Here is a 56,981-nt window from a genome sequence, read left to right as displayed (position 1 = left end):
CTCACCCGCGCCGGTTTCCCGGGCATTCAGCGCTACGCCTGGGTGTGGAGCGGCGATAATTCCAGCAGCTGGCAGCATCTGGAAGAGTCGATTCCCATGCTGCTCGGACTTTCGCTGTCAGGCGTGCCGTTCATCGGCGCGGACATCGGCGGTTTCTCGGGCGATAGCAACGGCGAACTGCTTACGCGCTGGACCTGGCTCGGCGTGTGCTATCCGTTGATGCGCAACCACAGCGAATGCGATTCGCTGGCGCAGGAGGCCTGGGCCTTCGGAGAGCCCTGGACGGGATATGTGCGCGAGGCGGTGTGTCTGCGCTACCGCCTGCTGCCGCATCTGTACAGCCTGGCGCGCGAGGCGGTGGAGGACGGCAGCCCGCCGCTGCGGCCCATGCTGTTCGAATTTCCGCAGGATTCGGCTGTCTGGGGGCTGGCCGACCAGTTCATGCTCGGTGCCGATCTGCTGGCCGCGCCGGCGCTACGCCCGGGCCAACAGGCGCGCGCCGTCTACCTGCCGGCGGGGTTGTGGCATGACTTCTGGAACGGCGAACCGTTCGAGGGTGGACGCTGGATCGTCGTTCCCACGCCGCTGGACGGTCTGCCGCTGTTCGTGCGCGGCGGCAGTGCACTGGCGCTGACCGAGCCGGCGGCGCACAGCACGAGCGCGCACTGGACACCATTGGTGTTGCGCCTTGCGCCGGATGTCGATGGACAAGTGAGCGCCCGGTTATGGGAGGACGCTGGCGATGGCGATGCCGAAGGCGCATGGACACAGGTTTCGGGCAGGTTGGGCGATGAGAGGCTGGAGGTGTCGATCGATGGTCCCGCGCCGCAAACGGCACGCGACATCGTGCTCGAACTGCGCGCGCCGGAACCTCGCCAAGCCAACTGCGAATGGTCGTCGGAGGGCGCTTGGCTGCGTCTGCGGGCGCGGCAGGACAGCAGCGCTGTACACATAAGTACCGTTTTCGAAGGCTGATGCGATGCATCGCCTGAATCACCTTATTAGTTAGGAGTCGTGCATGGCTGAAATCGAGCTGCGCAAGATCGGTAAGACTTACGGACGCAAGACGTCTACCACTGTGCTCAGCGATGTCGACCTGACCATCGGGGACGGCGAGTTCATCGTTTTTCTGGGGCCCTCGGGCTGCGGCAAGACCACGCTGCTGCGCATGATCGCCGGGCTGGAGGAGATCACTGCGGGTGACCTGCTGATCGACGGTGAGCGGGCCAACGAGTTGCCGCCGGTCAAGCGCCGCGTGGCGCTGGTGTTCCAGTCCTACGCGCTATATCCGCACATGAGCGTGTTCGACAACATGGCTTTCGGTCTCAAGCTGCAGGAAAAGCGGGGTTCGGAGGCGCGCGCCGAAATCGGGCGCCGCGTGCGCGAGGCGGCGGAGCTGCTGCAGATCGATCATTTGCTCGAGCGCAAGCCGCGCCAGCTCTCCGGCGGCCAGCGTCAGCGCGTGGCCATCGGCCGGGCCATCGTGCGCGAGCCGGCGCTGCTGCTGATGGACGAACCGCTGTCCAACCTCGATGCCGCACTGCGCGGGCAGATGCGCCTCGAGCTGATCGAACTGCATCGGCGGCTGGGCAACACCACCGTCTACGTCACCCACGATCAGGTCGAGGCGATGACCCTGGGCGACCGCATCGCCATCATCAACGAGGGGCGCATCGTGCAGGTAGGCCCCCCGCTGGAGGTCTATCATCGGCCGGCCAACCGTTTCGTGGCCGGCTTCATCGGTTCGCCACGCATGAACCTCATCGACGGCAGACTACGGTTGGCGGAAGATGCGGTCCGGGTCGAACTGGCGGATGGGCTGAGCCTGGCGGCGGACGTCGAGGCGCCGCAGGACGCGATCGACGGTACGGCCGTCACGCTGGGCGTGCGGCCTGAGGATCTGAGCGTCTGTCCTCCCGGGCAGGGCGAGCTGCGCGGTCACGTCCGCGTGGTCGAACCCCTGGGCGAGGCGACCGTGGTTCACGTACGGCTGGACAGCCCCGAGGGCGTGGACGTCGCGGTGCGTGCGCACGGCACGCTGGCGCTGGGGACCGGTGCGGCGGTGGGGGTTCGCGTGGCCCCCGAGCACTGCCACGTGTTCGACGGCAACGGACAGGCGCTGTGGCGCTTGCACGTGCCCGAGCGCATGGCGTTCGACATTGTTGATCCGGCGACTATTTAACTGCCGGATAAATAGGAGCACCCGCCGGCGTCATAGGTTCGCGGGCCGCTTGCCGACGCTGTCGCAGCTGGGCAGTATGGAGGGACTGCAGCTGTAGCGACGGAGGTCGCCTAGCCCGTTTCGGATGCCCGGTGCTGTGGCTGGTCAGGGCTCATCGGCATGCCTGCGCCGGCTGGCGTTGTAGATCGCGTGCGTGCTCTATGGTCGTGGGGGAAATATCGATGGCTCTGACTGCACTGGCAGCTGTGGCGGTGCTCTTGGGCCTGGCCGGCCTGCTCGGTCTGAGCCGTGGTTGGGGCCATCTGCGGCAGCGCCGGCTGGTGCGGGCGGGGGCGAACGGCACTTTTTCTTCCCTGCTTCTGCTGGCCTCCGTGTTACTGGGGTTGGGCGCGCTCAATCTGAGCGCCTATCAGCGATTGCTCTACGAAAGGCCGGTGGCCCGGATAACGTTCCGGCAGTTCTCCGGGCCGGAGTACGTGGCGCGTCTTCAGTTGCCGACGGGCAGTGCGCGGGAATACGTTCTACGCGGCCAGGAGTGGGTGCTGCAGGCCCGGGTTCTCAAGTGGAAGAGGTGGCTTGGGCTGTTGGGGTTCCAACCGCAGTATCAATTGCGACGTCTGAGCGGACGCTATGCCGACATCGCCCAGGCGCGCAGCGCTGCGCATACGGTATATGCTCTGGCGCCCGCGCGCGGTTTCGATGCGTGGGCGCGGGCGGGATGGCTGCGCACGCCCCTGGTGGATGCCGCCTACGGCAGCGCCGTTTATCTGCCCATGGCACCGCAAGCCGTCTATTCTGTAACCATGGGGCAAACGGGACTGGTCGCACGCCCGGAAAATGAGGCGGCGAGGCAGGCCGTAGCGAGCTGGCGCTGATTCGGCGGTGCACCGGGCAACAGGCGTTCGGGTGGGGAAGAACATGAATGAGCAGGCTCGACCTGTTTACGAGACGGACAAGGAGTACATCGCCTCGAAGAGGCGCTTTATCAACCTCGCCGTATTGCTGGGAAGTGCCGCGGCGCTGACGGCCTCGTACATGCAGTATCGCTATGGGGACTACGCCGTCGCCATGCAGTCATTGTTCTTCCCGCTGCTGGCGCCCGCCGTTGTGCTCTATCAACGCCGGAACGAACAGGCCTATCGCCGGGGGCTGATATTGTTCGCACTGTTGACCCTGTGCGGGCAGGGTTTCAGCGGCCTGTCCAGCTTCGGCGAAGTCTTCAACCTGTGCTGGTACGTGGTGTATCCCCTGGCGTATTTTTTTCTGCTGGGGCCGCGGCGGGGTTTGCTTTGGTCGTTCGTCGGGCTCTGTGTGTCGCTGCTGGCGTACTGGTTGTATCCGCATCTGCATGGCCGTGCGTCCGTCTCTTCGCTGACCTTTGTCAGTCTGATGCTGGCGTACTGCGTGGCGGTCATGTTGTCCTGGTTCCACGCACGCTCGCTAGACGCGTATCAGCGCAATCTGTACGCACGGGTCAATTTCGATCACCTGACCGGCGCGATGTCGCGTGTCGGCGGCATCGAAATGCTGCAGCGCTACGTCAATCTGACGAATCGTTATGAAGAGCGACGTCTCGCCGTGGTGGCCTTCGATCTTGACGATTTCAAATGCGTCAATGACGAACTCGGGCACGATACCGGGGACCGTGTGCTGCGGTGCACGGCCGATGCGATCACGGCGCAGATACGCCGGAGCGACTGTCTGGTACGCTGGGGTGGTGAAGAATTTCTGCTCCTGCTGCCGGATACCTCGATCGAAAACGCGCGGGCAAGCGCCGAGAAGCTCCGCGCCATCATCGGCGAGGCGACGCACAAATTGCTGCCATGCCGAGTGACCGCCAGCGTCGGAGTCACGGAGTACCATAGAAACGAGAGCGTGAGCGGTTTGCTCAAGCGTGTCGACGGGCTTATGTACATGGCCAAGCGCAGCGGGAAAGACACCGTGGCCTACGAGCCGCAGTTGGGCGGCGTAGGGACGGTTCCGGCGACTAGCGAACTCGGAGACTGACTGAGATTGAGCTGCCTCGCCCGCGGCGTGCCCACGGGCGAGGCTGTGACACTCAGGCCTGTGCGGCAGTCGGCATGGCGACTGCCGGGCTGCGCTCGAGCGCATGGCCCGCGGCCGAGAGTACGGCCTGCAGTGCCGCGGCGGCGGTGTCTTCGCCGAAGGCGACGGCCGAGGCTGCAGCATCATCGATCCGAACCCGTACGCAGGCGATGGCGCTCGCTTCCGTACCGGTGGACAGTGCATGCTGGTCGAATTGTTCGACCACCGCGTCGATGCCGTGATTGCGTGCCAGTGCATCCACCAGCGCTTCGACCACGCCATGGCCCTCGCCGTGCCATTGGGCGGCGCCGGCGCCCCGTCCGACGCCGATCGTGCCCTTGACCGTATCGCCGGCACGCGACAGCGCATAACTGTCCATCTCCCAGCCGGCGGGGGCCGTGCAATACTGGTCCTCGAAGATCGCGTGGATGCGTGCCGAGGTGACTTCGCCGCCGGTACGTTCGGATTCGGCCTGCACCGCGCGGCTCAGTTCCTGCGCCAGCCAGCGCGGCAGGCTGATGCCGTAGTCGCGTTCCAGCACGTGCGCTACGCCGCCCTTGCCGGACTGGCTGTTGATGCGCACGACCTCTTCGTAGCGCCGGCCGAGGTCGGCCGGGTCGATGGGCAGGTAGGGCACGTTCCAGCCTTCGCCCTGATGCTCGCGGTAATGCGCCATGCCCTTGCGGATCGCGTCCTGATGGCTGCCGGAGAACGCGGTGTAGACCAGTTCGCCGACCCAGGGATGACGCGGGTGCACCGGCATGCCGGTGCATTCGGTGTAGCACTCCGTCATCTCGCGCGCGGCGGACAGGTCGAGTTCGGGATCGACACCCTGCGAATAGAGGTTCATCGCCATGGTGACGATGTCCATGTTGCCGGTGCGTTCGCCGTTGCCCATCAGCGTGCCTTCGACGCGATCGGCGCCGGCCATCATCGCCAGTTCCGCAGCCGCCACGCCGCAACCGCGGTCGTTGTGGGTGTGCACGCTGATGCGGACGTGTTCGCGCCCCGGCAGATGGTCGCAGAACCATTCGATCTGGTCGGCGAACACGTTCGGCGTGGCCGATTCGACGGTCGCCGGAAGGTTGAGAATGACCTTCTGACCCTGGTCGGGACGCCACACCTCGTTGACCGCGGCGCACACCTCCACGGCGTAATCGAGTTCGGTCTGCGAGTAGCTCTCGGGCGAGTACTGGAAGGTCCAGTCGGTGTCCGGATACCGGGCCGCATAGTCTTTCACCCATTGCGCACCGCGCACGGCGATGGCCTTGACGCCCTCGCGGTCGAGGCGAAATACCTGCTCACGCTGTGCCGGGTTGGTCGAGTTGTAGACGTGCACGATGGCGCGCCGTACTCCGCGCAGCGACTCGAAAGTGCGGGCCATGAGTTCCTCGCGCGCCTGCACCAGCACCTGGATGCTGACATCGTCCGGCACGCGGCCCTCCTCGATGATGCGACGCACGAAGTCGAAATCCGGTTGCGAGGCGGCCGGGAAGCCGACCTCGATTTCCTTGAATCCTATGCTCACCAACAGGTCGAACAGCTTGAGCTTCTGATCCACGTTCATCGGCTGCACCAGCGCCTGGTTGCCGTCGCGCAGGTCGACGCTGGCCCAGCGTGGAGCGCGCTCGATGACCTGATCCGGCCAGCGTCGGTCACGCTTGGCGATGGGGCCGAAAGGGCGATATTTGCGATGATCGAAGCTCGACATGGGGTTCTCCTGTTGGCTTGGCCGCGTCTGGTCGGGGCGGGGTAGTGCCCGTGCCGCTGCGGGGTTCGATGGAAGCGCCGGATCGCAATGATCCGGCGATTTCCTCAAGGCGCGATGCCTTGTTCTGCGGGAGGGATCACCTCCGCCAGGCATCGGCGCGAAGGGGTAGTGCGCTGAGCCTGGAGAACATTCTATGCGGTGAGATGCGCGTATTGTTTGCTGATTTGCGAGTCATCATGATGTAATTGGTGTTTTATTGCTTGAAATTTATATTTTTGGCGATTTATGTCGATTAATCATAATGGTGTGCAGACATGCATAAATTCGACCGCTTCGATCGGCGTATTCTGGAGGAGTTGCAGCGCGACGGTGGCCTGAGCAATCAGGAGTTGGCCGAACGCGTCGGTCTGTCGGCTTCGCCGTGTTCGCGTCGGGTGCGCGCGTTGGAGGAGGCAGGCATCATCCTGCGCCGCGTCACCCTGCTGGATCAGCGCAAGCTCGGTCTGACGCTGACGGTGGTGGTACACATCAGCATGGACCGGCACACGCCCGAGCGCTTCGCGGCCTTCGAGGAAAAGGTGCGCAGCTATCCGGAGGTGCAGGAGTGCTACATCATCACCGGCCAGGAGGCCGACTACCAACTCAAGGTGGTGGTGCCGGACATGGACCACTATCAGGAATTTCTGCTCAATCGTCTGACCCGGATCGAAGGCGTCACCGGCGTGCATTCGAGTTTCGTGCTGCGCCGGGTGATGGATGGTACGGAATTGCCGTTGGGATATCTGTGAGGCGCATAATCGGTCTCAGGTAGAATCCGCGCTTCATTCCCTCGGCGCGTGATCCCCGTGTTTTTCGATGTCATCGTTATCGGTGCCGGTGCCGCCGGCATGATGTGCGCAGCCGAAGCCGGCTCGCGCGGCCGGCGCGTGCTGTTGTTGGATCACGCCGCGAAGCTCGGCGAGCGTATCCGCATTTCCGGTGGCGGGCGCTGCAACTTCAGTAACCGCGAGGTGACGGCGGCCAACTACCTGTCGCGCAATCCGCACTTCTGCCGTTCGGCACTGGCACGTTTCACCCCGGCCGACTTCATCGAACGCCTGGAGCGTAGGGGCGTGCCCTGGCATGAGCGCAAGCATGGACAGCTGTTTTGCCGTCGTTCGGCGCAGGACATCATTGATCTGCTGCTCGACGCCTGCGACGAAGCTGGCGTAAAACGCCTGCACCCCTGCACGGTCGATGCCGTCCGCCGGTTGTCCGGAGACGATGGCGTGCGTTTCGAGGTCGCCGGCGACCATGGCCGCTGGAGCTGCACTTCGCTGGTCGTGGCCAGCGGCGGTTTGGCAGTGCCCAAGCTGGGAGCGAGTCCGTTCGGCTATCGCCTGGCCGAGCAGTTCGGCGTGCCGGTGGTGCCGCCTGCGGCGGCGTTGGTTCCGCTGGCTTTGCCACCTGAGGTGCTGACTGCGCTCAAGCCTCTGGCGGGTGTCTCGGTAGCGGCGGAAACCGCATTCGATGGAGGCCGGAAAAGGCCTGCGGGGCGCTTCCGCGAAGATGTGCTCATTACCCATCGGGGTGTGTCCGGGCCGGCGATCCTGCAGATTTCCAGCTATTGGCAGATGCAGGGCCAAGCCTCTGAGGGGCCGCGCAGGCCCATCCGCGTTGACTTGCTGCCCGGGCTCGATGCCGGCGAATGGCTGGCGGGTCAGCGCAACAGTAAGGCGCTGTTGTCCAATACGTTGGCGGAGGTTCTGCCGCGGCGTTTCGCGCGCGAGTGGTGCGTGTTGCATGGCGTCGAGCGCCCGCTCAACGAGCTGTCGAACAGAGCTTTGGCTACGGTGGCCGAGGCGCTCAATGGCTGGGAGTTGATGCCTTCCGGCACGCTGGGTTACGCCAAGGCGGAGGTGACTCTGGGCGGCGTGGATACGCAGGCGCTGTCGTCGAAGACCATGGAGTCCAAGAATGTTCCCGGCCTGTTCTTCATCGGCGAGGTGGTCGATGTGACCGGCTGGCTGGGAGGGTACAACTTTCAGTGGGCGTGGGCGTCGGGATGGGTGGCGGGACAGTTTGTTTGATTTGTGTGGCTGAAGGCGGTGTACTTGTTGGCGTTGAGGCCTGTTTCGAGCGCGAATCAGCGTTTCCAGCATTGATCCTACCTGGGTGCGTTTCTTTCGCCGGTTTCTTTGCGCACTCAAAGAAAAAATCGCCGGGAGCGATTTTTCGCGCCAGCCCCGAAGGGGTAAGGCGCAGGGATGCGCCGAACAAATCGGCTCGGGCGCGTCACCGAGTCAGATCAAAATCACCAACCACTGATTCGCGCCCGAAACGGGCCTCAGCGCCAACAATGGAAACAGGTTTCACCGAGTAGTCGACAGGAGGCGACGCACCTCGAATCGCGCCCGAAACCGATCACCCAAGCCAGCAAATACGTCGCCTTCACCCACCCAAAACCAAAACCGAGAATTCGCCAGCCGAAACGCCCGAAAGCCAGCACTCAAAACCAAAGCATAGGATAGTTCCCTTAAATAGATAGTATTCCCCTCGCAGATAACGTAGAATTTTCCTCCCTTTCTCCAGCGTCCAGCATCTGCGGACGCGATTCCGCATAGATTCCGTCATGTCCTCTGTTACTTCCTTTTCCGAGCTGGCGCTCTCCGCGCCCGTATTGCAGGCCGTTGCTGAAGTCGGTTACGAGGCCCCCTCGCCGATCCAGGCCGAAAGCATCCCCCCGCTGCTTGACGGGCGAGACGTGCTGGGCATGGCGCAGACCGGCACCGGCAAGACGGCTGCGTTCGCGCTGCCGCTGCTCAGCCGGCTCGATCCGGCGCAGCGCGTGCCGCAGGTTCTGGTACTCGCGCCGACCCGCGAACTGGCCATCCAGGTCGCCGAAGCGATGCAGACCTATGCACGCCACCTGCCGGACTTTCATGTCTTGCCGGTCTACGGCGGTCAGGCGATGGACCAGCAGCTGCGCCAACTCAAGCGTGGTGTGCACGTCGTGGTGGGTACGCCGGGACGGGTGCAGGATCATCTGCGGCGCGGCAGCCTGAGGCTCGATCAATTGCGGGCGGTGGTGCTCGACGAAGCGGATGAAATGTTGCGCATGGGTTTCATCGACGACGTCGAGGAGATTCTGAAGCGTACGCCGTCCGGGCGGCAGGTGGCGCTGTTCTCGGCGACCATGCCCGAGGCGATCCGGCGTATCGCACATACCCATCTCAATGATCCGGTCGAGATCCGTATCAAATCGAAGACTTCGACGGTCACCACCACTACGCAGCGCTATTGGTTAGTCGACGGATTGCACAAGCTCGACGCGTTGACTCGAATCCTCGAGGTTGAGGAGGCCGATGCCTGGATCGTCTTCGTGCGCACCAAGACCGCGACAACCGAGCTGGCCGAGAAGCTGGAGGCACGGGGCTATGCGGCCGCGGCACTCAACGGTGACATGAACCAGGCCATGCGCGAGCAGACCGTCGAACGGCTCAAGCGCGGCGCCCTCGACATCGTCGTCGCGACCGACGTGGCTGCCCGTGGACTGGATGTTTCGCGCATCAGTCACGTGGTCAACTACGACATCCCCCACGACACCGAAGCCTACGTGCATCGTATCGGACGCACCGGCCGTGCCGGCAGGACGGGCGATGCGATCCTGTTCGTCGCACCGCGTGAACGGCGCATGCTGAGGGCCATCGAGCGCGCCACCGGTCAGCACATCGAGCAGATGCGTCTGCCCTCGCGCGCGGACATCGCCGACCGGCGCACGGAACGTTTCAAACAGGGTATCGGCGAAGTTCTGGCGTCCCAGGATCTGGCATTCTTCCGAACGCTGGTCGACGACTACGCACGCGAACAGGACGTGCCCGCCGCTGATATCGCCGCGGCGCTTGCCTATCTTCTCCAGCTCGAACGGCCGCTGGAACCCCAGTTGCCGGAGCCTGCGCCGAAGGCCGCCGAGCGCAAGCAGGGGCGGGAACGGGAGCCGCGCGGTGAGCGGCCCCAAAGAGATGCGCCGCGTGCAAAACGGGCGGTGGTGGACGACGCTGGTGAAAAGCGATGCTATCGCATCGAGGTCGGGCGTGAGCACGGCGTCGGACCGAAGAATATCGTCGGTGCCATCGCCAACGAGGCCGGCGTCGAAAGCCGCTACATCGGCCCGATCAACATTCAGGACCAATACAGCACGGTCGAATTGCCCGAGGGTATGCCCAAGGAAATTTTCCGCCACCTGCAAAAGGTGTGGGTATGCGGCCGTCAGCTGCGCATCAGCGTGTTCGGCGAAGCGCCGGGCCCTTCCTCTCCGGGCGGCAAGTCCAAAGGTGCGCCTAGAAAGCCGCACAAAACGGGTGGGAAGAAGCCCGCCCGCGCGGGACAGGCTCTGGGCAAGAAACCGCCCCGCGACCGCAAACCGCCCGCAGACTGAATCTCCCTGGTCAGCCGTTCAGCCGAAACTGCTCGATGCGGGATTCCAACTGCTGTGAGTAGTCGGACAGTTCGTCGGCGGCTTGCGCCGTTGCCTTGGCCGTTCCCGCGGTCTGATTCACCGCGGTCGCGATGTCGGTGATGTTGTGGTTGATGTCGTCGGCGACGGTGGTCTGCTCTTCCGCAGCGCTGGCGATATTGGCGTTCATGTCCGAGATGCGCGTCACGGCCTCGCGGATTTCCGTCAGGGCATCGCGCGCGAGAGAGGCTTTCTGCAGCATTTCCTCCGAACGCTTCTGGCCATCCTCGATTGCGCTCGTCGCCGCGGACGCGCTGGAGTGGAGCGAACCGATGATCTTCTCGATTTCCTGGATGGATTCCTGGGTGCGTGAGGCGAGCGAGCGTACTTCGCTGGCGACCACGGCGAATCCCCGGCCCTGCTCGCCCGCACGGGCGGCCTCGATGGCGGCATTCAGAGCCAGCAGGTTCGTTTGCTCGGCGACACCCTGGATGACTTCCAGTACGGTGGCGATGCTGGCGCTGCCGCGGGCCAGCGCGTTGACGGTCTCTGCCACCCGGTTGACCTCCGAGGCCAGCGCTTCGATGCTGGCGATGGTCTGCGCCATCACGTCCGAGCCGCGATTCGAGGCATTGTCGGCCTGATTGGCCGCTTCCGCGGCTTCGGCGGCGTTGCGCGCCACTTCCTGCACGGTGGCCGCCATTTCGTTGATGGCGGAGGCGATTTGCTCGGTGCGTACCAGATTGGCTTGCACCAGGTTCTGGGTTTCGTCGCCGTGGTTTGCCACATCGCGCGAGGTCGAGGTGAGTTGCTGCGATACCGTGCGCACGCCGGACACCGTTCCCTGCAGCGAGTTCTGCATGCTCTTCATGGCAGCGAGCAGGCTGGATAAGTCGTCCTTGCGGGTCTTGATGCGTTCGGTTAGATCGCCATTTGCAATGTTGCTCGCGATGCTGACGGCATAGTCGGGTTCACCGCCGAGCGAGGCCAGCAGGCGTCGGGCGAAGAAGATCGCGAAGACGACGGCGAACAACATGGAGGCGGTGAGCACACCGGTGAGGAGCAGGTAACTCTGCCGGATCAGGCTGTGTCCGCGCTGTTCTGCTGTGGTGGTGGTGGCATGCGCCATGTTGACGACTTCATCAATGGCTTTTCGATGAACCTCGTAGGCGGCTGCCATCCGATCCAGCGCTGCGGAGGCGGCAGTGCTGTCGCCGCTGCGTAGAGCAGGAATGAAAGCATCGTTGGCGATCTGGAAGAACTGCTGCGCCGGGGCGTAGGAATCGGTGAGCAGGACTTGTGCGATTTTCGGAGGCAGCGTCTGATGCGTCCAATAGGTATGGCGTGATTCGTACTGCTTGTGCAGTGCCTCGAAGCGGGCGATAAGAGGAGCAATGGTGCTGTTGCCTGTATGCGCGACGCTCGCCCGGTAGGCTTCCTGGGCGACCAGATACGGTTCGATGATGTATTCGGGCGGAGGCAGGATGTCGGCGACCAGATCCTTATCCTGGACGATTTCGTTATACAGTGCGCCGTTGATCTTGACGGTGTCGACGATCCGGAAGGAAAGCACGCCGAAGATGATGAAGCCCAGCGCAAATATCCCGATCAGGATGGCGAAGCGTTGGCCAAGCGTGGCGGAGCGTCCGCGCGATTGGATGCCTGCTGCCATGATATCTCTCCTTTGATCCTCGATGTCCCATAGAAACGGGCGTTGCGTGAACCTCGATCGGAGGATGTGCTGCTGTGTATGAGGCGTTTATTGCGTGCGTTCTTCGGCCTCATTCAATCGGTGTATCGGTCTAGCGAAGAGAAATATGACTGTCCTTAAGCCTGAGTGTCTGCTTTTCCTGACATAACTCAATTATTGACCCGGGGGGGTAAGAAGGGGCGTTTCGAACATCCCTCCTTATCCCCGGGAGGGTGTCAGCCGGCTTGGCGCAGCTCCGCCGAGCGATACGCGACCAGATCCTCGATGCTCAGTACCGGCATGTCGTGCCGCTCGGCGAACGCGCAGATTTCCGGCAGACGCGCCATGCTGCCGTCATCGGTGTTGGTCAGTTCGCAGAGCACGCCCGCCGGGCTCAGGCCGGCAAGCTGCATCAGATCGATGGTGCCTTCGGTGTGTCCGCGCCGCTCCAGCACGCCGCCGGGCTGCGCGCGCAGCGGGAAGACGTGCCCGGGGCTGACCAGGGCCGTGGAAACCGCATCGGCGGCGATCGCCGCACGTATCGTTGCTAAGCGGTCCGCTGCCGAGACGCCGGTGCTGACGCCGTGGCGTGCATCGACCGAGATGGTGAAGGCGGTGCCGTGCCGGCTGCCGTTGCTTTCCACCATCATCGGCAGGCCGAGCCGCAGCACCGTTTCGTCGGGCAGGCAGAGGCAGACGATGCCGCTGCATTCGCGGATCAAGAGCGCCATCTGCTCGGTGGTGAGCGATTCGGCGGCAAAGATGATGTCGCCTTCGTTTTCGCGCTCCTCGTCGTCGACGAGCAGTACGCCCCGGCCTTCGCGCAGCGCCGACAGCGCACGTTCCACGCGCACGAACGGGGTGCCGAAATCGGCGAGGGAAGAGGGAATGCTATGGGTCTGATTCATGGTCGACTCCTGTCGGTTGCCAGAATCAGGGCTTGAAGGAAAGGCTGGACGCAAAACGCCCGCACGTCAGGCATGGAACAAGCGGCCCTGGGCCGGTCGTCGATGCGCTGACGCAGCCCGCCGCCGTTCGGGACGTACGGGCACAACCTCTTCCATCCGGACTGTAACCGTCGGCTCCGGCTTCTCACCGGATCTGCTGACCCCGCCGTAGGCGGGCGCTCGCGGGCTCCTCCGCAGCGTGCGGAGATACCGCCGGTGGGGACTTTCACCCCGCCCTGAGGTTAATGAAACAGCGCACGTGGCGCCGCGACTAATCTATGCCGTTGCGGCTGTTCGCGCAAGCCGTCAACTCAGCGCCGCACACACCCGAGCCTTGAAGCGTGCGGCGTCCAGTGTGCGACAGACTTCCGAGACCGGCACAGGCGCTGCCCATGCCGGATCGCCAGTGCTCTCGCCGCGGCCGGCGACGCCCAGGATGTCGACCAGCGTGGCGCCACGTGCCGGGCCGTCCAGCACCATTTCCACGCCACAAGTGACGGCTTTGGTGCAGGTGTCCGGGTCCAGCGCAATTGCCATCGCCACCGGGTCGGGCAGGCTCAGGCCCGCCTCGGCCTGGATCTGCGTGGCGGCGAGGAAGGCCCTGCGGTTGCAGTCCACGGCGAAGCGTGCGAGTTCCGTATCCAGTGCGCGCAGCCGGTCCAGTTCGGCGGCCGTAAAGCAGGCTTCGCCGCGCGATAGTTCCCAGCCGACCAGCGTGACCGGCATGCCGGAGTGCAGCACGATGCGTGCGGCCTCGGGGTCGCACCACAGATTGAACTCCGCCGCCGGTGTGACGTTGCCCAAGGTTGCGGCGGCGCCGCCCATGATCGTGCAGCGTTTCACCCAATCGGCCAGACGCGGTTCCATGCGCAGCGCCAGCGCCACGTTGCTCAGCGGGCCGAGCGTGACCAGTTCGATTTCGCCCGGCGTGGCCTGGCAGCGGCGGATGATTTCCAGCGCCGCATAGCCGTCCGTGGCTGGGCGCTGCGGTGGCGGGTAGCCGACGTCGCCCAGTCCGTCCTCGCCGTGAAAATGGATCGCGTGTGCCCGCGGTTTGACCAGCGGGCGGTCGGAGCCCTCGTACACCGGTACGTCTGCGCCGCACAGCTCCACCACATAGCGCGCGTTGCGCGAGGCCTGTACGAGGGGCACGTTGCCGGAGACGATGGTGATGGCTTCAACGATGGCCTGCGGTTCGCGCAGCGCCATGATCAGAGCGATGGCATCGTCGGAGGCGGTATCGGTGTCGATGATCAGGTGGCGCATGGGGATGATCCGTCGGCAGGAGGGGCGAATATCGGGTGGGGTTGATCGATGCGAACCATGATTGTGCCCCAGGCTGTGCGGCGGTCCCAAGCCTTGTGGACGCTGTGCGGCCGGGGAAACCTGGGTTGCACGCACGTAAATTAGAGAATGCCTGCTACCATGCGCTTGTGGATAGAACGGAATTGAACACCTACGCCCGGTCGTCAATGACATCCCACGAACTTCTTGCAGAACAGCGGACGCGCATCCGGCAGCTCGGTCCACCCGGCTATGCCGAGCGGCGCGATGCGCTGGATGCGCTGGCCGACCTGCTGGCGCGCCGTGATGAGTTGGCGGAACTCATGGCGGCCGATTTCGGGGGACGTGCGGCGCGCGAGGTCGAGATTCTGGAGTTGTGTCCGCTGCATTCCGAACTGCGCTACGTGCGCCGCCACCTGCGTGGCTGGATGCGTGGCCGGTCGGCAGCGACTGCCTGGCCGTTCTGGCCCGCACGGGCGCGGCTGCTCCCGCGGCCCTTGGGCGTGGTCGGCATCATCGGCGCATGGAACTATCCGCTGCTGCTGACGGTGCTGCCGATGATCGCCGCGCTGGCGGCCGGCAATTCGCTGATGCTTAAGATGCCGCGCCTGGTTCCGCGTACCGGTGCGTGGCTGCAACGGGAACTGGAGCAGACCTTCGGTCGAGAGTACGTGGCGGTGTTGAACGGCGGCGCGGACTTGAGTAAGGAGTTTCCCGGTCTTGCCTTCGATCATCTGGTGTTCTCCGGCTCCACGCGCACCGGGCGTGTGGTGGCACGCGCGGCGGCGCGCAATCTGGTGCCCGCTACCTTGTCGCTGAGCGGCAAGACGCCGGCTATCGTCGCGCCGGGCTATCCATTGGAGCGGGCGGCTCGGCGCATCATGGCGGGCAAGCTGCTCAATGCCGGCCAGACCTGCATCGCCCCGGATTACGCATTGGTTCCCGAGGGACAGGTAGAGGCGTTCGTCAAGGCAGCCGAGTCCGCGGCCGGTGCGCTGTATCCCAGGCTGGTGGAGGACGGAGACTACACGCGTATCCCAAGTTCCATGCTGTATGCGCGCCTCGACGCACTGCTAGAGGACGCCCGTCGTCAGGGGGCGCGTGTGCGGGTGGTGAATCCCCGGGGCGAGCCATGCACGGTGGAAAACGGTGTGTTCGCACCGGCGCTGGTCTCGGAGGTGACCGAGTCCGCAAAGCTGATGCAGGAAGAGATCTTCGGCCCGATTCTGCCGGTCCTGCCCTATGCCGACGAGAACGACGCAGCAGCTCTGGTCGAGCGCCATCCAGACCCCTTGGCACTGTACGTGTTCGACGAAGACACAGATCGGGCACGTCGTACGGTCGCGCGCCTGCGCGCCGGCGGCGCGAGCATCAACGACACGCTGTTCCATGTCGCGCAGCCGGGGCTGCCGTTCGGGGGTATCGGGGGTAGCGGCATAGGACAGTATCGCGGCGAACACGGCTTCCGCCGTTTTTCGCACTACCAGGGCGTTTTCGAGCAAAGCCGCTGGAGCGTGACTGACTGGGTGCGCCCGCCCTACGGGCTGCGCACCCAGTTGCTGATGCGTCTGGTACTGGGCCGTGGCAAGGGGCGGCGATGAGCACCGTCGACGTAGTCATTGTCGGTTCCGGGCCGGGCGGAGCCTGGTTGGCACGGGATCTGGCGCGCGCCGGGGCACGGGTCCGGGTGCTGGAAAAGGGCGTAGATCGGGCACCCAGCGGACGTATCTTGCCGATGTGGTGGCGGCGCGAGACCTTGCGCGTTGCGCCGGGTGTGACGTTGTTGCGCGCGCTGCGCGCCGGCGGCACTTCGACTATGTTTTTCCTGACTGCGGTGGAGCCGCCCTTGGAGCTGTTTCGCGGTCACGGCCTTGATCTCGATCAGGCTCTGGCCGAGGTCAAGGGCGAGGTGCCCACCGCGGTGCTGGCCGACAGGCTGGTCGGCCCCTTCGCACGCCGGCTCGCCGAGGTGGCGCGGGCTCGCGATGAATCCTGGATGGCGCTTCCGAAGATGCTGTACCAGGAGCGTTGTACGGCTGAGGGCTGTCCGCCCGAGGCGCGCTGGAGTGCGCGCAGTCTGCTGGACGAGGCGCGGGCGCTGGGTGCGGAGGTGGAAACGGGCGCCGACGTGCTGCGCGTGTTGCGGGACGGGACGCAGGCGAACGGCGTGGAATACCGCAGGGGCGGCGTCTTGCGACGTGTGGCCGCGGGCCGCGTGATCCTGGCTGCTGGCGGCATCGCTACGCCGCTGATTCTGCGTCGCAGCGGCATGCGCGACGTGGGGGAGGGCTTCGTATGCGATCCGCTGTCCGCGGTGATGGGAACGGTGGCCGACCTCGAGGGCGGCGACGAGCTGCCCATGGCCGCCGGACTGGTCGACGCACAGGCCGGCTACATGCTGTCGGATATGACCATGCCCGCGAATTTCTATCGTCTGTTTGCCCTGCAGGCGGGGCGCCCGGATCGTTTGCTGGCCCATCGCCATACGCTGACGGTGATGGTGAAGGTGCGCGACGAGCCGGGTGGACGGATCGGTGACGACGGGCGTCCGTGGCGGACTTTCGGCGAGCTGGAGCGCGGACGCATGGCGACCGGCGTCGTGCGGGCGCGGGAACTGCTGGCCGAGGCGGGGGCGAAGCATGTGTTCGAGGCGCCGTGGACGGCAGCGCATCCGGGAGCGACGGTGCGTCTGGGCGAGGCGGTCGGGGCTGAATTGGAAACGCAGTGGCGCGGGCTTTACGTCTGCGATGCTTCGGTACTGCCGGGCGCCTGGGGGCTGCCGCCTACGCTGACGCTGCTGACGCTGGCGCGGCATCTTGCGCGCAGGTTGGTGGGGTGAAATCTGCCTGAAACGAAGAACCCCGCCAATGGCGGGGTTCCCGGGATTCTGTTGTACAGACTCCGGTCTTACTGGGGGACGACGTTCGCCGCCTGCGGACCTTTGGGGCCCTGCTGAAGGTCGAAATTGACCTTTTGCCCTTCGGCCAAGGTTTTGAAGCCCTGAGCCTGGATCGCGCTGAAGTGCACGAACACGTCATCGCCGCCGTTGTCCTGAGCGATGAAACCGAATCCCTTGGATTCGTTGAACCACTTCACGGTGCCTGTAGCCATAATATGTGTACCTGGTGTAACTGAAAGGATCGGATCTACTGCAGTGGTGAAGGGGACGGCGATGCCCAAGGGACATGCCTGAAACCTTAGCCAGAACTGCAGCTCGACCGAGTGTAACCCATGTTCTGAGGGAATGCTATTGGTGCTGAAACGTAGTGCAGACGCCATTTCGGCACCATTTTTTCGACACTCGACAGGCAAAAAAATGGCCCCATGACGGGGCCAAATGCTCTCAGGAGGGAGAAAAATTGGCGGCGCGATGCCGCCAGGAGGGGAATCAGCTACCGGTATCCATGGCCGGAACTCCCGGGACGAAGCCGCGCATCGTGCCGTAGGCAGGGCGTAGGTTGCGCATCTTCTGCAGCTGGCTCTGCTGCTGCGGGGTCAGTACGGCGTAAATCTTGTGCTGGTCCGCGGCGCGCAGCGTGGCGATGTCGGCTTGCAGCTTGCCGAGCTTGTCGGCCAGAGTGCGTACCTTGGCGGCGTCATAATTGGTGCCCGTGGAGGCTTCGCGCAGGGCGATGCGCGTGGCGCGCAGCTGCTGATAGTGCTGGCGCATGGTCGGCATCGACTTGTACTTGATGTCGAAGATCTGGTTGCGCTGGGCCTCGCTCAGGCCGAGCTGGCGGAAGTGGGGCGGAGTGGCACCTCTTTGCCTGTCGCGCATCGCGTGGTGCGTGGCCGGGCCGCCGAAGCCGGTGCACTGCGGGCCGTTGCCTGGGGCGGCATAGGCGGTGGCGCCGAACGCGGTAAGCGCGGTTGCGAATATGCTTCCGATGATCAGTTCGTTGGGTTTCATGACCCTTGTCCCTCGATCAGGTGAGCGTTTTGCTCGTCGTTGGAAGCCAGTATGGGATCGTGCAGCGCAAAGATGTGCGGAACTCCGGTAAAGGTTGGTAAAGCTGTGGAAAGAGCACTCGGCGGTGGCTTTGACTGTGGCAGCATCGCCTTCCGGAACAAGGACGGATCGTGGAGCGAACGTTTGAAATGAATCGGATCCTATTGGTCGACGACGATGTCGAACTGTGCGAGATGCTTGGCGAATACCTGGCTGCCGAAGGTTTCGAGGTCACGCTTAAGCATGATGCGGAAAGCGGCGTCGAGACAGCGCTCGGTGGCGACATCGATGTGGTCGTGCTGGACATCATGCTGCCGGGACAGAGCGGACTGGAGGCCCTGCGCCAGATCCGTCAGCAGTCGTTGATGCCGGTGCTGATGCTCACCGCCAAGGGCGACGACGTGGACCGCATCGTTGGCCTGGAGCTTGGTGCGGACGACTACCTTCCCAAACCCTGCAATCCGCGCGAGCTGGTGGCGCGTTTACGCGCGGTGCTGCGCCGCGCCGTACCGGCCAAGCTGGGCGAAGTACTGCAGATCGGCGAGGCGGTGCTACGGCCCTCGGAGCGCCTGGCCGAATGGGCGGGTGAGGCGCTGGAGTTGACCAGCACGGAGTTCAATCTGCTCGAGGTGCTGATGCGTAGCTCCGGACACGTGGTTAGCAAGAACGACCTGTCGGAGCGGGCGCTGGGCCACCCGCTGGCGCGCTACGACCGCAGCGTGGATGTGCATATCAGCAATCTGAGGCGCAAGCTCGGCACACTGGGCGATGGGCGTTCACCGATCCAGACCGTGCGTGGCGTGGGCTATCAGTACATCGAGCACCATTGATGGGCCGCCTGTTCTGGAAAATCTTCATCGGCGGCCTGTTGATCCAGGTCGCTATCGGCTCGGCAGTGGGTCTGGCGGTCTATTTGCACAACAAGGCCCAGCTTGAGGACATGACCTATCTCGCAGCCGGCGGGCCGCGGGCCGAGTTCGTGCTCAATGCCGCGGCCATGGCGCTGCGCTTCGGCGGCCCGCAGGCTCTGCAGATTCTTCTGTCCGACAATCGTTTCACCCAGCGCATGCCGGTGCTCGCGGTCAACAAGCAGGGGCAGGACATTTTCGGGCGACCGGTGCCGCCACAGGCCTTCAGCAATGCCAAGGAGGCGATTTCCAACGGCCGGGCGTCGCACGGCCTGCGTGAGGTGACCGCGCCCGACGGACATAACTACATCCTGTTCATCCCGGCCGAGATCAACGGCCGGCCGGCCCATCCGCATCCGTATCCGCCAGAGGATTCCTTGTTCGTGCGCTTGGGTGCCGCCGTGCTCGCCAGCCTGATTTTCAGCGTGTTGCTGGCCTGGTATCTGACCCGCCCGGTGCGGCATCTGCAGCGGGCCGCGAATGCTTTGGCTTCGGGCGATATGGCTGCCCGCGTCGCGCCCAACATGAAGGGCAGGAGTGACGAGATCGCCGATCTGGGCAAGGATTTCGACCATATGGCCGACCGGCTGCAGAACATGGTCGATACCCAGCAAAGGCTGCTGCACGACGTTTCGCATGAGCTGCGTTCGCCGCTGGCGCGCATGCAGGTGGCCATGGCGCTGGCGCGCCAGCAGCCCGACAAGATCGATGCCGCGCTGGGACGTATCGAGCGCGAAGGCAACCGCCTCAATGAACTGGTCGGCGAACTACTTACGCTGGCGCGTCTCGGCGCCGGCGTCGGCATGGAAGCCGAAGGCGAAGTGGATCTGGCCGCGTTGCTGGAAACCGTGGTCGAGGACGGCGATTTCGAGGCCGACGGTGGCCGCCGGGTAGTGCTGGAGTACTGCGATTCGGCGATTTTCACCGGCCGCGGCGAACTGCTGCGCCGGGCCTTCGAAAACGTGGTGCGCAATGCCCTACGACACAGTCCGGAGGAAAGCGAGGTGACGGTCCGGGCGGAACGCGAAAGCGGCTGGATGCGGGTTACCGTCGGCGATCGTGGCCCCGGCCTGCCGGAGGACAAGCTGGCGGCGGTGTTCGAACCTTTTGTGCGCAGCGGGGATTCGCCCACTGGTGGGCGTTCCGGTTATGGTCTCGGACTGGCGATCACGCGCCGTGCGATCGAGGCCCATGGCGGTAACGTGCGGGCGGAAAATCGTGACGGCGGGGGCCTGCAGGTGGTTCTGGAACTGCCGGTATCGAGCCCGTCCGAACGCCATAAAGCGGAACGCCAGGCATCGCCGAAACGCTGAAGCTGGTAATCTACCGTCTGCTTTGAATATCAGTTCATGTCCGTCATGGTTCAACCCGAGGCAAGCGGCGCGGCTGCCGATTCCGCGCTGACGGTTCTGCGCAGCGTTTTCGGTTACGAGAGCTTCCGCCCTCATCAGGGCGAGGTCGTCGCGCATGTGGTCGGCGGGGGCGACGCGCTGGTGCTGATGCCCACCGGTGGCGGCAAGTCGCTGTGCTATCAGGTTCCGTCGCTGGTGCGTGAGGGCGTGGGCATCATCGTCTCGCCGCTGATTGCGCTGATGCAGGATCAGGTCGCCGCCTTGCGCCAGAGCGGCGTGAGCGCCGCCTACCTCAACTCCACGCTGGCTGCCGGCGAGGCGCGCGCGGTGGAACAGGCGCTGCTGGCCGGCGAGCTGGATCTGCTCTATGCCGCTCCCGAGCGTCTGTTGCTGCCGCGCACGCTGGATCTGCTCGAGCGTGCGCCACTGGCGCTGTTCGCCATCGATGAGGCACACTGCGTTTCGCAGTGGGGCCACGATTTCCGCCCCGAGTACATCCAGCTTTCCGTGCTGCACGAGCGTTTTCCCGCGGTGCCGCGCGTCGCGCTCACAGCGACGGCCGATGCGCCGACCCGGCGCGAGATCGCCGAACGTCTGGCGCTGACCGAGGCGCGCCAGTTCATCAGCGGTTTCGACCGCCCCAATATCCGCTACCGGGTGGCCGAGGGCGGTGGCAATGCGCGCGAGCGTCTGCTGCGCTTCATTCGTGACGAGCACGAAGGCGAGGCGGGCATCGTCTATTGCCTGTCGCGCCGGCGTGTGGACGAGACCGCCGCCTGGCTGAGTACCCGCGGACTGACCGCGCTGCCCTATCACGCCGGCCTGCCGGCTGCGGAACGCGCCGCCAACCAGGAGCGTTTCCTGCGCGAGGAAGGCGTGGTGGTGGTGGCCACGATCGCCTTCGGCATGGGTATCGACAAGCCGGACGTGCGTTTCGTGGCACATCTCAATCTGCCCAAGAGCCTGGAAGCCTACTATCAGGAGACCGGCCGTGCGGGGCGCGACGGCCTGCCTTCTGACGCCTGGATGCTGTACGGCCTGCAGGACGTGATCACCCTGCGCCAGATGCAGGAAAGCTCGGAGGCCGACGAGGCCCACAAGCGCGTGGAGCGTCACAAGCTCGACTCCATGCTCGGCTTTTGCGAACTGACCTCCTGCCGCCGCCAGGCGCTGCTGCGCTATTTCGGCGACAGCCTGGAGCAGCCCTGCGGCAATTGCGACAATTGCTTGCAGCCGCCCGAAACCTGGGATGCGACCGAGGCCGCACGCAAGGCGCTGTCCTGCGTTTACCGCACCGGCCAGCGCTTCGGCGTGAACTATCTGATCGACGTGTTGCTGGGCAAGGACGACGAACGCATCCGGCGTTTCGGCCACGAGCACGTGAGCACCTTCGGCATCGGCGGTGAACATGCTGCCGAAGACTGGCGCGGCATCTATCGACAGTTGATCGCCCGCGGCCTGTTGACGGTGGACCTGGCCGGTCACGGTGGCCTGCGCCTGACGGAGGCCAGCCGGCCGGTGTTGCGCGGTGAGCAGGCCGTGCACCTGCGCCGGCGGCAGCGGCCGGCGAAAGCCGCCAAGCGGCGCCGCCGCGAGGACCGCAGCTTCGTCAGCCCGGCCGACCGCGCGCTGTGGGAGGCGCTGCGGGCGCGGCGCAGCGTCCTAGCCGAGGCACAGGGACTACCCGCCTACATGATCTTCAACGACGCTACCCTCATGGCCATGGTCGAGGACCGGCCCGCCACTCTCAGCGCCATGGCGCGGATTTCCGGCGTCGGCGAGCGCAAGCTGGAGGCCTACGGGGGAGATTTCCTGGACGTGGTGCTGGCTCACGACGACGAACATGCAGAGCCGGCCGGCGATACCGTGGAGGAGACGTTGCAGCTGTTCCGCGTCGGGATGGATGCCGAGGCGGTGGCGCGTCATCGCGATCTGCGCCCCGACACGGTCTATAGCCATCTGGCCACGGCCATCGAACGCGGCGAACTGGATGTGGCCGAAGCCACCGGTTTGGGCGAGGTTGAACTGGAGCGGATACGAACGGCGTTTGCGGCGCAGGACGGGGCGTCGCGGCTGAAGGCGGTGTTCGAGGCGCTCGATGGCGTCCATGCCTACGGTGTGCTGCATTGCGTGAGGGCCGCGCTGCGTCGCGACGGCGAGCTGCGAGAAGCCCATTGACGCGGGGGCGGGCGATGCCTAGTGTACTGTCTCACTCTGAGGGGGCGGCCCAGAGTGAGACAGTACACTAGCATCGCCTTTCAACTTCCGAGGGCCCATGATGACCTACTGCGTCGCTATCCATGTGAACGCCGGTCTTGTATTCGCTTCAGATTCGCGCACCAATGCCGGTGTCGATCAGGTGAGCACCTACAGCAAGATGCACGAGTTCGGCGTGTCGGACGAGCGTCAGTTTGTGCTGATGTCCGCCGGCAACCTGGGCACCACCCAGGCGGTGCTGGTGCGCCTGCGTAAGGACATGGAGGATCCCGAGGCCAAAATCTCGTTGGCTACGGCAGCCGACCTGCCGGCCGCTGCCGAGTACATCGGGCAGTTGAGTCTGGGGGAGCAGCGCAAGTATGCCGATGGCGGCCAGAATGCCGGCTTCGATCCGCAGGTCAGTTTCATCCTCGGCGGACAGATTGCGGGACAGGACCCCGGCATCTACCTGATCTATCCGCAGGGCAACTACATCACCACCTCGTCCACCACGCGGTTCCTGCAGATCGGCGAGAGCAAGTACGGTAAGCCGATCCTCGATCGTATCATCAGCGGCGAAACATCGCTGGCCGACGCCGCACGCTGCGCGCTGGTGTCGATGGATTCGACCATGCGCAGCAATCTCACCGTCGGACCGCCGATCGAAGTGCAGCTCTATACGCGCGATCGCCTCAGCCTCGGCCCGCGTATCGTGCTGGCGGACGATCATCCCTTCCTGCGCGAGATCCGTCAGAGCTGGGACTTGAACATACGCGAGGCGTTCAAGAACATGCCGCCGCTACGGCCCAGCCTGTTCAAGAGTTCCGAAGACGCCTGAGCCTGCCGTGCACGCGGGTGTATGATGGAAATCGGTCCCATCGGCGGTCGGCTGTTTACCTGCGAAAACGTTCGTCGATACAGCCAGGATGGTGATGTATCGCAGCAGGATGCCGATGGGCCGTGTCACATGGATCGAGCCTGTTCGACTCAGGTACAAGCGGGAAACGTAGCATGAATTCGGAATGGATGCCGTTGCGGCCGGATGCGGCCGTTTTTCCTGAGGGCCGCCCTGCGCGGCACCTGTTCAGGCATACCCCCGTGGAATGCCGGGCACGGCAGGATTTGGAGGCTCACGGTTACGCTCATCTCCCGCCCGAGAGTTTTGCCGAGCGGGCGCTGCAGGCCGGCGGTGACGAGGCACTCGAAGCCTTGCGCGCGAGCTGGGCGCGGTTGCCACCGGACACCTACATGAATGACGGTGGCCGCTATCGCCTGCGCCGCCACGCCGTGTTCGCGGCCCAGGGCGGCGATGTCTGGCAACTGCCCTATCGCCCGCATTTCCAGAGCCGTGCCTACAACGCCCTTAACGGCGGCATCTACCGGCGCTATGCGGAAATCGAACCCGAAGTCATCGACAATCCGGTACTGCGGAATTGTCTGAATGTGGCCCTGGATAGTGTTGAAGCGGACGATGCCCGAAGCTGTTGGTACATCGAGGCGCATCAGTTTCGCATCATCGCCCGCCGTGGCGAGGATGGCCGGCCGACGCCGGAAGGCGTGCACCGCGACGGCGTGGAAAGGGTGTTCATGGCGCTGATGGCGCGCGACAACGTCGGTGGCGGGCTCAGTCGGATCTACACCACCGACGGTACGCTGCTGCAGGAACTTTGTCTGGAACGGCCGCTGGAGGCGATGCTGGTCGACGACGCGGCCGTGCGCCACGGCGTCACTCCCATCCACGTGCTCGACCCCGCGTACGATGGAGTGCGCGATATGCTGGTGATCACGGTGCGTCGGGCCGATGACGACCTTCTTCTGCAGGCAGGCGCGAATCACGGGCGGTGATCGGGCAGAGTCATGTGCCGCGCCGCTGATTGACCTAGACTCTGACCATACGAGAGAGAAAGAGTCTCCGGGCCGAATTCTGGTAACAGGGGAAGGTGGAAATGGCGAAGAACCCGCTGGACGAGGTACGTGAGGACCACCGCAACATGGCTTTGCTGGTGGAACTGCTGCGCAGCGACGTCGAGGCGCTGCGCGAGGGTGCCGACGAGTCGGTGGATATCGAGCGCGTGTCCGATATCGTCGATTATTTCGCGCACTATCCCGACCGTGTTCACCATCCGCGCGAGGAAACCATGTTCTCGGTATTCCTCGAACACCATGAAGCCTCGCCGGAACTGGCCGATGCCCTGAAACAGGTGCAGACGCAGCACGTGAGATTTCCGGAGCTGACCGAGTCCCTCAACGAGTTGCTCAACGCAGCCATGCACGATACGCCGGTCTTGCGCGAAGAGCTGGTCGCGCGGCTGGATGACTATATCGAACAGCAGCTCGAGCACCTGGACCTGGAGGAAGGGCTGGTGTTTCCGGAACTGCGCGAGAAGATGACGGCGAAGGAGTGGCGCGAGGTCGCGCGCCGCGGGCCGCAAGAGCGTGATCCGGTGTTCGGCGCCGAGGTGCAGGAAGCCTACGTCAAGCTGTACCAGCGGCTGGAGAGCTTCCGCACCTGAACGCGGTCCGCGTCGCTGCCGGCCTGGTATTCAGAACGCTACCGTTTCGGCGGCGAACACGGGCCCGTCCACGCAGACGCGTTTCATTGCCGGACCCTCCGGCGTTTCGACGCGCACGGTGCAGCCGGCGCAGCCGCCGACCGCACAGGCCATGTACTCCTCCAGCGAAATCTGCGCCGGGATGCCGAACTCCGCGGCCAGCGCCGCTACCGCCTTGAGCATGGGGTGCGGTCCGCAGGCGAAGAACTCGACCGCGCCGTGCTCGGATTCGGGCAGCGCCTGTAGCCACAGGCGCACGAGGTCGGTCACATAGCCTTCGTGGCAGCCGGGATAACCCTGCAGGCTGGTCAGACGCGAGGGAATACCCCAGTCCTCCAGCAGCGGCATCGCGGCGATGACGCCGTCCGGCAGGCCGGGCACGAGCATCTGCGAAGGCCGGGCGCTGAACGGAAACGGCACTTCGGAGCCGAGTACGGCGAAAGGCTCGTAGCCGGGCAGGCGGCGCAGGCGGTCGGCCAGGAACACCATCGGCGGAATGCCTACGCCGCCGCCGATCAGTACGGGCCGGCGGCGTTCGGGGTGCAGCGTGAAGGGCTTGCCGATCGGTCCCATGACGCTTAGCCGCTCGCCCGGCTGGCGCCGCGCCAGCAGGCCGGTGCCGCGTCCCAGCGCCTTGTAAAGGAACTCCACCCAGCCGGCTTCGGGGTCGGTGCGCATGATCGACAGCGGCCGGCGCAACGGCAGCTGCGGGTCGCAGGTCAGGTGCACGAAGCTGCCCGGTTCGGCGCGCGCGGCGCAGCGCGGCGCGTGCACGCGCAGGACGTACTGATCGGCTTCGTGCGCATGATGGGCGAGAATCTCCGCGTCCTCGACGTGGATGGTGTCGCGATGCGGCTTGGCGTTCATGCGGCCGGTTCTCCGTCAGCGGCGTGGACCTCGCGGCCATCGATGAAGGTGCGGCGTACGCGGCCACGAAACGGCCAGCCGTGAAAGGGTGTGTTGTGTCCGCGGCTGAGCAGTTGGTCGGCGTCCAGCTCCCATTCGGCCTGCGGATCGAACACGCAAAGGTCGGCGGCGGCGCCTGCGCTCAGCGTGCCCGTTGGGAGGCCGAGAATGCCGGCCGGCGCATGGGTGACGCGAGCGATCGCTTCGGCCAGCGGCAGTACGCCTTCGTCGACCAGCCGCAAACTCAAGGGAAGCAGGGTCTCCAGCGCCGAAATACCCGGTTGGGCTTCGGCGAAGGGGGCCAGTTTTGCATCGATTTCATGCGGCTGGTGGTCGGAGCACAGCACGCTCAGCGTGCCGTCGGCCAGGGCGTCGCGCAGGGCGTCGCGATCGCGTTCGGCGCGCAGCGGTGGCAATACGCGGCACTGCGGATTGAAATCGGCCACATCCATTTCGGTCAGGAACAGCTGGTGGGCGGCGGCGTCGCCGCTGACCGGCAGGCCGTCTGAGATCGCGCGCGCGAGCAGGCGCACGCCAGCGGCGCTGGACAGGCGGCCGAAGTGCACCCGTGCGCCGGTCTGTTCGACCAGCGCCAGCCAATGTCCGAGTGCGGCGGTTTCGGCGGCCACCGGGATGGCGGCCAGGCCCAGCCGCGAAGCTACCGCGCCTTCGTGCGCACAACTGCCGCGGGTCAGTGTTGCTTCCATGGGCTGGGCGAACACCGTCAGCCTCAGGCCGGCGGCGTACTCCAGTGCGCGGCGCAGCACCAGCAGGTCGGCTACGGGCCGCTGAGCATTGCTCATGCCGACGCAGCCGGCCTCGGCCAGCGCGGCCATCTCGGTGAGGTGCTCGCCGTCGAGTCCGTTGGTGAGCGCGCCGACCACGGCCACGCGTGCGCCGGCCGCAGCCTCGGCCTTCTGGCGCAGCAGGCGCACGTCGGCCGGCGAATCGATCGGCGGCTGCGTGTCGGGCTGGGCGCAGACCGTGGTGACGCCGGCCGCGGCCGCGGCGCGGCACTCGCTGGCCACCGTGCCCTTGTGTTCCTCGCCCGGCTCGCGCAGGCGCGCGGCCAGATCGACCAGTCCGGGCAGGATCCACAGCCCTTTGGCGTCCAGCGTCTCGTCGGCCTGGAAACCGGTCGGGTCGAGGCCGACGATGCGGCCCTCGGCGAGCGCGAGATCGGCGATGCGGTCGACGCCGTTGGCCGGGTCGAGGATCCGGCCCTGGCGGATGAGAATGCGCTTCATGCGGGTACCTTCGGGTTGACGCCCATGACCATGGACATGACCGCCATGCGGATCGACAGGCCGTAGGTCACCTGGCGCAGAATCACCGACTGTGGGCCGTCCGCGACCTCCGAGGTGATTTCGACGCCGCGGTTGGCCGGGCCGGGATGCATGACGATGGCGTCGGGAGCGGCCAGCGCGAGGCGCGCTTCGGTCAGGCCGTAGCGCTGGAAGTACTCGTGTTCGCTGGGGATGAACGCGCCGCGCATGCGTTCGCGCTGCAGGCGCAGCATGATGACCACGTCGACGTCGCGCAGGCCTTCGTCCATGTCGTGGTAGACCTGTACACCGAGCCGCTCGACGCCGGCCGGCAGCAGGGTGCGCGGGCCGATCACGCGTACCTCGCCGGCGGCCAGGGTGTTGAGCGCATGGATCTCCGAGCGCGCCACGCGCGAGTGCAGCACGTCGCCGACGACGGCGATGCGCAGCCGCGACAGATCGCCCTTGTGGCGGCGGATGGTGAACATGTCGAGCAGGGCCTGCGTGGGATGCGCGTGGCGGCCGTCCCCGGCGTTGATCACGGCGATGTTGGGGGCAACGTGACGGGCGATGAAGTGCGCGGCGCCGGCCTCTGCATGGCGCACTATGAACATGTCGCACTGCATGGCCTCGAGGTTGCGCAGCGTGTCCAGCAGGGTTTCGCCCTTGGTGGTCGACGAGGCGCTCATGGTGAGACTCATGACGTCGGCCGAGAGGCGCTTGGCGGCCAGCTCGAAGGTGGTGCGGGTGCGCGTGCTCGGCTCGAAGAACAGGTTGGCGACGGTTTTGCCGCGCAGCAGCGGCACCTTCTTTACGCCCTGGTCGTTGAGGCCGGCGAAGGACTCGGCGTTGTCGAGGATCTGTTCCAGCAGTGGACGGCCCAGGCCCTCGACGTCGAGCAGGTGGCGCAGGCGGCCGTCGTCGGTCAGTTGCAGGTCGTTGGGCAGCGGTCCCGGGCGCGGATTGAGGGCGTTCATCGCGGCTCCTCCTCGCGTTGGGCGCGGCCTTCTCCCAGCGCCAGACGCAAGGGATCGGGGCCCTGCAGGTGTACGCGCAGTTCCTGCGGGAGTTCGAGGCGGGCGCCGGCCAAGTCGGCGGCGATGGGCAGTTCGCGCCCGTTGCGGTCGATCAATGCAATCAGGCGCACGCGGGCGGGACGGCCGAAGTCGAAAATCTCGTTGAGCGCTGCGCGTACGGTGCGGCCGGTGTGCAGCACGTCGTCGACCAGCCAGACGGTCTTGCCGTCGACGCTGCCGGGCAGGCTCGAGGGCTGCAGGCGCGGATGCAGCCCGCCGCGGGCGAGGTCGTCGCGGTAGTAGCTGACGTCCAGGGTGCCCAGCGGTAGTGCCAGCCCAAGGCGTTCGTGCAGCGCTTCGGCGAGCCAAACGCCGCCGGTGTGGATACCGACCAGCATAGCGTTGTCGATGTCGCCGGCCAGTTCGGCACGCAGGCGTTCGGCCAGCGCGTCGAGCAGCGGCGGTACGGTGGGCAGTTCGGGCGTGTCGGTCATGGGTGTGTGTCGGTGGGAGGTTGGGCGAGCCAGTCTTCGAGTAGCAGGGCGGCAGCGTAGCGGTCGACGTCGGCCTTGTCGATGCGCCCGCGACGTCCCTCGGCGCGCTGTTCGCGCAGTAGCGTTTCGGCGGCGCGGGAGCTGAGGCGCTCGTCGACCAGTGCCACCGGCAGTCGGAAGCGCTCGCCAAGCTCGCGGGCGAAGTCTTCGGCGACCTCGGTCATCGGCACTGCGGTTCCGTCCATACGGGTCGGGCGGCCGACCACCAGCTGCGCAGGGCGCCATTCGCGCAATAGTGCGTCGATGGCCCGCCAGTCGGGTTTGCCCTGGGGCGTGTCGAGCGTGGTCAACGGGCGGGCCGTGCCCGTAAGTCGCTGACCGACAGCCACACCGGTGCGCCGTGTGCCGTAGTCGAAGCACAAGGCGGTGCCGCCCTCAGGCATGCCCGGCTTCTGAACTCAGCAGGGTGAGGTCGACTCCCAGGCGCGAGGCCGCGGCCTGCCAGCGCGTCGGCAGCGCTTCCTCGAACAGTATGGCTTCCGCGGCCGGCAGGGTGAGCCAGGTGTTGTCGGCGAGTTCGGTTTCGAGCTGGCCCGCGCCCCAGCCGGCGTAGCCGAGCATGATCATGGCATCGGCCGGGCCGCCTTCGCCGTTGGCCATGGCCTCGAGGATGTCGCGCGAGGCGGTCAGGCCGAGCGTTTCACTGAGGGCGATGGTATTTTCCCAGGCTCCCAGCGGCCGGTGCAGCACGAAGCCGCGTTCCATCTCCACCGGTCCGCCGTAGTACACCGGCTGCCTGCCGAGTTCGGCATCCGCGGCTTCGAGGTCCATGTGTTCGAGCAGTTGTCCCACACGCAGGTCCATGCCGCGGTTGACGACCAGCCCCATGGCGCCCTGATCGGTGTGTTCGCAGATCAGCGTGAGCGTACGGCTGAAATTCGGATCGGCCATCTGGGGCATGGCGATCAGGAACTGGTTGGCAAGAGAAGTCACGGCGCTCATGCGCATAGTATCCGGCGCGCACCGTGATGCTGGCAAGAGCGGTAGCGCGCTGGGCGACTGCCGTCACCCGTCCGGGTAGCGGCAGTCGCATGGGAGAGCCGGTCCGGAGCGTCTCAGATGTTCGATGCCTGGCATGCGGCCTCCAGCGCGCCGAGCAGCCCCGCGCGCTGGTCGAGGATGACCTCGACGTGCAGAGCTTCGAGTAGGTGGTTCATCGGTGGGCGGTCGTGCAGGGCGGACAGAAAGCCCGGCGCCTGCAGGAAGGGCAGGATCTTGGGAGGGATGCCTCCAGCCAGGTAGGCGCCACCGGTGGGCAGCGCGGCGAGCGCCAGGTCGGCGAGCTGCCCGGCTAGGATGTCGGCATAGAGTTCCAGCGTGGCGACGGCGAGTCCGTCGCTGCCGGCAATCGCGGCCTCGCCGATGGCTGCAGAGGGATCGCCTTGGTGCATGGCCTGCTGCAAGGCGGCGCCGGCCGGGTGGCCAGCCTCACGGCAGATGAAATCGAGCAGGCGCGGCAGGCCGGGGCCAGCGAGAAGGTGTTCGCGCGAGCAACGGCCTTCGCGCTCGGTGAAGTGGCGGATCAGTTCGAGCTGGCGCAGGTTCGCTGGAGAAAACGCGGCATGGCCGGACTCGGCCGTCAGCACACGCAACGGTCCGTCGCCGGGGCAGGCGATGGCGCTGTTGAAGCCGGTGCCCGGCGCGGCGACCAGACGCTGGCCATTGGCGATCTGGCGACCCTCCTGCAATACGACCCGCTGGTTCGCGGGCAGTACGTCGACGGCATGCGCAATGCTGGCCAGGTCGTTGATTAGCTTGACGCCGGGAATGTCCAAGGCCTTGCGTACGGCGGCTGCGTCGAGATCCCAGGGCTGGTTGGTGAGGCGCGCGTACTGCGCCTGGCCATCGCCTTCGATGGGGCCGGCGATGGCGAAACAGGCGGCTCCCAGCTCGACTGTCTCGTCGCTTAGGGTGTCGAGTAGTTCGCGGATCATCGGCACGATATCGCTGTAGGCGGCACTGGAGAAGCGCTGTTCCGCAACGATCTCGGGCCCGGCTTCGCCTGCTCGGGCGAGTGCGAGCAGGGTCTTGGTTCCGCCGATGTCTCCGGCGATTAGGTGCATATGGTTGCCTCCATAGTGTGTGGTATCGGTTTTATTGCGGTTGAGATATATACCACTCAAGTTTCCCTTGCGGCCGCAGACGTTCCACGGGCAGCGGCATTTCGGCCTCGGCGGGGCCGCGTTCCAGCCGTTGCAGAATGTCGGCCTTGCCGTTGCCGTCGACCAGGAACAGCACGTGGCGGGCGCGCTCGATGCTGGGTCGGGTCAGTGATACGCGCCAGGCATCGAGTTTGGGAACGAACACTTCGGCCGCGTCGTGCTCGTGTTCGTCGAGGATGGCGGTGCCCGGAAACAGCGACGCGGTATGTCCGTCGCCGCCCAGGCCGAGCAGGATCAGGTCGAGTTCGGGGCGGTTGTCCCGCCGCGGCGCCTCGTCCGCCAGCTGTGCCGCGTAGAGACGGGCGGCCTCAGCCGGTGCCAGCCCGGCCGCGGGAATCATGGGGTGTATCTGGCCGACAGGGATGGTGACGCGGTCGAGCAGGGTTTCGCGGGCCATGTGGTAGTTGCTGTCGGCATGATCGGGGGGGACGCAGCGCTCGTCGCCGAACCAGACGTGCCAGTGCTGCCAGTCGACGCCCGGTTCGCGAGCCAGGCGCGCATGCAGGCCGCGCGGCGTGTTGCCGCCCGACAGCGCGATGTGGAAGGCGCCGCGCGCGGCAATGGCCGCGCGGGCGAGTTCCAGGATGCGCTGGGCTGCGGCTTCGTGCAGTGCTGCGGTGTCGGGCAGGCGTTGCTGAGGGATCACGAAGCGGTCCTGAATTCGGAGCGTCGTTCCTCGATGCGTCCGAGCAGGTGCTGGAATGCGTCGCTGAAGGATTTGACGCCTTCGTTCTCGAGCTGATCGGTGACCGCATTGAGGTCGATGGCGAATTCGGCCAGCCGGGACAGAACCGCACGGGCCTGGTCGACGTCCTGATCGACGGTCACGTTTTCCAGCGGGGTCTCGAGCAGCATATCGTAGGTGGCCGGTGGCAGGGTGTTGACCGTGTGCGGTCCGACCAGTGATTCGACGTACAGCAGCGGCGGGTAATCGGGGTTCTTGGTGCTGGTGCTGGCCCACAGCAGGCGCTGCGGTTTGGCCCCGGCGGCCGCGAGGCGCTGCCAGCGTTCGCCTGCCATCACCTCCTGCATGTGCGCGTAGGCAACCTTGGCGTTGGCGACTGCGGACTGACCGCGCAAGGTGAGCGCTTCGGCCGAGCCGTGGCCCTCCAGTGCCTTGTCCAGCTTGCCGTCCACCCGGCTGACGAAGAAGCTCGCGACCGAATTGATGTTCTCGAGCGGCAGCCCGGCGGCCAGACGGGCCTCGAGAGCATCGAGGTAGGCGCCGAGCACGTCGCGGTAGCGTTCGACGGAGAACAGCAGAGTGACGTTGACGTTGAGTCCATCCTCGAGCAGTTCGCGGATTGCAGGGATGCCTTCGCGGGTCGCCGGTACCTTGATCATCAGGTTGGCGCGGTTGACCTGCTGCCACAGCGAACGCGCCTGGCTCACTGTCGCATCGGTGTCCCGGGCCAGACTGGGTGAAACCTCCAGGCTGACTAGCCCGTCGCTGTGGCCGCTGTCGCGGTAGACGCCCGCGAACTGGTCGGCGGCGCGACGCACGTCTTCGATGGCGAGGCGGAAGAACAGCTCCTGATTGGGCTGCTGGCTATCGCGCGCGAGTTCTTCGCGCAGCGCGTCGTCGTAGAGGTCGGTTTCGGCGATGGCCTTGTCGAATATAGAGGGATTCGACGTCATGCCTCGCAGGCCGTCGTTTTCGATCATCCGCTTCAGACTGTCGTCGTCGAACATGTCGCGGCGGATATAGTCGATCCAGATGCTCTGGCCGAGTTCGGTGAGATGCTGTACGGGGGTGGGGGTCGGCATAAGCGTTTGTCTCCTGTCCGTGGAGGCGGTGTGTGGTGCGGGAACGCGGCGCGCGACGGCGGGTGCTCCCCGGTTACGTCGGATGGCTGTCGGTGCGGGCGGTTGCCGTGGCGCACGTTCGATCGACGTATCCCTAAATTTTAGGTGAGACCGGCGATGTTCGCATGAGTTCTTGCTAGGCGTCGGAGTGACGTCTTTTCCCGCTTTTTCGCTCTTAGGCTCGTTTCGGGCACGTGTTAGCGGCGCTTGCGTGGATGAAGGCGGCGTATTTGCTGGCGGTGGTGTCCTGTTTCGGGCGCGATTCGATGCCTGGGGATTCGCTAGATCAAGGTGACGCGCCCGAGCCGATTTCTTTGAAATGCGCAAAGAAACCGGCGAAAGAAACGCACCCCCAGGATCACTTGTCCCTATCGGGCAACCTCGCGAACGCACGCCTGAACGGGGCCCGCAGCCATTCGCTTCCTGCGAAGGGCTGCTTGGCCGGCGTCCTGCCGGCCATCCCCGCCCAGGCGCACGCCCGCGAGGCAAGCGATCAGGGGGGACCAAACATCAAAACCGGGCGACTCCGAAGCGACTCTTTCTGAATTAGCTGATTCGTAACTCGGGAGTGTGGGGTACGTTCTGTTTTGACGTGTGCTTCCCGTTAGGCCTTGCCTCGAGCGTGCACCCCGGCACGGGGTCGGGCGGCAGGGAGGCCGCCCGAGCAGGCTTTGCCAGGAGGGCAAGTGCCTGCGGTGCCCCGTGGCGGGGTGTGCGCTCGAGGTCTGCCCGTAGGGACAAGGCCTTTCGGGTGCCTTTCTTTCGCCTCTTTCTTTGGGCATGCAAAGAAAGGGGCTCGGGCGCGTCACCGATTCAGAGCGAAACCCCAGACATCGAATCGCGCCCGAAACAGACCCCACTCGCTTGAGAATAGAATCTGCCGGAACTGCTGCGTGCGTTGTTGCATCCTAGAAACCAGTTGGCCAAAGCGCGCCGCGTCTGGCGCTCTAGCCAGCGGCGCCCGCCGCCGCATCGGCCAACGCAACGAACTCGGCCACGCTCAGCGTCTCGGCGCGGCGCACCGGATCGATGCCGGCCGCGGCGATCAGCGGCGCGTCGACCATGTCCCTGAGCGCTCGGCCCAGGGTCTTGCGGCGCTGGGCGAAGGCCTGGGCGACGACTTTGGCGAACAGCGTTTCGTCCTGTGCCGCATGCGGCAGCGCGGGATAGGGCTGCAGCCGCACCACGGCGGAGTCGACCTTGGGCGGAGGGGTGAAGGCGCCGGGGCCGACGCGGAACAGGGCATCGACCCGGCAGCGGTATTGCACCATCACGGACAGACGGCCGTATTGCTTGCTGCCGGGCTCGGCGGCAAGCCGTTGGACCACTTCCAACTGCAGCAGGAAGGTCATGTCGCGGATGAGCGCGGCGCTTTCCAATAGGTGGAAGATCAGCGGTGTGGAGATGTTGTAGGGCAGGTTGCCGGCCACGCGCAGGCCTTCGGGCGGGGCGAGACTGGCGAAGTCGAAGCGCAGCGCGTCGGCCTGGTGAATTTTCAGGGCGTCGCCGAAGCGCGTCCGCAGCCGTGGTACCAGGTCGCGGTCGAGTTCGACTGCGTGCATGCGCGGGATGCGGGCGAGCAGCGCGGTGGTTAGCGCACCCTCGCCGGGGCCGATCTCGACCAGGGTATCGCCTGGCTGTGGTGCGATGGCGGCGGCGATGCGTTCGATCACGTTCGGATCGTGCAGGAAGTGCTGCCCGAAGCGCTTGCGCGGGATATGGTTCATCCTGGCGTCTTGCTGCGGCGCACGATATCCGCGGCCGCTTCCAGCGCGGCCTGCAGGCTGCCGGTCTCGGCGCGGCCGGTACCGGCCAGTTCCAGGGCGGTGCCGTGGTCGACCGAGGTGCGCACGATCGACAGCCCCAGGGTGATGTTGACGGCATGGCCGAAGCCGGCGTACTTGAGCACCGGCAGGCCCTGATCGTGGTACATCGCGAGCACGGCGTCGGCATGTTGCAGATGGCGTGGCGTAAACAGGGTATCGGCGGGCAGGGGGCCGAACAGTTTCAGGCCTTCGCTGCGCAGTTCCTCCAGGGCCGGGCCGATGATGTCGATCTCCTCGCGGCCGAGATGGCCGCTTTCGCCGGCATGCGGATTGAGGCCGCAGACGAGGATGCGCGGCTCCGACAGGCCGAAACGCGTGCGCAGGTCGCGGTTCAGGATACGCAGCACACGCTGCAGGCGCTCGCGGGTAATCGCGCGGCTGACCTCGGACAGCGGCAGATGGGTGGTGGCAAGCGCCACGCGTAGTTCGTCGGCGGCCAACAGCATGACCGGGTGTGCGCCGTTGCAGCGGGCGGCGAGGAATTCGGTGTGGCCGCTGAACGGGGTGCCGGCGTCGTTGATTACGCTCTTGTTCACCGGTCCGGTGACCAGCGCGTCGAACTCGCCTGCGAGGCAGCCGTCGGTGGCGCGCTCGAGGGTGCGAAGTACGTAGCTGGCATTGCGCGGATCGAGGTGTCCGGGGACGACCTCGGCCGAGGGCTCGACGGGGAGCACGCAGAGTTCGCCGACTGCAGTCGGTGGCGCGCCGGGCGTGTATTCACGCAGCCGTAGCGGCAGGTCCAGCTGCCGCGCGCGCTCGGCGAGCAGCTGTGGGTCGGCGATGACGATCCAGGCCGTGTCCGGGGCGGGCCCGGCCTGGGCCAGTCGGACGACGAGGTCGGGGCCTATGCCGGCCGGTTCGCCGGGGGTGATGGCGAGCGTCGGCAAGTCGTCAGCCGGCGTCTTGGGCGCCGTGCCGTTTGAGCAGGATGCGCACGTAGGCCTGGTCGCGGATGTGGCGCAGCCATATGTTCAGGGCCTCCTGGCTCTTGCGCTGGAAGATGATCTGCTTGGCGCGCGCCTGGACCATCTGTTCGGTGCTGTCGTGCTGACGGCGACCCAGAACCTCCAGAATGTGCCAGCCGTAGGGGGTGCGGAACGGTTGGCTGACCTTGCCCACGGGGGTTTCGTTCATCACCTTCTGGAATTGCGGCACCAACTGGCCGGGATTGACCCAGCCCAGATCACCGCCGTTGGCGGCGCTGCCGGTGTCGTCCGAATTGGCCTTTGCCAGGGTGGCGAAACTGGCGCCCCGCTCGATCTCGCGGCGTAGTCGTTCGAGTTTGGCACGGGCCTGCGCGCTGCTCATGGTTGGAGTGATCTTGATCAGGATGTGCCGCACATGGGTCTGCGTGATGGTGACTTTCTTGCCGCCGCGAACGCCGAGCAGCTTGACGAGATGGTAGCCGCTGGGGCTGCGGATGGGTTGGCTGATATCGCCGCTTTGCATGATGTTGACGACACGCACGAAATAGGTGGGAAGCTGGTCGGCGCCCAGCCAGCCGAGGTCGCCGCCGTCGAGCGCGTGCTGGCCGGCCGAGTGCGCCACAGCGAGCTTGGCGAAGCTTTCACCGCCATCGGCCTGCTTGCGCAGTTTCTCGGCTTCGCTGCGCGCGCTCTTGATCTGTTCGGGCGAGGCCGCGCCGGGGATTGGGATCAGAATCTGCGCCAGGTGGTACTGCAGTCCGGGGTCGAGCTGGTTGGCGTGCTGGGCGAGAAAGTCGCGCACTTCCTGCTCGGTGACGCGGATATTCTGGTCGACGGAGCGTTGCTGCAGCTTCTGGATGGTCAGGTGGTCGCGTATCTGCTTGGTGAAGCTCGCCCAGCTATGGCCATCGGCGACGATGCTGTCGTGCATCTGGGCGACGGTCATGCCGTTCTGCTGGGCCAGCCGTGCCAGAGCGTCATTGAAGGTCTGGTCGTCGATGCGGATACCGTTCAGGGCGGCGATGCCGAGCTGGATCTTCTCCAGGATCATGCTGTTGAGTACCTGGCGCTCGAGTACGGCATCGGCCGGCAGTTGCGTGCCGCGGGCCTGCAGTTCGGCCTTGATCTGAGTGGTTCGCTCCTGCAGCTGGCGCATGGTGATGACGCCGTTGTCGACGATGGCGGCGATGCTGTCGAGCGGTACCAGCGGCGCCTGGGCCGGTTCGGCGGCATTGGCGCCGACGGGCAACGCCGTGAACAGCAGGGAGGCTAACAGTACTTTAAGAAGACGATGCATAGTCGGGAATGGTCCGTTGCAGATAGGAGCCGATCGGGTTGCCGAGGTTGCCCAGGCCCTTGAGGACGAGTTCGAAGTAGATTCCGCTATTGTACTTGCCGTCGGTGTTGGTGACATAGCGGCGTGCCAGTACGCGGGCGGCCCAGCAGCAGCTGTTGTACTGCAGCCCGGCGAAGGCGTCGAGCACGCGACCGTCGCGTACCGAGAAGTTCCAGCGGGCGGTGGTCTGCCAGTGGGCGTTGAGCGGCCAGATGAAGCTGACGTCACTCTGGTCGACGCTGCCGCGGCGGAACTGGTAGCCGAGGTTGACCAAGCGTTGGCGGTCGAGATGGTACTGCACGCCCGTGTACACGCTGTCGACGGTATGGTCGTACGGGTTGTAGGTCATGTCGCCGGTCGCGTTCCAGTGGTTGGCGAGGGAGGCGCTGAGCCGGCCTGCATAGTCGGAACGGTGCTGCTTCTCGACCGGATTACCCGGCAGGGTGACCTTGCGCGGGCGGAAATAGAGTATCTGCCCGAGGCTGGCGCTGAAGCGCTCGGCGCCGGTGTCGGCGTTGATGAAGCGGGTGGTCAGGGCGAGGCTGAGCTGGTTGGCGTCGCCGACACGGTCTCCGCCGGAGAAGCGGTTGTCGCTGAACAGTTGGCTGAAGCTGAAGTCGTTGAGCGAGGTATCGAAGACCGGCAGGTTCTGCTGGTCGCGGTAGGGCGCGTACAGGTAGTACACGCGCGGCTCCAGGGTCTGCAGGGTATTCGTTCCAGCATTGCGCTCGAAGTACACGCCGGCGTCCACGCTGGCGATGGGCAGGCTGCGCGTGGGATCCGCGGAGGTGCCGGGCGCCTGGTCCAGAAGGTGGTAGGAAGTGTAGCGGTATTTGAGCGCCGGGGTCAGGAACCAGGCCGCGCCGCTCAGCGGCAGGCGCAGGCCGGGCGTGAGATCGAGCCGCGAACCGGTGACGCTGTCGCGACGTATGAAGCGGGTCCAGTCGGCGTTGAGCATGGTCTGCAGGCCGAGCTTATTGTCGGGCAGCCAGCCGTTGAAGTCGATCTGAGGCAGGCGCTCGTAGGGCAGGTCGCTGGTACTCAACGAGGGATCGAGTATCTGGTATTTCTGCACCCGCGAGGTGATATTCCAGTTGGCGGCGCTGTAGGTGGCGCTGGCGCTGCGCTCGAGCTTGGTGGTGCTGCTCACGTCCAGTGAGTTGCCGAGGTCGTTGAAGTAGGCGTTGTCCGAAACGCGGTTGTAGTTGATGTGGGTGCTCAGGCCGGGCAGCGGTGTTGCCTGCTGATGGAATGCATAGAGCCAGCGCGAGTTGCCGTAGAGGCGGTCGTTGGGTAGATAATTGCCCTCCAGCACGCTGTAGCTGTTCGGGCTGAGGTAGCGAAATTCGGTGCCCAGGCCGACGCCTCTCCGGGTGAGGATCTGCGGTGTGAAGGTCGCGTCGGCCTGGGGGGCGATGTTCCAGTAGATCGGCTGGCGGTATTCGAAGCCGCTGTTGGTCGATTCGCCGATGATCGGCGGCAGTAGGCCGGATTTGCGCTTGTTGCTGAGCGGGAAGCTGAGATACGGCGTATACAGGATCGGTACGTTCTTGAAGCGCAGTACGACGTCGCGCGCGACGCCCTGATCGTCCTTCCGGTCTAGGCGCAGGCTGGAGGCCGACAGTACCCAGGCCTGATGCCCGATCGGACAGGTGCTGTAGGTGGCGTGGGTCAGCGTGGTCAGGTTGGCGTTCTTACGCGCGATATGGGCAGCACGGCCCTGGGCGTGTGCGGGGTAGTACTGGTAGCGGGTGTCGTTGACGTTGCCGCTGTGGCGGCCGAGGTTGAAGTGCCCTGAACCTCCCCGGATCTGCATGGTCGGCGTTTCCAGGGTCAGCGCTCCCGGAGAGGTGACTTCCTGGGTGCGATTGTCGAAGCTCAACGCATCGGACATCAGCGTCTGGTCGCCACGGGTGATCTGCACGTTGCCCTGCAGTTCGGATACGCCATTCTGTTTGAGGAAGGCCCTGTCGGCGAGCACGTGGACGAGGTCGTCGCCGTAGCTGGGCAGCGTCGGCCTGACCGGTGCCGGACAGAGTTGCCAACCGTCGGTGGGCAGGCCTGCCGCCAGGACGGCGGCCGGGGTGCCTAGCATGCCGAACAGGGCAAGGATGCAGCGGCGTATCGCCATGAGACTACTCTGAACGGAATCGGGTCGCGACGGCCGTCATGCGCTGCCGCGAAGCGAGGTCGTGGCCTGTGCATGTGAAACGCCGGCCGGCGGCCGGCGCTTCACATGCGGTTGTCGGCGGGATGCTAGCCGGCACTGAGCCCCAGGCGGGCATCGATGTCCGTGACGATGATGTCGAAGATCTGATCGATCTCGCCGAGGCCCGACACGCGAATGAGTTCGCCACGGTCGGTATAATACTCGATCAGCGGTTTGGTCTGGGCGTCGTAGACGTCGAGACGGGCGCTGATGGTTTCCTCGTTGTCGTCGGTGCGATGCTGCAGTTCGCCGCCGCACTGATCACACACGTTCTCGGTTTTCGGCGGATTGGTGTAGGCGTTGAACACCGCCCCACAGTTCGTGCAGGTCAGGCGGCCGAGTAGCCGCTTCTTGAGAGTGTCGATTTCGACGTCGATGAGCAGCGCCACGTCGAGCGGCTGGCCGAGTTCGGCTAGTACGCCGTCGAGGGCCTCGGCCTGGGCGCGGTTGCGCGGGAAGCCGTCGAGTATGAAACCGGCGTCGGCGTCGGCGTCGGCCAGGCGCTCGCGAAGCATGCCGAGCACCACTTCGTCCGGTACCAGCTGGCCGGCATCCATGTAGCTCTTGGCTTCGCGCCCGAGTTCGCTACCCGCGGCGACGGCCGAGCGCAACAGATCGCCGGTGGATACCTGTGGTATCCCGTAGCGCTCGACCAGGCGCTTGCCCTGGGTCCCCTTGCCGGAGCCCGGTGCGCCCAACAAAACGATTCTCATCGGGTGGATTCCTCTATATATGCCTAAAAGTTGAGCGGGCACTATATACCGCCAGCCCGGTGGGGGTGCAAGCCGACCCCTGTGCGGTGTTTTGGAAATGGCTATGGCAACACGTCCTGAAATGGGGGGTGGCGGAAGGGGGCGGCAGTGCGAGGGGGGAAGTCCGTTTTTGCCACTTTGAACGCGCGCCGAACCAAGAAATGCGGTCTGTTTCGGTGTTGCCGTATCTCACGCGCTATTTTGATCCGGGTTCTGAATTACTCCTGTCCGAGCGGTTATACTGGCAAGCTCCATGGACGGGACCGGCGTTTGCGCAAAAGGTCCCTAAAAATGCCGCAATCCGGGCCGACGGGTCCGGCTTCAAGTCAAAGGATGGTCTTTATGAGTCTCGCAAATGTCCCGGCCGGCAAGGCCCTGCCCGACGATTTCAACGTCGTCATCGAAATTCCCGCTCTGGCGTCTCCGGTTAAGTACGAGGTGGACAAGGACAGCGGCCTGCTGATGGTCGATCGCTTCATGAGCACCTCCATGGTGTATCCGTGCAACTATGGTTTTGTGCCGCAGACGTTGTCCGAGGACGGCGACCCGGTCGACGTGCTGGTGGTTACCCCGATCCCTCTGGTGCACGGCTGTGTGGTGCGTTGCCGTCCCCTGGGCATGCTGAAGATGACCGACGAGAAGGGACCGGATGCGAAGGTGATCGCCGTGCCGGTGGACAAGCTCTATCCGGGCTATGCCGACATCAAGGATGCCGATGGCCTGCCCGAGTTCCTGCTGGGCCAGATCAAGCATTTCTTCGAGCAGTACAAGGCGCTCGAGGCCGGCAAGTGGGTCAAGGTCGACGGCTTCGGCGATATCGATGCCGCGCGAGCCGAGATCAGCGCTTGCGCGGAGCGTTACACCGGCTGAGCGGACGGACCTGGGATGGCGCCGCATGGCGCCATCCGACAGCGGGAGGTCGTGGTGTGCGGCTTCCGACTTGAACGCTCGCCGCAAGCGGGCAGGATGAGCGAGAGTTGCGTCGAGAGTCGCTGAAGGACCCGATTCGGGAACGCCGCCAGTTCGTCTGGCGCGCCGTGGTCGCGGCGTTGATCGTGTTCGCCCTGTATGCCGGGGTGCTGAGCCGGCTGGTCGATCTGCAGGTGCTGCAGCATGCCCGGTATGCGGGGATGGCGCACGACAATCGCGTGCACATCGTCGCGTTGCCGCCGCCGCGCGGGCTGATCTACGACCGCCACGGCGTTCTGCTGGCCGAGAACGTGCCATCCTACAGCCTCGACGTGACGCCCGAGCAGGTGCCGGACATGGACGCCACGCTGCAGGCGCTCAAGAAGGTCGTGGCGCTTTCCGACGACGACATCCGCCGCTTCAAGTCCGAGGTGCGCGGCAAGTGGCCGTTCAAGTCGATCACCTTGCGCTTCAATCTGACGCCGGAGGAGGTTGCCCGTTTCGCTGTGCAACGCTATCGCTTCCCCGGTGTGGACATCGAGGCGCGGCTGCGCCGCTACTACCCCTTCGGCGGTGTGATGGTCGATGCGGTCGGTTACGTGGGCCGCATCGATCTCAAGGAACTGAAGTCGGTCGATGCGCAGAACTACGAGGGCACCAGCCACTTCGGCAAGACCGGCATCGAGCGCTATTACGAGAGCCGGCTGCACGGCAAGGTCGGCTATGACCAGATCGAGGTCAATGCCAAGGGCCGTCAGATCCGCGTGCTGTCACATCATCCGCCGGTGCCTGGCGAGGATCTGGTGCTCAGTCTGGACGCCGGGCTGCAGCAGGCCACGGTGAACGCGATGAAGGGCCGAGAAGGTGCGGCGGTGGCCATCGATCCGCGCAATGGCGGTGTGCTCGCCCTGGTCAGTTCGCCGAGCTACGATCCGAACTGGTTCGTGGACGGCATTTCCAGCGCCCGCTACAAATCCCTGCGCAATAACTCGCGGCGTCCGCTGTTCAACCGCGCCCTGGCCGGGCAGTATCCGCCGGGTTCGACTATCAAGCCGTTCATGGCCCTGGCCGGGCTGCAGAACGGCATCGTCACTCCGGACCAGCAGGTCTACGCCGGACCGTACTGGCAGATCCCGGGTGATCCCGCGCAGCGCAAGTACCGCGACTGGAAGTACGGCGGCCACGGCCTGACCGACGTGGCCAAGGCGATCACCGAGTCGGCCGACACCTATTTCTATCAGTTGGCCTTCCACCTCGGCATCGACAAGATGCACTCGTTCCTGACGCAGTTCAGGCTTGGCCAGCCGACGGACATCGACACCATGGGCTCACGTTCCGGGCTGCTGCCTTCGCCGCAGTGGAAGCGGCGTACGCGGGGCCATGTGTGGTATCCGGGCAATACCGTGGTGGCCGGCATCGGCCAGGGCTTCATGCTGACCACGCCGCTGCAGCTCGCCTCGGCCACCGCCACGTTGTCGATGCGCGGCGAGGGTTTCCGGCCGAGGCTGCTGCGAGCGGCGCGTGACCCGCTGAGCGGCGCCATCGCCGCTGCGCCGAGCACCGCGCTGGCGCCGGTCAAGCTGCGCAGCAGTGCCTACTGGAACAGCGTCATCACCGGCATGACGCAGGTCACGCAGAAGCGCGACGGCACGGCCTGGCGCGTGTTTCAGGGCTTTCCGTACGTGGTGGGCGGCAAGACCGGCACCGCGCAGGTAACCTCGCAGCGCTACTCGGACGAGGCGGACGAGTCGAAGATTCCCTACAAGCTGCGCGACAACGGTCTGTTCATCGCCTTTGCGCCCGCCGATCATCCGCTGATCGCGGTCGCGGTGGTGGTGGAACACGGTGGCGGCGGCAGCCGCAGCGCGGCGCCGGTGGCGCGCGAGATGATCGACTACTATCTCGCCCACAACACGCTGCGCAAGAAGGGGCGACTGGTGCTCAAAGCCAATGTGCCGCATGACCTGCATCTGCAGTTGACGCAATCCCCCTCGGGCGGCGTCGCGGCCCGGCCACAGGTGAACACTCATGGCACGCATTGATCTGCCCGGCGCGGCCGCCGGCCCCGGGCGCCTGTTGCGCTGGCTGCATTTCGACGGCGTTCTGCTGTTGGCGGTGCTCACGCTGATCGGGCTGGGCCTGGCGATTCTCTACAGCGCCGCCGGCGAAAACGTGGCCATGGTCTCGCGCCAGGGCATGCGTCTGATGATTGCGCTCGGGGTGATGGCGCTGGTGGCGCAGGTGCCGGCCCACCAGTTGCGGCGGCTGACGCCGTGGCTTTACCTCGGCGGCCTGCTGCTGTTGGTGCTGGTGTTGGTCATGGGCGAGGTCGGCAAGGGCGCGCAGCGCTGGCTCGATCTGGGCGTGGTGCGATTCCAGCCCTCCGAAGTGATGAAGCTTGCGGTGCCGATGGCGGTGGCCTGGTTCTTCGCCGAGCGGCCGCTGCCGCCGCGCGGGCGCGATCTGCTACTGGCCGGCCTGATCGTGGCCCTGCCGGCAGCGCTGATCGCCAAGGAACCGGATCTGGGAACCGCGCTGCTGGTGGCCATGGCGGGCTTCTTCGTGATTTTCCTGTCCGGCGTGCGCTACCGCCTGCTCGCGATCCTGTTCGGGCTGGGACTGGCCGCCCTGCCGGTGCTGTGGCACTTCATGCACGGCTACCAGCGCGACCGCGTGCTGACCTTTCTCAATCCCGAGCGCGATCCGCTGGGCACCGGCTACCACATTATCCAGTCCATGATTGCGGTCGGCTCCGGCGGGATCTACGGCAAGGGCTGGCTGAACGGCACCCAGGCGCAGCTCGACTTCCTGCCCGAGCGCTCGACCGATTTCATCTTCTCGGTGTTCGGGGAGGAGTTCGGCCTGCTCGGCGCCGGCGTGCTGCTGGCGTTGTACGTGTTCATCGTACTGCGCGGGCTGCACATTGCGCTCAAGGCGCAGGATACCTATGCCCGGCTGCTGGCCGGCAGCTTGAGTCTGACCTTTTCGGTCTACGTGTTCGTTAACGTCGGCATGGTCATCGGGCTGCTGCCCGTGGTGGGCGTGCCGCTGCCGCTGGTGAGCTACGGCGGCACTTCCATGGTGACCCTATTGGCCGCTTTCGGTATGCTCATGAGCATACACTCGCACCGCAGACTGGTGGCGCATTGAACCCGATAACGCAATTTCCCCGCATTGTGCGGAGCGCTTTTTCGAGCCTGGCATTCGTGCTGCTGCTGACCGGCTGCGCCACCTCCAGGGCGGAACTCGCCAAGCCTGCGGCAGGCGCATTCGCGCAGCGGCCGCAGGTGCGCGAATTCATTGACCGCATGGTCAGCCAGGATGGTTTCGACAAGGCGCAGCTGCAGACGCTGTTCGCCAAGGTCCAGCTCCAGCCGGGGGTGATCGAGGCGATGGAGCGTCCCGCCGAGGCCAAACCCTGGTACGAATACCGGCACATCTTCCTGACGCAGGCGCGTATTCAGGGGGGAGTGGCGTTCTGGAAGGCGCATCGGGAAGCGCTCGAAAGAGCCCAGGCGACCTATGGCGTGCCGCCGCAGATCGTCACCGCCATCATCGGCGTGGAGACCTACTACGGACGCCGCATGGGGCGCTGGCCGGTATTCGATACCCTGGCCACCCTGGGCTTCGACTATCCGCCGCGCGCCGAATTTTTCCGCCGCCAGCTTGCGCAGTACCTGCTGCTGGCCAAGGAGGAGGGCTTCGATCCGCTCGTGCCCAAGGGTTCGTATGCCGGCGCCATGGGGCAGGGACAGTTCATCCCCAGCAGCTACCGCCACTACGCGGTTGATTTCGACGGCAACGGCCAGCGCAACCTGTGGACCGATACGGACGACGCGATCGGCAGCGTGGCCAATTATTTTGCCGAACATGGCTGGAAAAACGGCGGCAGCGTGGCCGTGCCAGCGCGGGCCAAGGGTGATCCCTATGCCGATCGGCGGCCCTCGCTCAAGCCTTCTCTCAGCGCGGCGCAACTGCGCGCACAGGGCATTGCGCCGCAGCATCCGCTGGCGGGCGAGGGGCCGTTCAGCGTGATACGTCTCGATAGCCGCAACGGGCCCGAATACTGGGTCGGCGAGCACAATTTCTACGTTATCACACGCTACAACCACAGTCCGCTCTATGCGATGGCGGTGTATCAGCTGAGCCAGGCCATCCTGTCCGCTCATCGGCAGTCGCTTTCCGCCGGAACGCGGACCACCAGCGCGGGGCACGCGACAGGACACAAGCAGCTTGCCCAGTAGCACGGTGAGTACCCGGTCGGCGGTGTATCGGTTGCGCACGCTGCGCCTGCCCGCGGCGCTGGGAACCTTGCTGCTGCTATCGGCCTGCGCCAGCGCACCTCCGCAACGCTACGCGCTGCAGTCCGGCGCGCCGGCCTACAACCAGTCGTACGTCGTGCACGGCACGCGCTATTACGTGCTGCCCAGTGCGCAAGGCTACGACAAGCGCGGTGTTGCCTCCTGGTACGGGCCGAAGTTCCACGGCAGAAAGACCTCCACCGGCGCGCGCTACAACATGTACGCCATGACCGCGGCCAGCCGCGATCTGCCGCTGCCGACCTGGGTGCGGGTGACCAATCTCGAAAACGGCCGCCAGGTGGTGGTTAAGGTCAACGACCGCGGTCCCTTCGTGCCCAACCGCATCATCGATCTGTCGTATGCCGCCGCCAAGCAGCTGGACATGATCCGCAAGGGCACTGCCCTGGTCGAGGTGCAGGCGATCGACCCGCAGAACCCGGCGATCAATCCCCCGCCGCCGAAAGACGTTGCGCACGGTGGCGAGGTACCGCACCTGTACCTGCAGGTCGGTGCGTTCGCGAGCATGAGCAATGCCAACAGCTTCAAGGCCCAACTGGCCGCGCGCGGCCTGGGGCCGCTGGTGGTACAGGCCGGTACCACCAGCGGCGGACGCACGCTTTACCGCGTTCGCCTGGGACCGCTGGCGGATGTGAATGCGTTGGACGCGGCCACGGAACATATGCGTGCGCTCGGCATCAAAGGGTTCCGTGTGACTGTGGACTGACCGTCCGGCGTAGCCCGCGCAAGGTCGTCCCACACGGCAGGCGGCAGCCCCAGCCGTCAATTTCGATCGAGGTCCCTGGCATGCGTAGATCCATCCGGCTCGCATTGGTTTTCCTGTTCGCCTTTCCGTGCAGTGCGGCATTCGCTTCCGTTGCCGCGCCCCAGACACCCTTCGTCGTGCCGCCGGTTCCGGCACTTGGCGTGCGTTCCTACGTGCTGCTCGATGCCCGTACGGGCCAGATCCTGGCGCAGCAACGTCCCGACGCACGCGTAGCGCCGGGCGGGGCGGCCAAACTGATGACGGCCTATGTGGTCTTTCAGGAGCTGCGAGCGGGGCGCGTACGGCTGAGCAGCCGGCTGCGCATCAGCCGCACGGCGTGGCATCAGCCTGGCGCGAGAATGTTCCTGAAGCCCGGCGCCGAGGTCAGCGTCAACGATCTGCTGCAAGGCTTGTTGGTCGATGGGGGCAACGATGCCGCGGTCGCTCTGGCCGAGGGTGTGGCCGGTACACGCGCAGGCTTCGTCAGCCTGATGAACGACTACGCCCGCGAGCTTGGGCTCGCCAACACGCACTTCACCAATGTGACCGGGCTTCCCTCTGCGCAGCTCTACACCTCCGCGCTGGATCTGGCCAGGCTGTCGCGGGATCTGCTGGTGCAATTCCCCGAATATGCGCACTACTTCGCGCAGAAGAGTTTCCGCTGGAGCGGAATCACCCAGTACAACTACGACAAGCTGCTGTGGCGCGATCCGAACGCGGTCGGTCTGGCGCCCGGCTATGCCGGTCGCGCTGCAGGCTACTGCATGGCCGCGGGCGCCACCCGCGAGCACACGCAGCTGATCGCGGCGGTGATGGGCATGGCGCCGCAGGCGGGAGCGTCACTGGCCCGGAACCTGAACACGCTCGCGCGGGTGAGCGAGGCGCTGCTGGCCTACGGCTTCCGCTTCTATACGACGCATGAACTCTACAAGTCCGGTACCACGGTCGGCAGTCTGCGGGTGATCGGGGGTGCACAGCGCAAGATTTCCGTGGGGCTCGACCAGCCGCTGTACGTGACCGTGCCCAGCGGCGAGTACTCCGCCCTCAGCGCCAAGGCCGAGTTCGTCCATGACCCGAAGGCGCCGGTCTCCAAGGGCCAGAGGCTCGGCCGCCTGGTCGTCCGTCTGGCCCACAAGTCACTGACGAGTGCGCCGGTGGTGGCGCTGGTCGCCGACCCTCGAGGCAATCTCTGGCAGCGCCTGAACGACGACGTGGTCGACTGGCTGCACAGCCAGAAGGCCTGAAAGCCACGCTGAAGCTCGGCCGATCTGCTCCATCGCCTGGCTGGCGGATATGTCTAGGACGCTGCATTCCTCGCGCTTGGGCCTGGTGTTGTCCGCCACGGGCCTGCTCGCCGCCTGTGCCTCCGCGCCGGCGCCGCGCATGGCAGCGCTGTCTTCGCCGCCGGCAAGACGGGCTCATGCCGCCTACAACCGTTCCTATGTGGTGCACGGCAGACGCTACCGCGTCCTGCCCGCCTGCGCGGGTTACGAACAGCGAGGTATCGCCTCCTGGTACGGCCCAGGCTTCAACGGCCACCGCACCTCCACCGGCGAGGTGTACAACATGTACGGCCTGACCGCGGCCAGCAAGGTGCTGCCGCTGCCGTGCTGGGTGCGCGTGACCAATCTACGCAACGGTCGCCAGGTGGTGGTCAAGGTCAACGACCGCGGACCGTTCGTGGCCAATCGCATCATCGACCTGTCCTACGCCGCCGCCCGGCGGCTTCACATGGTCGGCACGGGCACCGCCATCGTCGAACTGCAAGCGATCGATCCGGGCCGCTCGGCCGCCAATCCCCCGCCACCACGCGCCGAGACCCGGGGTGCGCCCAGTCCGCGGCTGTTCCTGCAGGTTGGCGCCTTCGCCAGCCAAGCCCATGCCGCGCATCTGGCCACCGCATTGAAGGATCTCGGTTTTGGCCCGGTGATGGTTGATCCGTTGCTGCGCGCGAGCAAACGAACCCTGTACACCGTGCGCCTGGGACCGCTGGCCGATGTCGGTGCGCTGGATGCCGCCACGCAGAAAATGAGCGCGGTCGGCATACACGGATTCCGGGTCCGGGTCCGGGTCGAATGACGCAGATGTAACTCGAAACCCCAGGAGGCAGGCTGTAGAATCCACCCCTCAGTCGAATCTGCCTTCATCAAGTCCGTCAGCCCAAGGTCGTTATCCTATGAGGAAGTCCGTGCGCCGCTTGTTCCTGGTTCTGTTCTCCTGCCTGTCCGTTCTGTTCATGCCGCTAACGCCGGCCAATGCGGCCCAGGGGCCCGCTGCGCTGCCGGTGCCGATTCCGCAGATGCCGCCGCTCGGCGCCAGGGCCTACGTGCTGATGGACTATCAGAGCGGCCAGCTCCTGGTGGAGAAGAACCCCAACGAGCACATGGCACCGGCCAGCACCACCAAGCTGATGACCGCCTACGTGGTGTTCCAGGAGCTGAAGTCCGGCCGGATCACCCTGGACACCAAGTTCCGGGTCAGCGAAAAGGCCTGGCGCCAGGGCGGCTCGCGCATGTTCCTCAAGCTTGGCTCCGAGGTCACGGTCAACGACTTGCTGCAGGGTCTGCTGATTCCCTCCGGCAACGATGCGGCGATGACGCTCGCCCAGGGCATCGCCGGCACCTCCGACGCCTTCGTCGCCCTGATGAACAGCTACGCCAAGCATCTCGGCCTGGCCAACACGCACTACACCGACCCGACCGGCCTGCCCAACCCGGGCCTGTATACCTCGCCGCTCGACCTGGCCAAGCTGTCGCGCGCAATCATCCGGCAGTTTCCCGAGTACTACCACTACTTCAGTCAGAAAGAATTCACCTGGAACAACATCAAGCAGTACAACTACAACAAGCTGCTGTGGCGCGACTCGACCGCCGATGGCCTCAAGACCGGCTACACCAAGGCGGCCGGCTATTGCCTGGCGTCTTCGGCCAAGCGCGGCGACACGCGCATGATCGCGGTGGTGATGGGCGCCAACAAGCCCAAGGCCTCTAGCGAAGCCAACTACCTTAATCTGGCCCGCCTGGACGGCGCGCTGCTCAACTACGGCTTCCGCTTCTACTCGACCCACAAGCTCTACGACGCCGGCAAGTCGCTGACCGGGGCGCGCATCTGGCAGGGCGCGAAGCAGAAGATCCAGCTCGGCCTTGCCAACACGCTGTACGTGACCGTACCCAGCGGCCAGTATTCGCGGTTGAAGGCGGAAATGAACCTGCCCGGCAAGCTGAGCGCGCCGGTCGCCAAGGGGCAGTCCATCGGCCAAGTGGTGGTCAAGCTGGGCGACCGCATCGTGGCCAAGGCGCCGCTGGTCGCGCTGGAGGCCGATCCGCGCGGCAACCTGTGGCAACGCGTGCGCGACACCGTCCTGCAATGGTTCAAGAAGTAGCGGATGACTGAATTGGCCGAGGTCTACCTCGACGGACATTTCCTGCCGGCCGGTGAGGCGCGGGTGTCTGTGCTCGACCGCGGCTTTCTGTTCGGCGACGGCGTTTATGAGGTCGTGCCGGTCTACGGCGGACATCTATTCCGCCTCGGCCAGCATCTCGACCGGCTCGGCGCGAGTCTGGCCGCGGTGGGTATCGCCGATCCCTACGATCGCCCCCGCTGGGAGGCGCTTTTCGCCGAGTTGGCGGACCGGGCGGGGCCGGACGATCACTCGGTCTACCTGCAGATTACCCGCGGCGCCGACGTGCGCCGCGACCACGTCTATCCGCCTGACCTGAAGCCTACGGTGTTCGCCATGAGCAGCCCGCTCAGCGGGCCGCCGGCCGAGCAACTGGTGCGCGGCCTGAGCGTACGGACCCTGGAGGACATACGCTGGGACCGCTGCGACATCAAGGCCATCACCCTGCTGGCCGCCGTCATGCTGCGGCAGGCCGCACGCGAGGAGGGCGCCGACGACGCCGTGCTGCTGCGCCACGGTTTCGCATTGGAAGGCACCGCGAGCAGCCTGTTCGTGGTGCATGACGGAGTGTTGAGAACGCCGCCCAAGAGCCGGCATTTGCTGCCTGGGGTGACGCGGGATCTGGTGATCGAACTGGCCCGGGCCAACGGCTTGGCGTGCATTGAGGAGTCCATTCCGGAAACGGTGTTGCGCCGCGCGGACGAAATCTGGCTGAGCAGCTCGACACGCGAGGTCATGCCGGTCACGCGGCTCGACGGAGAGGCGGTGGGCGACGGCTTGCCGGGAGCGGTCTGGCAACACATGCACGGCTGGTATCAGGCGTGCAAGGCGCGTTTGCGCAGCGGCAGCGAGAGCTGCTGAAGGGAGATGAGATGAGCGACGACGACATCACGCAAGAAGAACTGTTGTGGGATTTTCCCTGCGACTTTCCCATCAAGGCCTTTGGCCCTGCCGTGTCCGAGTTTCCAGAACTGGTGCTCGAGATGGTGCGCTGCCATGCGCCTGAGACTCCCGATACGGCCATGAGCTGCAAGACCAGCAGCGGCGGCCGCTACTACAGCGTCACCGTGGTCGTGCGGGCCACCAGCCGCGAGCAGCTCGACGAGATCTACCGCCTGCTGACCTCCAGCGAACTGGTGACCATGGCGCTGTGAACGCCGCGATGCCGGACCCGGAGCGCAGCCAGGCGGCCGATACGCTGCAAGTGCATTACATGGGGCGGCGCCCTTACGCGCCGGTGTGGCATGCGATGCAGGATTTCACTGACGCGCGCACGCCGGACACCTCGGACGAATTCTGGATGCTGGAGCATCCTCCGGTGTTCACCCTCGGCCAGGCCGGACGCAGCGAGCATGTGCTGGCGCCCGGAGACATCCCCGTCGTGCATATCGACCGCGGCGGACAGGTGACCTACCATGGTCCCGGCCAGCTGGTGGTCTACACTTTGCTGGATCTGCGCCGCCGCCGGCTGGGTGTGCGCGCCCTGGTCGAAACCCTCGAACAGGGCGTCGTCGACATGCTTGCGGACTATGGCGTGCAGGCGCAGCCCCGGCGCGATGCTCCCGGCGTGTACGTCGAGGGGCGCAAGATCGCCGCGCTCGGCCTGCGTGTGCGGCGCGGCTGCAGCTACCACGGGCTGGCGCTCAACGTGGACATGGACCTGGAACCCTTCCAACGCATCAACCCCTGCGGCTACCGCGGAATGGAAGTCACCCAACTGGCCGATTTCGGCATTCGCCTGAGCTGGCAGGAGGCCGCGCAGGCACTGGCAGGCAAGTTGGCGGAGGGGCTGGGTTATCCGTCTCCGAACATTGCGACAATGGAATCGAACAATGAGTGAAACGACCACAGGCAGGGCGGTGCGCGGCGTCAAGCAGCGCGGCGCCGAGAAGATGGCCCGCATACCGGTCAAGATCGAGCCGAGCGAGCGCATCGAACGTAAACCGGACTGGATCCGCGTGCGTGCGCCGGCCGGGCCGGCCGTGCAGCGCCTGAAAAAGGTGCTGCGCGAGCAGGCCTTGCACACCGTGTGCGAAGAGGCCGCCTGCCCCAACCTCGGCGAGTGCTTCAACCACGGTACCGCCACCTTCATGATCATGGGCGATATCTGCACCCGCCGCTGCCCGTTCTGCGACGTCGCCCACGGCCGTCCCGAGGCGCTGGATCCCGAAGAGCCGATGCACCTGGCGCGCACCGTGCAGGCCATGGGCCTGCGCTACGTGGTGATCACCTCGGTCGACCGCGACGACTTGCGCGACGGCGGCGCGGGCCATTTCGCCGACTGCATCCGCGAGGCCAGGGCGCTCACGCCGGGGCTCAAGGTCGAAGTGCTGGTGCCCGATTTCCGCGGCCGTCTGGAAGTGGCGCTGGAGCGCCTTGCCGAGGCGCCGCCCGACGTGTTCAACCACAACCTCGAAACCGTGCCCCGGCTGTACCGCCAGTCCCGCCCCGGCGCCGACTACCAGTGGTCGCTGACGCTGCTGCAGCGTTTCAAGGCCGCGCACCCGGACGTACCGACCAAGTCGGGCCTGATGCTGGGGCTGGGCGAAGAGATCGATGAAGTCGAAGAGGTGATGCGCGACCTGCGTGCGCACGATGTCGACATGCTGACTCTCGGCCAGTACCTGCAGCCCTCGCGCCACCACCTGCCGGTGAGCCGCTTCGTGCATCCGGACGAATTCGAGCGCCTGCGGGAGGCTGGGGAGGCGATGGGCTTCACGCACGTGGCCAGCGGTCCGCTGGTGCGTTCCTCGTACCACGCCGACCAGCAGGCCGCCGGCGTGGTCTGAAGGCCGGAGTCCTCAGGATGCAGGTCGCGCCGCTCCATGTATTGCTCAGCGCACTGGTGTCGCTGCCCCTCATGCCCTGGCTGCTGACCCTTCTCGGTCTGTTGCTCGCGCTGCGCTGGCGCCGTGCGGGCTGGGTGTTGGCGCTGTTCGGCCTGGTGCTGATGTATTGCACCAGCGTGCCGGCGCTGGTCTATCCCGTGGCGGAATACTGGTCGCGCGTGATCGTGCCGACGCCGCCGGCCGGGGCTCAGGCCATCGTCGTGCTCGGCGCCGGCCGCTCGCAGGCGCCGGAATACGGTCATCGCGACGGCATCAACCGGCTGGCCGCGCAGCGTCTGCGCTACGCCGCCTGGCTGGCGCGGCGAACCGGGCTGCCGATTCTGGTCAGCGGCGGGCTCAGCCACGATGGCAAACGTGCCTCGGAGGCGCAGCTCATGCAGCGGTCGCTGCAACGAGATTTTCGGGTCAAGGTACGCTGGCTGGAGGGTGACAGCGCCAATACCTGGGAAAACGCGCGCAATTCGGCGCGCATACTCAAGCCGTTGGGAATCGATCGCATACTGCTGGTGACTCAGGCGTGGAGCCTGCCGCGGGCAATGTGGTCGTTTCGCAAGGCGGGACTGACGCCTTTGCCTGCACCCGCTGGCTACATGCTGCCGACCCCGGGCACTTATGGCTGGAGCGCTTGGCTACCGAATGCCCGTGCGGCACATGGTGCAAGTTTGCTGTGGCACGAGATGTTGGGCATGTTGTGGTATCGCCTGCACTACGGTTAGGGGTAGGGTGCGATGGTCGATTCCCGGTCAGGCTTCGGTTCGCGTCTTCGTCGGCCTTCGGGGCCCAAGTACTCTCCCCCAGGAGCCCGTTGCCTCAGTCGCCCTGATCGCAAACACTGCCGACTTGCGGCCCACTCTTCCAGAAACCAGAATCGATTAGCCTCCGACGTCGGCCTAGAGACCGGCGCGGATTTCCCCGAAGCAGGAGATCCCCATGAAGTTCGAAACCACGGCCGTTCACGGCGGTTTTGCCGGCGATCCGCAGACCCATGCAGTCGCCGTGCCGATCTACCAGACCACCAGCTACTACTTCGACGACACTCAGCACGGTGCGGACCTGTTCGACCTGAAGGTGCCGGGAAACATCTACACCCGCATCATGAATCCGACCAACGACGTGTTGGAACAGCGTCTGGCGCAGCTTGAGGGCGGTATCGGAGGCCTCGCACTGGCTTCGGGCATGGCGGCGATCCACGCTACGGTGACCACGCTGGCGCGGGCCGGGCAGAACATCGTCAGTGTCAGCCAGCTCTACGGCGGCACCTACAATCTGTTCGCCCACTCGTTGCCGGCTTTGGGTATCGAGACGCGCTTCGCCGACGGCACCGACCCGCAGGCGCTGGCGGCGCTGATCGACGACAACACCCGCGCGCTGTTCTGCGAGAGCATCGGCAATCCGGCCGGAAACCTGGTCGACATCGCCGCGCTGGCCGATGTGGCGCATGCCGCCGGCGTGCCGCTGGTGGTCGACAATACGGTGGCGACGCCGGCGCTGTGGCGGCCGATCGAGCACGGTGCGGATATCGTGGTGCATTCGCTGACCAAGTACATGGGCGGGCATGGCACTACTGTGGCCGGCGGCATCGTCGACTCGGGCGAGTTCGAGTGGCAGGGCAATCCGCGCTTCCCGCAGTTCAACGAGCCCGATCCGGCCTATCACGGGGTGGTCTACGCCAAGGACTTCGGGGCAGCGGCCTTCATCGCCCGGGCGCGCACCGTGCCTCTGCGCAGTATGGGCGGCGCGCTGTCGCCGATGAACGCCTTCCTCATCATGCAGGGCATCGAGACTCTGAGCCTGCGCATGGAGCGCCACTGCGACAATGCGCAGGCCGTGGCCGAATTCCTGGATGCGCACGACAAGGTTTCGTGGGTGAACTACGCGGGCCTGCCGGGCGACCGCTTCCACGAGCTGGCGCTGCGCTACATGGGCGGCAAGGCCTCGTCCGTGCTGAGCTTCGGCATCCGCGGCGGGCGCGAGGCCGGGGCGCGCTTCATCGATGCGCTCGGTCTGATCAAGCGCCTGGTCAACATCGGCGACGCCAAGTCGCTGGCTTGCCATCCGGCCACCACCACGCACCGCCAGCTCAACGACGCCGAGCTGGCGACCGCAGGCGTCAGTCCGGACATGGTGCGCCTGAGCATCGGCATCGAGCACATCGACGACATCCTCGCGGATATCGGTCAGGCACTGGATCAGGCCTGAGCGCTTCGTCCTCCCCGGCCGGCGCCGCGCGCTGGCCGGGGCCGACCCTGCCGAGCGGATGCACCCGCCCGCGCTTTGCGAGACCATGGGCCGAACGTGTAGCACCAGCTCGCGAGCCAAGTCCGCCAGCCGCGCCTTGCCACGGGTTTCCAGCAAGGCCAGCAAGGCGGCGTCCCGCGGCCAGTCCGTTGTGGCATGAGATAGTGGTGATGGCGTGGAACCGAATGCATTACGGTTAATGGGCTGCGCGCTGCCGCGCACTTATTCAGTCAGTGTGTCCTGAGTCGTCGGGCTCGATGAACGCAGTTTCCTGTCGTACTATCCAAGCCATCATCGTTGGCGCCGCTCAGCGCCTTTCCCTTTCCTCGTCGCGGCACGTTCTTTCATCCGGGTGTGGCCTCTGAAGCGTTAGCAGGTAAATCGTGTCGACAAGTGCTTCCATGATCTGTTTCCACATGGTCGATCCTCCTGCTCGACAATGTGGGCGACTTGCGTATGTTGCTCAAACGACATTACGATCCGCATGAATTAACTTCAGATTATGTGATATGCGGCGTGGGCGTCTTCCCCTGATGGTGTTGCGGCCCTTCGAGGCAGCAGGACGAGCTGAAAGCATTTCCGGGGCGGCGGCAGAACTCAGCGTTTCACAAGCGGCCGTCAGCCGCCAGATCAAGGATCTTGAGGCGCAACTGGGCGTCAGGCTTTTCGAGCGCATTCATCGTGGCGTTCGCCTGACATGTGCAGGGCAGCGATTGCTCGCCGCACTTACGCAGGCGTTCGATGGAATCGACGACGCACTAGGCGAGATTCGCACACCCAAAGTGGAAACCATCTCGGTCAGCGCCGATCCATCCTTCGCTACCTGTTGGCTCGCGCCGCATCTGTCGGCGTTTTATGCGATCACACCCAATGCCGATGTGGTTCTGAACGCGGATATGCGACTGGTCGATTTCGGCAACGACGGCACGACGCTCGCCATCCGATACGCAAAAGAGCCTTCCAACTGGCCCAGGACCGAGGCGCGCAAAAATCTGCGATGTTCGGCTTTCCGCCTATCTTTCACCGGCGCTGACGGAATCCGTCGACCTCAATGCGCCCTCGGACCTTTTGTCCCTGCCTCGGCTTCACGAGGATAGCCGCGACGATTGGCGATTCTGGTTTGACGCTGCCGGTGCAGCGCCTCCCATCTCGGAGCGCGGCGCCATGTTCAATGACAGCGCGGTGATGCTCCAAGCCGCAATCAGTGGCCAAGGTGCTGCGTTGATAGACGAATTGTTTGCCTTGAATGCCCTGGCGCGTGGTGAACTGATCCGGCCTTTCGATATTTTCATACCTGGAGGTTCGTACTGGTTGGTTAGCCGAAGCTTCGCCAATCTCACCGATGGAGCGCGCGGTTTTGCTGATTGGCTGGTGGAAAGCGTTAGGGCTGAGAATACGGAGATAAAGCTCAGCGGGCTTAACTGGGTTTGATTTCTGGTTGGTGTAATCGGGCTGCTTTTTTTGGACATACTAACAATTCGATTAACACATATAGTGATGCAATCGAAGGTGCTGACCGAAACCTTCAAGCGTAGGTGAAAATCGAAAACTTTTCCTGAAAGTGCATTTTTTACGAGACTGTGATTGGTTATGGTTTGGTTTTCCACCATACGCCCTCTAGGATCTCCGTCGCCCGCCTCCAGTTTTTGTCGTAGTCTTTCATGTAATCAGCGATATGCTCACGGGCTCTTTCGATGAGTTTGGCTCGTTGGTTAGTGAGCATATCCTTGGCGTTCTCGTTTTCACGAAGAAGGCTTACGTTGCCTTTGGCGCCGTTACAAATCCGGCAGGAGAGCGCAAAGTTTCTTTCATCGATAACGTGTTCGTGAAATAACGACTGAGGCAATAGATGGTCGATCTCTGCGATTGCGTATCCGGCCCGAGACATAGTCAAGTCTCGTTCTCAATACTCACATCGGCCTCGCGCACGGACATAGGCAATTGCGGTCTCCTTGCGAAAACCTAATTCAGTTACGAGCGTCTCAATTGCTTGAGTGGAAGCCATGTGTATTTAGCCTCGTTGTTCGGGCCAAGACTTGCGGTAGCTAGCACCGGAACGTAGCAGAGGGAACCAAGAGCGGCACGCTTTTACAGAATTCGGTCGACTTGGTCTGCGCATATCAAGTCGGGCGCCCCGGGTACTCACAACGGAGACAGATCTTGCCTTTTGCCGTCATGCAAGCACCGAATGACCCGAAAGGCAACACCTCATGTGCGTGTTCGTGATGCCTGCTGGGCGAGGGACCGGCCGTGCAGGCAGGGTTGCAGATCGCGCGCCTGCGATTTCGCAAGCATTCCCGCGCACGCTTCATCAAAACGATAAATTCATATAATTCAGTTTCATAAGGCGCTTCTGCCACCTCCCCCCGGCGCCCGATGTTCCCCGCCAGCCGCAGATCGTTTCCTCTCGCCCTATAAACAATATTTCCCTTATGGTATTTATGGCCCTCGCGCAGGCACGCACTCGCCCGCGCGATCGGCCCCGGCAGCGCCCGGTGGCATCCCACGGCC

At 65.2% G+C, this 56,981-nt stretch carries 52 protein-coding genes and 1 riboswitch (1 of these 53 running past the window's edge); of the genes, 31 read left to right on the top strand and 21 right to left on the bottom strand.

Going from position 1 to position 56,981, the window contains the following annotated elements:
* The 4 genes from P8014_RS06125 to P8014_RS06110 form a co-directional block, all read left to right on the top strand.
* Positions 1-975, top strand: the 3' portion of a protein-coding gene (locus P8014_RS06125) for a glycoside hydrolase family 31 protein (protein ID WP_337816423.1). It extends 1,413 nt beyond the left edge of the window; 975 of the gene's 2,388 nt are visible here — the last part of the coding sequence; its start codon lies beyond the left edge, outside the window; the stop codon is at positions 973-975.
* A gap of 43 nt (positions 976-1,018) precedes the next feature.
* Positions 1,019-2,182, top strand: a complete 1,164-nt coding sequence (gene ugpC / locus P8014_RS06120) for a sn-glycerol-3-phosphate ABC transporter ATP-binding protein UgpC (protein WP_337816422.1) — start codon at positions 1,019-1,021, stop codon at positions 2,180-2,182.
* Positions 2,183-2,403: 221 nt separating this feature from the next.
* Positions 2,404-3,057, top strand: a complete 654-nt coding sequence (locus tag P8014_RS06115) for a hypothetical protein (protein ID WP_337816421.1) — start codon at positions 2,404-2,406, stop codon at positions 3,055-3,057.
* A 43-nt stretch (positions 3,058-3,100) separates the two neighbouring features.
* The gene (locus tag P8014_RS06110) at positions 3,101-4,189 is read left to right on the top strand and encodes a GGDEF domain-containing protein (RefSeq protein WP_337816420.1); all 1,089 of its coding nucleotides are present in this window, start codon (positions 3,101-3,103) and stop codon (positions 4,187-4,189) included.
* A 52-nt stretch (positions 4,190-4,241) separates the two neighbouring features.
* Here the strand turns inward: P8014_RS06110 and P8014_RS06105 are convergent, their stop codons facing one another.
* Complete coding sequence (locus P8014_RS06105) at positions 4,242-5,939, bottom strand: 2-isopropylmalate synthase (RefSeq protein ID WP_337816419.1); 1,698 nt, start codon at positions 5,937-5,939, stop codon at positions 4,242-4,244.
* 314 nt (positions 5,940-6,253) lie between these two features.
* Between P8014_RS06105 and P8014_RS06100 the strand changes: the two genes are divergently transcribed.
* From P8014_RS06100 to P8014_RS06090, 3 genes are all read left to right on the top strand, one after another.
* Positions 6,254-6,727: an Lrp/AsnC family transcriptional regulator gene (locus tag P8014_RS06100; protein ID WP_337816418.1), complete on the top strand. Its 474-nt coding sequence runs from the start codon at positions 6,254-6,256 to the stop codon at positions 6,725-6,727.
* Between the two features lie 57 nt (positions 6,728-6,784).
* A complete protein-coding gene (locus tag P8014_RS06095) occupies positions 6,785-8,008 on the top strand; it encodes an NAD(P)/FAD-dependent oxidoreductase (RefSeq protein WP_337816417.1) in 1,224 nt (407 codons plus the stop codon).
* 542 nt (positions 8,009-8,550) lie between these two features.
* Positions 8,551-10,356 (top strand): DEAD/DEAH box helicase, encoded by a 1,806-nt coding sequence (locus P8014_RS06090; protein ID WP_337816416.1) that lies wholly within the window; start codon positions 8,551-8,553, stop codon positions 10,354-10,356.
* Between the two features lie 10 nt (positions 10,357-10,366).
* On the opposite strand, the gene P8014_RS06085 is transcribed toward P8014_RS06090, so the two are convergent.
* The 3 genes from P8014_RS06085 to P8014_RS06075 form a co-directional block, all read right to left on the bottom strand.
* Entirely contained in the window at positions 10,367-12,046 is a 1,680-nt protein-coding gene (locus P8014_RS06085) for a methyl-accepting chemotaxis protein (protein WP_337816415.1), read from the bottom strand.
* Between the two features lie 254 nt (positions 12,047-12,300).
* Complete coding sequence (gene ribB, locus P8014_RS06080; protein ID WP_337816414.1) at positions 12,301-12,972, bottom strand: 3,4-dihydroxy-2-butanone-4-phosphate synthase; 672 nt, start codon at positions 12,970-12,972, stop codon at positions 12,301-12,303.
* Positions 12,973-13,112: 140 nt separating this feature from the next.
* A riboswitch (FMN riboswitch) is annotated at positions 13,113-13,259 on the bottom strand.
* 58 nt (positions 13,260-13,317) lie between these two features.
* Positions 13,318-14,277: a nucleoside hydrolase gene (locus P8014_RS06075; protein ID WP_337816413.1), complete on the bottom strand. Its 960-nt coding sequence runs from the start codon at positions 14,275-14,277 to the stop codon at positions 13,318-13,320.
* 206 nt (positions 14,278-14,483) lie between these two features.
* Between P8014_RS06075 and P8014_RS06070 the strand changes: the two genes are divergently transcribed.
* Both P8014_RS06070 and P8014_RS06065 read left to right on the top strand, forming a co-directional pair.
* Positions 14,484-15,896 carry an aldehyde dehydrogenase family protein gene (locus tag P8014_RS06070; RefSeq protein ID WP_337816412.1) on the top strand — a complete coding sequence of 471 codons (1,413 nt, stop codon included), beginning with the start codon at positions 14,484-14,486 and terminating at the stop codon, positions 15,894-15,896.
* Positions 15,893-17,134 (top strand): FAD-dependent oxidoreductase, encoded by a 1,242-nt coding sequence (locus P8014_RS06065; RefSeq protein WP_337816411.1) that lies wholly within the window; start codon positions 15,893-15,895, stop codon positions 17,132-17,134. The genes P8014_RS06070 and P8014_RS06065 overlap by 4 nt, the downstream gene beginning before the upstream one ends.
* Positions 17,135-17,202: 68 nt before the next feature.
* Here the strand turns inward: P8014_RS06065 and P8014_RS06060 are convergent, their stop codons facing one another.
* Entirely contained in the window at positions 17,203-17,406 is a 204-nt protein-coding gene (locus P8014_RS06060) for a cold-shock protein (RefSeq protein ID WP_337816410.1), read from the bottom strand.
* Between the two features lie 277 nt (positions 17,407-17,683).
* Positions 17,684-18,205, bottom strand: coding sequence for a Spy/CpxP family protein refolding chaperone (locus tag P8014_RS06055; RefSeq protein ID WP_337816409.1), 522 nt, complete (start codon positions 18,203-18,205; stop codon positions 17,684-17,686).
* 188 nt (positions 18,206-18,393) lie between these two features.
* On the opposite strand from P8014_RS06055, the gene P8014_RS06050 reads away from it, so the two are divergent.
* The 6 genes from P8014_RS06050 to P8014_RS06025 all read left to right on the top strand — a co-directional run bounded on the left by P8014_RS06050 (position 18,394) and on the right by P8014_RS06025 (position 25,213).
* A complete protein-coding gene (locus tag P8014_RS06050; RefSeq protein ID WP_337816408.1) occupies positions 18,394-19,074 on the top strand; it encodes a response regulator transcription factor in 681 nt (226 codons plus the stop codon).
* Complete coding sequence (locus P8014_RS06045; protein ID WP_337816407.1) at positions 19,074-20,465, top strand: ATP-binding protein; 1,392 nt, start codon at positions 19,074-19,076, stop codon at positions 20,463-20,465. Before P8014_RS06050 ends, P8014_RS06045 begins: the two co-directional genes overlap by 1 nt.
* Before the next feature lie 36 nt (positions 20,466-20,501).
* A complete protein-coding gene (recQ, locus tag P8014_RS06040) occupies positions 20,502-22,682 on the top strand; it encodes a DNA helicase RecQ (protein WP_337816406.1) in 2,181 nt (726 codons plus the stop codon).
* A 100-nt stretch (positions 22,683-22,782) separates the two neighbouring features.
* On the top strand, positions 22,783-23,538 hold the full coding sequence (locus P8014_RS06035; RefSeq protein ID WP_337816501.1) for a peptidase: 756 nt from the start codon (positions 22,783-22,785) through the stop codon (positions 23,536-23,538).
* A gap of 173 nt (positions 23,539-23,711) precedes the next feature.
* Positions 23,712-24,545, top strand: a complete 834-nt coding sequence (locus P8014_RS06030) for a 2OG-Fe dioxygenase family protein (RefSeq protein ID WP_337816405.1) — start codon at positions 23,712-23,714, stop codon at positions 24,543-24,545.
* 101 nt (positions 24,546-24,646) lie between these two features.
* Positions 24,647-25,213, top strand: a complete 567-nt coding sequence (locus P8014_RS06025; RefSeq protein ID WP_337816404.1) for a hemerythrin domain-containing protein — start codon at positions 24,647-24,649, stop codon at positions 25,211-25,213.
* Between the two features lie 30 nt (positions 25,214-25,243).
* Here P8014_RS06025 and P8014_RS06020 read toward each other — a convergent pair whose 3' ends face one another.
* The 14 genes from P8014_RS06020 to P8014_RS05955 all read right to left on the bottom strand — a co-directional run bounded on the left by P8014_RS06020 (position 25,244) and on the right by P8014_RS05955 (position 39,971).
* The gene (locus P8014_RS06020) at positions 25,244-26,119 is read right to left on the bottom strand and encodes a dihydroorotate dehydrogenase electron transfer subunit (RefSeq protein ID WP_337816403.1); all 876 of its coding nucleotides are present in this window, start codon (positions 26,117-26,119) and stop codon (positions 25,244-25,246) included.
* Positions 26,116-27,405 carry a dihydroorotase gene (locus P8014_RS06015; RefSeq protein ID WP_337816402.1) on the bottom strand — a complete coding sequence of 430 codons (1,290 nt, stop codon included), beginning with the start codon at positions 27,403-27,405 and terminating at the stop codon, positions 26,116-26,118. The genes P8014_RS06020 and P8014_RS06015 overlap by 4 nt, the downstream gene beginning before the upstream one ends.
* The gene (locus P8014_RS06010; RefSeq protein WP_337816401.1) at positions 27,402-28,400 is read right to left on the bottom strand and encodes an aspartate carbamoyltransferase catalytic subunit; all 999 of its coding nucleotides are present in this window, start codon (positions 28,398-28,400) and stop codon (positions 27,402-27,404) included. Before P8014_RS06010 ends, P8014_RS06015 begins: the two co-directional genes overlap by 4 nt.
* Entirely contained in the window at positions 28,397-28,933 is a 537-nt protein-coding gene (gene pyrR / locus P8014_RS06005; RefSeq protein ID WP_337816400.1) for a bifunctional pyr operon transcriptional regulator/uracil phosphoribosyltransferase PyrR, read from the bottom strand. The genes P8014_RS06010 and pyrR overlap by 4 nt, the downstream gene beginning before the upstream one ends.
* The gene (ruvX, locus tag P8014_RS06000; RefSeq protein WP_337816399.1) at positions 28,930-29,376 is read right to left on the bottom strand and encodes a Holliday junction resolvase RuvX; all 447 of its coding nucleotides are present in this window, start codon (positions 29,374-29,376) and stop codon (positions 28,930-28,932) included. Before ruvX ends, pyrR begins: the two co-directional genes overlap by 4 nt.
* Entirely contained in the window at positions 29,369-29,935 is a 567-nt protein-coding gene (locus P8014_RS05995) for a YqgE/AlgH family protein (RefSeq protein WP_337816398.1), read from the bottom strand. The genes ruvX and P8014_RS05995 overlap by 8 nt, the downstream gene beginning before the upstream one ends.
* 113 nt (positions 29,936-30,048) lie before the next feature.
* Positions 30,049-31,056, bottom strand: coding sequence for a glucokinase (locus P8014_RS05990; protein WP_337816397.1), 1,008 nt, complete (start codon positions 31,054-31,056; stop codon positions 30,049-30,051).
* Positions 31,057-31,087: 31 nt separating this feature from the next.
* The gene (gene pgl / locus P8014_RS05985; protein WP_337816396.1) at positions 31,088-31,801 is read right to left on the bottom strand and encodes a 6-phosphogluconolactonase; all 714 of its coding nucleotides are present in this window, start codon (positions 31,799-31,801) and stop codon (positions 31,088-31,090) included.
* Positions 31,798-32,922, bottom strand: a complete 1,125-nt coding sequence (gene tal, locus P8014_RS05980) for a transaldolase (RefSeq protein ID WP_337816395.1) — start codon at positions 32,920-32,922, stop codon at positions 31,798-31,800. The genes pgl and tal overlap by 4 nt, the downstream gene beginning before the upstream one ends.
* 986 nt (positions 32,923-33,908) lie before the next feature.
* Complete coding sequence (gene rsmA, locus P8014_RS05975; protein WP_337816394.1) at positions 33,909-34,688, bottom strand: 16S rRNA (adenine(1518)-N(6)/adenine(1519)-N(6))-dimethyltransferase RsmA; 780 nt, start codon at positions 34,686-34,688, stop codon at positions 33,909-33,911.
* Positions 34,685-35,674, bottom strand: a complete 990-nt coding sequence (gene pdxA / locus P8014_RS05970; protein WP_337816393.1) for a 4-hydroxythreonine-4-phosphate dehydrogenase PdxA — start codon at positions 35,672-35,674, stop codon at positions 34,685-34,687. Before pdxA ends, rsmA begins: the two co-directional genes overlap by 4 nt.
* A 4-nt stretch (positions 35,675-35,678) precedes the next feature.
* On the bottom strand, positions 35,679-37,010 hold the full coding sequence (locus P8014_RS05965; RefSeq protein WP_337816392.1) for a peptidylprolyl isomerase: 1,332 nt from the start codon (positions 37,008-37,010) through the stop codon (positions 35,679-35,681).
* Positions 36,994-39,180 (bottom strand): LPS assembly protein LptD, encoded by a 2,187-nt coding sequence (lptD, locus tag P8014_RS05960; protein ID WP_337816391.1) that lies wholly within the window; start codon positions 39,178-39,180, stop codon positions 36,994-36,996. The genes P8014_RS05965 and lptD overlap by 17 nt, the downstream gene beginning before the upstream one ends.
* 125 nt (positions 39,181-39,305) lie before the next feature.
* The gene (locus P8014_RS05955; RefSeq protein WP_337816390.1) at positions 39,306-39,971 is read right to left on the bottom strand and encodes an adenylate kinase; all 666 of its coding nucleotides are present in this window, start codon (positions 39,969-39,971) and stop codon (positions 39,306-39,308) included.
* Between the two features lie 381 nt (positions 39,972-40,352).
* On the opposite strand from P8014_RS05955, the gene ppa reads away from it, so the two are divergent.
* From ppa to P8014_RS05875, 16 genes are all read left to right on the top strand, one after another.
* Entirely contained in the window at positions 40,353-40,880 is a 528-nt protein-coding gene (ppa, locus tag P8014_RS05950; RefSeq protein ID WP_337816389.1) for an inorganic diphosphatase, read from the top strand.
* A gap of 107 nt (positions 40,881-40,987) precedes the next feature.
* The gene (gene mrdA / locus P8014_RS05945) at positions 40,988-42,961 is read left to right on the top strand and encodes a penicillin-binding protein 2 (RefSeq protein ID WP_337816388.1); all 1,974 of its coding nucleotides are present in this window, start codon (positions 40,988-40,990) and stop codon (positions 42,959-42,961) included.
* Entirely contained in the window at positions 42,948-44,069 is a 1,122-nt protein-coding gene (gene rodA / locus P8014_RS05940; protein ID WP_337816387.1) for a rod shape-determining protein RodA, read from the top strand. The genes mrdA and rodA overlap by 14 nt, the downstream gene beginning before the upstream one ends.
* Before the next feature lie 56 nt (positions 44,070-44,125).
* Complete coding sequence (gene mltB, locus P8014_RS05935) at positions 44,126-45,163, top strand: lytic murein transglycosylase B (protein ID WP_337816386.1); 1,038 nt, start codon at positions 44,126-44,128, stop codon at positions 45,161-45,163.
* A complete protein-coding gene (locus tag P8014_RS05930) occupies positions 45,153-45,944 on the top strand; it encodes a septal ring lytic transglycosylase RlpA family protein (RefSeq protein ID WP_337816385.1) in 792 nt (263 codons plus the stop codon). Before mltB ends, P8014_RS05930 begins: the two co-directional genes overlap by 11 nt.
* An 80-nt stretch (positions 45,945-46,024) precedes the next feature.
* Positions 46,025-47,227: a D-alanyl-D-alanine carboxypeptidase family protein gene (locus tag P8014_RS05925; RefSeq protein ID WP_337816384.1), complete on the top strand. Its 1,203-nt coding sequence runs from the start codon at positions 46,025-46,027 to the stop codon at positions 47,225-47,227.
* Positions 47,228-47,276: 49 nt separating this feature from the next.
* Entirely contained in the window at positions 47,277-48,062 is a 786-nt protein-coding gene (locus P8014_RS05920; RefSeq protein WP_337816383.1) for a septal ring lytic transglycosylase RlpA family protein, read from the top strand.
* 109 nt (positions 48,063-48,171) lie between these two features.
* On the top strand, positions 48,172-49,365 hold the full coding sequence (locus P8014_RS05915) for a D-alanyl-D-alanine carboxypeptidase family protein (RefSeq protein WP_337816382.1): 1,194 nt from the start codon (positions 48,172-48,174) through the stop codon (positions 49,363-49,365).
* A gap of 3 nt (positions 49,366-49,368) precedes the next feature.
* Positions 49,369-50,244: a D-amino acid aminotransferase gene (locus tag P8014_RS05910; protein WP_337816381.1), complete on the top strand. Its 876-nt coding sequence runs from the start codon at positions 49,369-49,371 to the stop codon at positions 50,242-50,244.
* 11 nt (positions 50,245-50,255) lie between these two features.
* Positions 50,256-50,537: a DUF493 domain-containing protein gene (locus tag P8014_RS05905; protein WP_337816380.1), complete on the top strand. Its 282-nt coding sequence runs from the start codon at positions 50,256-50,258 to the stop codon at positions 50,535-50,537.
* Between the two features lie 8 nt (positions 50,538-50,545).
* Positions 50,546-51,223 carry a lipoyl(octanoyl) transferase LipB gene (gene lipB, locus P8014_RS05900; protein ID WP_337816500.1) on the top strand — a complete coding sequence of 226 codons (678 nt, stop codon included), beginning with the start codon at positions 50,546-50,548 and terminating at the stop codon, positions 51,221-51,223.
* On the top strand, positions 51,216-52,172 hold the full coding sequence (gene lipA, locus P8014_RS05895) for a lipoyl synthase (protein ID WP_337816379.1): 957 nt from the start codon (positions 51,216-51,218) through the stop codon (positions 52,170-52,172). Before lipB ends, lipA begins: the two co-directional genes overlap by 8 nt.
* 17 nt (positions 52,173-52,189) lie before the next feature.
* The gene (locus tag P8014_RS05890; RefSeq protein WP_337816378.1) at positions 52,190-52,948 is read left to right on the top strand and encodes a YdcF family protein; all 759 of its coding nucleotides are present in this window, start codon (positions 52,190-52,192) and stop codon (positions 52,946-52,948) included.
* Positions 52,949-53,162: 214 nt separating this feature from the next.
* Positions 53,163-54,431, top strand: a complete 1,269-nt coding sequence (locus P8014_RS05885) for an O-acetylhomoserine aminocarboxypropyltransferase/cysteine synthase family protein (RefSeq protein ID WP_337816377.1) — start codon at positions 53,163-53,165, stop codon at positions 54,429-54,431.
* Between the two features lie 572 nt (positions 54,432-55,003).
* A complete protein-coding gene (locus P8014_RS05880; protein ID WP_337816376.1) occupies positions 55,004-55,567 on the top strand; it encodes a LysR family transcriptional regulator in 564 nt (187 codons plus the stop codon).
* Positions 55,461-55,901 carry a LysR substrate-binding domain-containing protein gene (locus P8014_RS05875; protein WP_337816499.1) on the top strand — a complete coding sequence of 147 codons (441 nt, stop codon included), beginning with the start codon at positions 55,461-55,463 and terminating at the stop codon, positions 55,899-55,901. Before P8014_RS05880 ends, P8014_RS05875 begins: the two co-directional genes overlap by 107 nt.
* 157 nt (positions 55,902-56,058) lie before the next feature.
* On the opposite strand, the gene P8014_RS05870 is transcribed toward P8014_RS05875, so the two are convergent.
* On the bottom strand, positions 56,059-56,358 hold the full coding sequence (locus tag P8014_RS05870) for a hypothetical protein (protein WP_337816375.1): 300 nt from the start codon (positions 56,356-56,358) through the stop codon (positions 56,059-56,061).
* Between the last annotated feature and the right edge of the window lie 623 nt (positions 56,359-56,981).

The sequence above is a fragment of the Acidihalobacter sp. genome, from assembly GCF_037381185.1.
In the GTDB taxonomy this organism is placed as follows: Bacteria; Pseudomonadota; Gammaproteobacteria; order DSM-5130; family Acidihalobacteraceae; genus Acidihalobacter_A.
The sequence above is the reverse complement of the archived record's forward strand: the minus strand, read 5'-3'. Positions and strand labels throughout refer to the sequence as shown.

Coding starts and splice junctions, on each gene's coding strand:
- pyrR (WP_337816400.1), bottom strand. CDS start 28,933: ATGACCGACACGCCCGAACTGCCCACCGTACCGCCGCTGCTCGACGCG.
- tal (WP_337816395.1), bottom strand. CDS start 32,922: ATGCCGACCCCCACCCCCGTACAGCATCTCACCGAACTCGGCCAGAGC.
- P8014_RS05920 (WP_337816383.1), top strand. CDS start 47,277: ATGTCTAGGACGCTGCATTCCTCGCGCTTGGGCCTGGTGTTGTCCGCC.
- P8014_RS05885 (WP_337816377.1), top strand. CDS start 53,163: ATGAAGTTCGAAACCACGGCCGTTCACGGCGGTTTTGCCGGCGATCCG.
- P8014_RS06090 (WP_337816416.1), top strand. CDS start 8,551: ATGTCCTCTGTTACTTCCTTTTCCGAGCTGGCGCTCTCCGCGCCCGTA.
- P8014_RS06065 (WP_337816411.1), top strand. CDS start 15,893: ATGAGCACCGTCGACGTAGTCATTGTCGGTTCCGGGCCGGGCGGAGCC.
- P8014_RS06060 (WP_337816410.1), bottom strand. CDS start 17,406: ATGGCTACAGGCACCGTGAAGTGGTTCAACGAATCCAAGGGATTCGGT.
- P8014_RS06085 (WP_337816415.1), bottom strand. CDS start 12,046: ATGGCAGCAGGCATCCAATCGCGCGGACGCTCCGCCACGCTTGGCCAA.
- P8014_RS06025 (WP_337816404.1), top strand. CDS start 24,647: ATGGCGAAGAACCCGCTGGACGAGGTACGTGAGGACCACCGCAACATG.
- P8014_RS06100 (WP_337816418.1), top strand. CDS start 6,254: ATGCATAAATTCGACCGCTTCGATCGGCGTATTCTGGAGGAGTTGCAG.
- P8014_RS06070 (WP_337816412.1), top strand. CDS start 14,484: ATGACATCCCACGAACTTCTTGCAGAACAGCGGACGCGCATCCGGCAG.
- P8014_RS06030 (WP_337816405.1), top strand. CDS start 23,712: ATGAATTCGGAATGGATGCCGTTGCGGCCGGATGCGGCCGTTTTTCCT.
- P8014_RS06045 (WP_337816407.1), top strand. CDS start 19,074: ATGGGCCGCCTGTTCTGGAAAATCTTCATCGGCGGCCTGTTGATCCAG.
- P8014_RS05995 (WP_337816398.1), bottom strand. CDS start 29,935: ATGAGCGCCGTGACTTCTCTTGCCAACCAGTTCCTGATCGCCATGCCC.
- P8014_RS05990 (WP_337816397.1), bottom strand. CDS start 31,056: ATGCACCTAATCGCCGGAGACATCGGCGGAACCAAGACCCTGCTCGCA.
- P8014_RS05955 (WP_337816390.1), bottom strand. CDS start 39,971: ATGAGAATCGTTTTGTTGGGCGCACCGGGCTCCGGCAAGGGGACCCAG.
- P8014_RS06010 (WP_337816401.1), bottom strand. CDS start 28,400: ATGAACGCCCTCAATCCGCGCCCGGGACCGCTGCCCAACGACCTGCAA.
- rsmA (WP_337816394.1), bottom strand. CDS start 34,688: ATGAACCATATCCCGCGCAAGCGCTTCGGGCAGCACTTCCTGCACGAT.
- ribB (WP_337816414.1), bottom strand. CDS start 12,972: ATGAATCAGACCCATAGCATTCCCTCTTCCCTCGCCGATTTCGGCACC.
- ruvX (WP_337816399.1), bottom strand. CDS start 29,376: ATGCCTGAGGGCGGCACCGCCTTGTGCTTCGACTACGGCACACGGCGC.
- P8014_RS06020 (WP_337816403.1), bottom strand. CDS start 26,119: ATGAACGCCAAGCCGCATCGCGACACCATCCACGTCGAGGACGCGGAG.
- ugpC (WP_337816422.1), top strand. CDS start 1,019: ATGGCTGAAATCGAGCTGCGCAAGATCGGTAAGACTTACGGACGCAAG.
- P8014_RS06105 (WP_337816419.1), bottom strand. CDS start 5,939: ATGTCGAGCTTCGATCATCGCAAATATCGCCCTTTCGGCCCCATCGCC.
- P8014_RS05880 (WP_337816376.1), top strand. CDS start 55,004: ATGGTGTTGCGGCCCTTCGAGGCAGCAGGACGAGCTGAAAGCATTTCC.
- P8014_RS06115 (WP_337816421.1), top strand. CDS start 2,404: ATGGCTCTGACTGCACTGGCAGCTGTGGCGGTGCTCTTGGGCCTGGCC.
- P8014_RS05965 (WP_337816392.1), bottom strand. CDS start 37,010: ATGCATCGTCTTCTTAAAGTACTGTTAGCCTCCCTGCTGTTCACGGCG.
- ppa (WP_337816389.1), top strand. CDS start 40,353: ATGAGTCTCGCAAATGTCCCGGCCGGCAAGGCCCTGCCCGACGATTTC.
- P8014_RS05890 (WP_337816378.1), top strand. CDS start 52,190: ATGCAGGTCGCGCCGCTCCATGTATTGCTCAGCGCACTGGTGTCGCTG.
- lipB (WP_337816500.1), top strand. CDS start 50,546: ATGCCGGACCCGGAGCGCAGCCAGGCGGCCGATACGCTGCAAGTGCAT.
- P8014_RS05910 (WP_337816381.1), top strand. CDS start 49,369: ATGACTGAATTGGCCGAGGTCTACCTCGACGGACATTTCCTGCCGGCC.
- P8014_RS06075 (WP_337816413.1), bottom strand. CDS start 14,277: ATGCGCCACCTGATCATCGACACCGATACCGCCTCCGACGATGCCATC.
- P8014_RS05925 (WP_337816384.1), top strand. CDS start 46,025: ATGCGTAGATCCATCCGGCTCGCATTGGTTTTCCTGTTCGCCTTTCCG.
- P8014_RS06035 (WP_337816501.1), top strand. CDS start 22,783: ATGACCTACTGCGTCGCTATCCATGTGAACGCCGGTCTTGTATTCGCT.
- P8014_RS05905 (WP_337816380.1), top strand. CDS start 50,256: ATGAGCGACGACGACATCACGCAAGAAGAACTGTTGTGGGATTTTCCC.
- P8014_RS06050 (WP_337816408.1), top strand. CDS start 18,394: ATGAATCGGATCCTATTGGTCGACGACGATGTCGAACTGTGCGAGATG.
- P8014_RS05870 (WP_337816375.1), bottom strand. CDS start 56,358: ATGTCTCGGGCCGGATACGCAATCGCAGAGATCGACCATCTATTGCCT.
- rodA (WP_337816387.1), top strand. CDS start 42,948: ATGGCACGCATTGATCTGCCCGGCGCGGCCGCCGGCCCCGGGCGCCTG.
- P8014_RS06110 (WP_337816420.1), top strand. CDS start 3,101: ATGAATGAGCAGGCTCGACCTGTTTACGAGACGGACAAGGAGTACATC.
- P8014_RS06055 (WP_337816409.1), bottom strand. CDS start 18,205: ATGAAACCCAACGAACTGATCATCGGAAGCATATTCGCAACCGCGCTT.
- P8014_RS06015 (WP_337816402.1), bottom strand. CDS start 27,405: ATGAAGCGCATTCTCATCCGCCAGGGCCGGATCCTCGACCCGGCCAAC.
- recQ (WP_337816406.1), top strand. CDS start 20,502: ATGTCCGTCATGGTTCAACCCGAGGCAAGCGGCGCGGCTGCCGATTCC.
- lipA (WP_337816379.1), top strand. CDS start 51,216: ATGAGTGAAACGACCACAGGCAGGGCGGTGCGCGGCGTCAAGCAGCGC.
- lptD (WP_337816391.1), bottom strand. CDS start 39,180: ATGGCGATACGCCGCTGCATCCTTGCCCTGTTCGGCATGCTAGGCACC.